This is a genomic window from Pseudoalteromonas sp. Z1A2 (assembly GCF_011378755.1).
Classification (GTDB): Bacteria; Pseudomonadota; Gammaproteobacteria; order Enterobacterales; family Alteromonadaceae; genus Pseudoalteromonas; species Pseudoalteromonas distincta.
Genome location: NZ_WTKX01000006.1, coordinates 57,672 through 115,342 on the forward strand (window position 1 = coordinate 57,672; position 57,671 = coordinate 115,342).

Below are 57,671 nucleotides of genomic sequence, written 5' to 3' on the forward strand. Positions count from 1 at the left end.
AAACAGCGTGTCTTTTATTTCATCTTCAGTGCGTAGTGTTTTTTCGTTCTTCATCATTAAGCTTGAAACACTAAGCCCTGACTCTTTACACATCTCTAGTAGCTCTTTTGCGCTACTGAAAGGGAAAGGAGCTGGGTTTTCTTCTCTAATATCAAGGGCTGCTTGTTTTTCGTTTTCAAACTCTTCATCAGTAACAATAAAGCCACCGCCAATAGAGTAATATACTTTGCTGTAAACTTTTTCGCCGTTGTTTGAGGCGATAATTTCCATTGCATTAGAGTGCTTAGGCAGCGTTTTGCGACGATGAAAAACAATAGCGCCTTGTTTTGGAAACTTAGCTTTGTGTGTTTTGTTTAGATAAATAACCTGATCTTTTTCGATGGTCGCTAAAATGTCGTCGACTAAATCGGCATCTATAGTTTCAGGGTCATAACCGGCTAAACCAAGAATTACGGCTTTACCCGATCCATGGCCAACACCTGTTTGTCCCAAAGAGCCATAAAGCTCTACTTTAATATCGGTAACATTTGCTAATAATTGTTGTTCTTGTAGGTCATTAACAAATAAGCGTGATGCGCGCATTGGGCCAACGGTGTGTGATGACGAAGGGCCAATACCAATGCTAAACATATCAAATGCACTGATCATAATGTGTGTCTCTACTTTGTTTTATCAGCACGAAGCTGCTCTTTGAACGGTCGAGCATGATAACGTGGAATTGTGATTGTGTAACTACTAATAACGAAGATTTAAACTGGTAAGGCGAGTTGTTTTGTAAAGTTTTTTATAATGCTTGCAGTCGCACCCCAAAGTAAACCATGTGGCGTTTTAAAACCTTGCAAAATAACCGTTTTCCCAAATCGTTGAAAAGGTAAGGGTTGCCAATTAGCTTCGTTATTTAACTCAGTGACCGAGAGTAAAAAGCTCGCTTGTACTTCATTATAGTCATTTTCCCAGGTGGTGCCTTTATTAAGTAAACCCACATAGGGGCTAATACTAAAACCCGTTAATGTTGAATACTCAGGTAAATGACCTAATACATTAACGTTGCTTTGGGCAATATTTAGCTCTTCTTTTAGTTCGCGAAGGGCTGTGGTGCGAAGGGTAATGTCGCTTACTTCAAACTTACCTCCGGGCAAACAAATCTCCCCAGGGTGATGGTGTAAATAAGTAGGGCGTTTACACAGTAAAATATGTGCATGATTATCTATATCAATAATTGGCAGCATAACAGCGCTAGCACGTTTTTTACGCGTGTCTTTTAACTGGTTTGGCGCAGCTGTAGGGCTTAACAGAAACCGCGCCATAATGTGTTCACTATTCAAAGCGACCTACTGTTTTAATAAAGGGAGGATTTTATTTACTTTATCGTAAGTTTCTTGATATTCCAATTCGACTTTAGAATCAGCTACTATTCCGCCACCTGCCCAGCAGTAAATTTGCGCTTTGTGGCACACCAAGGTACGAATAGTGATACTCGTATCCATATTTCCACATGCACTTAAATAACCAATTGAACCACAATAAATGCTGCGGCGATGTGGTTCTAGTTCTTCAATTATTTCCATCGCTCTAATTTTGGGCGCACCGGTGATTGAGCCACCCGGAAAAGCCGCTTTTAACTGATCGACCGCTGTTTTGCCTTCATCAAGTTCTGAGGTTACCGTGCTTACTAAATGATGCACTGCCGGAAAGCTTTCAATAGCAAAAAGGGAAGGGACGTGGACGCTGCCAGGTTTTGCCACTTTGCCTAAGTCGTTACGCAGTAAATCAACAATCATGACATTTTCAGCGCGATCTTTAGCTGATGCTGCGAGTATTTGGGCTTGGCGTTGATCCTCCAGCGCATCCGCTTTTCGCGGCAGAGTGCCTTTAATAGGTTTGGTTTCTACAACGTTATTATTTACAGATATAAAGCGCTCAGGGGAAATTGATAAAATTGCCCCTTGAGGGTGATTTATAAAGCTCGAAAATGGCGCTTTATTTGCCTCACGCAGTTTAATATAAGCCGCCCAAGGGGAGCCTTCAAACTGAGCGTTAAAGCGCTGCGCTAAATTAATTTGGTAACAATCGCCACTTTTTAGATACTCCTCAATTTGGGCAAACTTTGCAGCGTATTCCGTTTCGCTCATATTTGATTGCCAGTCGCTGTTTAGGGCAAAGGACTGCGTATTAACTTGGGAGTTAGCGTGTGTATTTAAGTATTGCTCATAAAGCGCTAATCGATCGGTGTTTGGCTGCGATACATAAAACCAGCTTTGTTGCTGCTTGTCGTAAATAAGGGCATCTAAGTAAAGGCCAATAGCCATTTGGGGAAGATTAATATCTTCAATAGCACGAGTGGGGATGTTTTCAATTGTACGCCCTAAGTCGTAGCCAAAGTAGCCAAGCCAGCCGCCGTTAAAGGGTAAATCGTAATCGGCTTTTGTTTTAGCAAGATGCGAAAGCTCATTATTCATAATTTCAAAGCAGTTATCACTACTTTCTATATTATTTAAAAAGCTTTTATTATTTTTTACTTCAAGGGTACTTTGCGGCTCAATAGCAACAATATCAAAACGGCTGTTTATATGATTACTATTTGCAGAATCTAATAGAATTGCATAAGGCAAATGTGAAAAATGCGCAAAAACGTCAATGCAGTTTTGTGTTATGCCTAATTTAATACAATTTTTTTTATTGTTTAGCATTTACTGCCCCTTTAAGAACTGGCTCGAAACGGGCTGGGAGGGTATCATAAGTCAAATTTTTTGGCAGCACTAAGCTGCAAAAAACAGTGCAAACCACCGTCACCGGTTTGATTTAGATTACGCGACAACGCGTAACGGTAACTTAAGGAACCACTATGAGTACAATTTGTCAGCAAGACTTTATTGATAGCATTGAAGATGCATTGCAATATATTTCGTTCTATCACCCACTTGATTTTGTTCAAGCACTCGAAAAAGCGTACAACAAAGAACAAAGTAAAGCGGCTAAAGACGCCATTGCACAAATTTTAATTAACTCACGCATGTCGGCTGAAGGCAAGCGTCCACTTTGCCAAGACACCGGTATTATTACCTGTTTTGTTAAAGTAGGTATGGATGTTAAGTGGGATAAAACAGATTTAACCGTTCAACAAATGGTTGATGAAGGTACTCGTCGTGCATATTTGAATCCAGATAACCCTTTACGTGCATCTATTGTTGCAGACCCTGCTGGTACGCGTAAAAATACTAAAGATAATACGCCTTCGGTTGTGCATATTGATTTAGTAGCGGGTGGAAAAGTAGAAGTAATGGTTGCGGCTAAAGGCGGTGGCTCTGAAAACAAAAGTAAAATGGTTATGTTAAACCCGTCAGATGATGTTGCTGCATGGGTAGAAAAAACACTACCAACAATGGGTGCTGGTTGGTGTCCGCCAGGCATGCTAGGTATAGGTATTGGTGGTACGGCTGAAAAAGCAGCAGTAATGGCTAAAGAGTCGTTAATGGATCCGGTTGATATCCATGAATTAATGGAACGCGGCGCAGAGACAACTGAAGAAAAACTGCGTTTAGAAATTTTTGACCGTGCTAATAAATTAGGTATTGGCGCACAAGGTTTAGGCGGTTTAACAACGGTTGTTGATGTTAAAATTAAAACAGCACCAACGCATGCAGCTTCAAAACCTGTAGTAATGATCCCAAATTGTGCGGCAACTCGCCATGTACATTTTACGCTTGACGGTTCTGGCCCTGCTAATTTAAAAGCACCTAAACTAGAAGATTGGCCACAAGTAACATTTGAAGTGGGCGAAGGCACACGTCGTGTTGATTTAAATACACTGACTAAAAAAGATGTTCAAGAATGGAAAATGGGTGAAACCGTTTTACTTTCGGGTACTATTTTAACAGGTCGTGATGCAGCGCATAAACGTTTGCAAGATATGATCAACTCAGGTGAAGGTTTACCTGAGGGCGTAGACTTTGATAATAAATTTATTTATTACGTAGGCCCTGTGGATGCGGTACGCGATGAAGCAGTAGGTCCTGCTGGCCCCACAACAGCCACTCGCATGGATAAATTTACCGATATGATGCTAGAAAAAACAGGCATTGTAGGCATGATTGGTAAAGCTGAACGTGGCCCTGCGACTGTTGAGTCTATTAAAGAGCATAAATCTGTTTATTTGATGGCTGTAGGCGGCGCAGCTTACTTAGTATCTAAAGCGATTAAAAAAGCGCGTGTTGTAGCTTTTGAAGATTTAGGTATGGAAGCTATTTACGAATTTGAAGTAGAAGATATGCCAGTGACTGTTGCAGTAGACAGTGAAGGCGCCAATGCGCATACACAAGGCCCTGCTATCTGGAAAGCTAAAATTGAAGAGCTTGATAGCAAGCTAAAATAACGTACGTTTTGTGTTTTTAAAAAGCGAGCCTAGTGCTCGCTTTTTTGTTTTTTTAAATAGGGTTATTAGTAAGTTTACAGCTCTGACCAGTTTGCGAAAAAGCTCACTTTTTACTGAAAACCTATAGGCAGCAGTACGTGTCGGGCAAGTAGCACTTGTATATTAAACTTTACATGCAATCGCTGTGTTACGTGTACGTAAACGTAAGTTAGTGAGATTCTTATATTCATAGTAATTAAAACTTACAAATGATGGTTTTGTGAATTTTTTATCTGTATAAAAGTTTTAATTAGGTTATTTAATTTAAGTTTAATGTTTTCATTGGTTTTATCATCTGTGAGTATGGCGAACACGTATATGAAGTGATAAAGTCTCGGCAATTTCCAGCGCGCATACCCTCTCACGGGTTAACTATTTCGGAGTATTTTAAGTGGCTGTGTTTAATCGAGTTGAATTTGATAACCATGAACAAGTGGTTTTTTGTTCTGATGAAGAGTCGGGTTTAAAAGCAATTATTGCTGTACATAATACCAACCTAGGTCCTGCAGTTGGCGGATGTAGAATGTGGGATTATGCGAACGACGAAGATGCTGTTTATGACGTGCTACGTTTATCAAAGGGCATGACTTATAAAAATGCAGTTGCGCGCTTACCCTTTGGTGGTGGTAAATCTGTAATTATAGGTAACGCGAAAGAAATTAAATCTGAGCAATTATTCCGTGCATTTGGCCGCCAGTTAGAGCGATTAAATGGCAGCTATTACTCAGCAGAAGATGTAAACATCACATGTGCTGATGTAGCTATCATGAATAAAGAAACTAATTACGTACTGGGTCTTGAAGGTAAAAGCGGTAACCCATCGCCATTTACAGCATACGGTACGTTTTTAGGAATTAAAGCAGCGCTACAGCATCAACGCGGTCATCAAAATTTTGCAGGTGTGAAAGTGGCTGTTCAAGGTTTAGGTGCTGTTGCTTATGGTTTATGTAAACATTTACATGATGCGGGCGCTGAGTTGTTTGTAACTGATATTAACCAAGCTGCCATTGACCGTGTAGTAAGTGATTTTGGTGCAACTGCGGTTGGCATTGATAACATTTACGACTTAGATGTTGATGTTTATGCACCTTGTGCATTAGGTGCAACCGTTAACGATTTAACGATACCGCGTTTAAAAGCGACTATTATTGCAGGCTGTGCTAATAATCAGCTGGCAGAATCTCGCCACGGTGAAGTTATTCGTGAAAAAGGCATTTTATATGCACCAGATTACGTAATTAACGCCGGTGGTATTATTAATGTTTATTACGAAACAGCGCCAGATGGTTACAGTGCAGCAGCGTCTAATAAACATGTTGAAGGTATTTTTAATACGTTAACTGAAATCTTTGCCCGTAGCGAAAAAGAGCAAAAATCAACGCATTTAATTGCTGACGAATTAGCGCAAGAGATCATTAAAAACGGTCTGTGATCTAAGTTCTAATTTATATAAGGGTGTGCAATTGCACACCTTTTGTTTATCTGTAAGTTAATGCAATTGTTACTGAACAGCGGTACACTTTATTTTTAATTTTGTGCGGCAAATTATGACTCCCTCAACTTCTCTCATGCAGCCTATCGATTTAGATAATTGGCCTAGAAAGCAACACTTTGAATTATTTAAACACTTTTCTCAGCCTTATTTTAATGTGTGTGTGCGTTTAGATGCTCAAGCACTTTACGACTATTGCAAAACCAATCAATTTTCTTTTTTTCAAGCATATGTATATTGCACCTTAAAAGCGTGCCATGAGTACGATTCAATAATGCTACGTATAATAGATAGTAAGCCATGGCTACTTAATAGTGTTCGCGCAAGTGTGGTTGAGTTGTCTGAAAACGATACGTTTGTTTTTAGTTATTTTAATAGCGCAAGCGATTTTAAAGAGTTTGCAAATCATGCAAGTGACGTAAGCAAAAAAGCGAAATTACAGCCGTTATTTTCTGATGCATTTGCTCAAACAGAAGGGCAGGCCGACCTAATTCATATATCTGTTTTGCCGTGGCTGAATTTTAGTGCGTTTTCGCATGCATTTAGTGAAGGGGAGAGTTTAGGCATTCCTAAATTTGTATTTGGTCAGTTTGATAAACACACAGGTACAATACCTTTAGCTATCGATGTACACCACTCATTAATGGATGGTTTGCACGTAGCGAAATTTATAAACACATTGCAGGGTACATTTGACTCTTTTTGCAAAAATTAACTTTAAACACGTCATTTAACGGCAGTGCAAAGCAGTAAACAATTTATAAGTAATCTATAAGTAATCTATAAGCAATGCGATGTGAATTACTTTTTATTCAAATACATAACCTTATATGCTTGAAAAGCACGTGTGCTGGACATATTTATATACCATACCTTAGCTCAGGAAATCCCCATGATAAATGGACTGTTAATTGTTGTTTTAATTCTTTTTGTGGTGATTTTCTGGCGTTGGCCATCAATTCAAAACCGATTATGGCGCAGTAAATATAAAGACTTTGCTTTAAATTCGCAGCAAAAAGATATTTTACTGCGTTGCATGCCCATCTATAAAAAAATGACCGATGCCGACAGAGAGAAGTTAGAGCGACATATTACGTGGTTTTTAAACGAAAAACGCTTTGTCGGTTGTGATGGCTTAAAGCTAACGTCTGCAATGAAGTTAATTGTTGCCGCCGATGCGTGTGTATTAGTGCTTAATAAGCCGTGGCCGTTATATAGAAATGTAAAAGAAATTTTATTATACCCCAGTGCTTATTACGCCCCACAATCAACTCGCGATAGTGCAGGACTTGTGAGTTACCACAATACGGTAAGACTAGGCGAGTCATGGCCTGGCGGCACGCTTGTACTCAGTTGGCATGATGTGCTTGAGGGTAACCGCTTGCCAAGTGATGGACATAATTTAGTTTTTCATGAGTTTGCGCATCAACTCGATCAAGAAACAGGTAAAACAACGGGCACACCCATTTTAAAAAGCTCAGCAGATTACAAAGAGTGGGGCCGAGTATTTAGCCGTGCTTTCACCCAGTTAAAAAGTCACGTTGCTTATAGCATGCCGCATGTTATTCACAGCTATGGTGCGACTAACGAAGCTGAGTTTTTTGCTGTACTCACCGAAACCTTCCTCGAAAAACCCGCAGAGCTTCGCCGATACGATCCTGAAATTTATAGCATGCTAGTTAATTACTACCAATTTGACCCTATTGTTTGGCATTAAACCTACATAAACCGCGCTTTATCATATAACGCTGGCAAGTTAGGTTTGTTTTTGTTGCAATCATGTGAAATAGTTTTTACTGCAACAATAACAAGCGAGAAACGCATGAAAAAAATGCTTCATACAGTATTAGCATTGTCGGTGTCATTAGCGATAGGGCAGGTAAATGCCGCCGAAAAAGACGAACAAAAATGGCAAGTAGATTCACCTAAGGGGCAATTTGTTGACGCTGCAATTAGCGTTGAGCAAGGCACATGGATGAATATAGATATTAGCCCTGATGGTAAAACCGTGGTGTTTGACTTACTTGGCGATATTTACACTATGCCAATGAGTGGTGGTACAGCTACAAAGCTCACCTCTGATATTGCATGGCAAATGCAACCTCGTTTTAGTCCTAACGGTAAAAGTATTGCGTTTACCTCCGATCAAGGTGGTGGCGATAATATTTGGGTTATGGACTTAAATGGCGAAAATCAACACGCTGTTACCGATGAAACCTTTAGATTACTAAATAGCCCTGCATGGAGTCCTGATGGTGACTATTTAGTTGCACGTAAACACTTTACAGCTAGCCGTTCATTAGGTGCCGGTGAAGTGTGGTTGTATCACAAAGCGGGTGGCAAGGGCGTACAGCTTACAAAACGCGAGAACGATCAAAAAGATTTAGGTGAGCCAATGTTTTCACCGGATGGTCGTTATGTATACTTTTCGCATGATGCTACACCCGGTAAAACCTTTCATTATTCAAAAGATTCTGTAGCGGGCATTTATAAAATTAAGCGCTACGACCGTGAAACGGGTGAAATTGAAACCATAATCGATACGATGGGCGGTGCTATTAGGCCTACACCGTCACCTGATGGAAAAAAACTGGCGTATATAAAGCGTGATGATTTTCAAACTAGTCTTTATTTATATGACTTAACCAGCGGTGAGCACACTAAGCTTTACGATAAGCTTGAGCGAGATATGCAAGAAACCTGGGCTATTCATGGTGTATACCCAACCATTGCATGGACACCCGATAATGAAGAACTGGTATTTTGGGCTGGTGGTACAATTCACAAGCTCGATGTTGCAGACAAATCTGTAAAAACCATTCCTTTTAAAGTGCAAACAAGTAAAAAAATTCAAAAAGCGGTGCGCTTTACACAAAACTTAGATACTGATGAGTTTGATGTAAAAATGCTGCGTAATGTGCAAGTAAGCCCAGATGGCGAAACGGCAATATTTGAAGCGCTTGGGCATATTTATAAACGTGATTTAGAGTCGGGTAAAATTAAGCGTTTAACAAAGCAAACAGATCATTACGAATTATTTCCACAGTACTCTCGCGATGGTAAAAAAATAGTTTTCACCACATGGGATGATAACAAACAAGGGTCTGTGAGGGTTGTGTCTGCGCGCAGTGGCCGTGGCGATACCATTACAACGCAGCCAGGCAAGTATGTAGAGCCAACTTTTAGCCCAGATGGTAAAACGGTTGTTTATCGAAAAGCTACTGGCGGCAGTATTTTAAACCCTAAATGGTCACTTAATCCGGGGGTTTATAGCGTAAGCGCAAAAGGCGGTAAAAGTGAGCTTATTTCAAAAAGTGGTTATCAACCACAATTTGGAGATGCAAACGATCGCGTTTTTATAATGAGTTCTTGGCCAAAACCAACGCTTAGCGTAGTAGAGCTTGAAAGTAAAAAAGTTCGTAAACTGTACGAGTCAGAACATGCGACAGAATTTAGAGTATCACCAGATGGGCAATACCTCGCTTTTGCTGAGCGATTTAAAGTATTTGTAACGCCGTTTGTTCAAAGTGGTAAAACAATTAATATTGGGCCTAAAGACAGTCAATTCCCAATAGAGCAGTTATCGGTACGTGCTGGTGAAAACATTAGCTGGAGTGCTAAGAGCAACAAACTTTATTGGACATTAGGGCCTGAGCTTTATCATGCAAGCCTTGAGGGGATGTTTGCTATTAACAAAGCCGAAGATGCCGACTTTAAAGTGAAAAGTGGCGATAATATCGGTTTCAGTAAAAAAATGGCAGAGCCTAAAGGCATGATTGCGCTCACTGGTGCAAAAATTATAACGATGGACGGCGAAAAGGTTATTGAAAATGGTGTAATTATCACTGATGGCAAGCATATTAAAGCAATTGGTACAGCCAGCGAGATAAGCATCCCTAAAGGTGCTGAGGTTATTGATGTAACAGGCAAAACAATTATGCCTGGTATTGTTGATGCTCATGCACATGGCTCGCAAGCAAGCGGTGAAATTATACCTGAGCAAAACTGGAAAAACTTTGCAGGTTTAGCGCTGGGTGTAACTACAATTCACGATCCATCAAACGATACCTCTGAAATATTTACCGCAAGCGAAATGCAAAAGGCAGGCATGATTGTTGGCCCGCGTATTTTCTCAACCGGTACTATTTTATATGGCGCAAATATGCCAGGTTATACGTCGCATATTGACTCGTTAGACGATGCTAAATTTCATTTAGAGCGCCTTAAAAAAGTAGGGGCGTTTAGTGTTAAGTCGTATAACCAACCACGTCGTGAGCAGCGCCAACAAGTTATTGAAGCAGGCCGTGAACTTGAAATGATGGTTGTCCCTGAAGGTGGCTCATTATTACAGCATAACTTAAGTATGATTGTAGATGGACACACAGGTATTGAGCATTCAATCCCTGTAGAGAACATATACGACGATATAAAGCAGTTATGGTCGCAAAGTAATGTTGGTTACACACCAACACTTGTAGTGGCTTATGGTGGCATTTGGGGTGAGAACTACTGGTACGATAAAACTGATGTGTGGAATCACCCGCGTTTAAGTAAATTTGTGCCAAAAAATCAATTATTACCACGCTCTATGCGCCGCATTAAAGCGCCCGATCATCACTATAATCACTTTAATAACGCACGCGTTGCTGCTGAGCTGCAAGACCTAGGTGTATTAGTTAACTTAGGTGCTCACGGTCAGCGTGAAGGCTTAGGTGCACACTGGGAGATGTGGATGTTTGCACAAGGCGGAATGACACCGCTTGAGGCAATACGTGCATCGACACTCGATCCGGCTAAGTATTTAGGGCTTGATAAAAACGTAGGCTCGCTTGAAGTGGGCAAACTGGCTGATTTAATGGTTATAGATGGCGATCCGCTTAAAAATATTCGAGATTCGGATAAAGTAGATTACACCATGATCAATGGTCGACTATTCAATGCAGAGACAATGAATGAAGTGGGTAAAAAAGAACGCGAACCACTTTATTTTGAAGAACTGTAATTTATTTTAAACTTTGTTAAAGCGGCTACATAGCCGCTTTTTTTAGCCTTACACAACTTATAAAGCTTTATATTTTTGGCAAATAATGGATATAAAAAAACCGCTTAACGCGGTTTCTTTTAAAAATCATAAATGTTGATTAAACAACACCGCGCGGTAAGCGACAGTCATGATCTTTACGAGCTAAAATTACAATCCAAAGTTCTTCCGCTGTGTAACCTTCTTCATTTTCGGTAACAACAGTGAATGGCGCTTTTTTCTGTGCTTTAACAGGAGCAGCTGCTTTTGGTTTTTTCGTTTTAGTTGTTTTACCAGAGTTTAATTTTTTAGTAAGCTCTGCTACGTCAGCTAGGCGTAAATTTTTACCGCCATCAATGCTGTACCAACCAGGTTTGGTTGTGATTTCAGGTTTTTTACCATTGGCAGTTTCGTACGCTGCTTCAAAGGCAGATAACACTTCTGTTTTGTCTAGTTTGCTCATCAGAGACCCTATACGTTGTGAACACAGATAAAGAAGAGGTATTTATACCTATTTTAAAACAGTTTTTCAATTTTTTGCGATTTTCCTTCCATTTTAGGCCTATAAACGCCAAAATTTGCACAAAATTCAGTGCTAAGTAAGGTAAGTTGTATGCAACGTAGAGAATTTAACCAACTCCTAAATGACATTTTGAAACCTCATTTAATAAAAGATTTTTGCCCAAATGGCTTACAGGTCGAAGGTAAAAACGAAATTAAAAAAATTGTGACGGGTGTAACCGCAAGTCAAGCTTTAATAGAAGCTGCCATTGAGCAACAAGCAGATGCTATTTTGGTTCATCATGGTTTTTTTTGGAAAGGGGAATCTCAACCAATAACGGGTATGAAAAAGCGTCGTATAGGCGCACTACTAGCAAACGATATTAATTTATTCGGCTATCACTTACCACTCGATATTCATCCAACAGTTGGCAATAACGCACAACTTGCAAAGTTATTAGATATTGAAATTGAAACAGGGCTAGAGCCAACTTCAAATAGCGTAGCAATGAAAGGACGTTTAAAAACACCATTAAGTGGTGAAGATTTTGCAGATAAAATTGCAAAAGTGCTTAATCGAACCCCGCTCACAAGCTTAGTACGTTCAGCTAAAATAGAAACCATTGCACTGTGTACTGGTGGTGGGCAAGGATATATTGACTTAGCAGCAGAGCAAGGCATTGATGCTTATTTAACGGGTGAAGCATCGGAGCAGACAATTCATAGTTCTCGTGAACAAAACATTGATTTTTTTGCAGCCGGGCATCATGCAACAGAGCGCTATGGTGTAAAAGCACTAGGTGAGTTACTTGCTCAAGAGCATGGTTTTGATGTGACATTTATAGACATAGATAACCCAGTTTAATTAGGCTATATAAGTTACAGCGCCTCTGGATCTATCCAGCGGCGCAAACTTATCCATATATTTCCTACTACTTCGTGACTGTATTGCGTAACCACAAGTAAGGCATGAGCATTGGGAATAAACTGCTTGCTCCATGGAAGTGCAGCAAAATTATGATAATCAGTGGCTGCGGTTATGACTTCAATACCTTGAGCATTAAATAAGTCTTTGGCACGGGGCATGTGCAGTACAGATGTTACTAGTGCAACTTTAAAGTCGACTAATTTTGATGCCAGTAATTTAGCTTCTTCACCTGTGTCCATTGCTTTTGGATTTTGGAAAATACGGCTCTTATTAACGCCTAAACTAATTGCCGTTTGATACATAAGCCCGCTATTAGTGGTATTTTTATAACCCCCGCCTGAAACTATAAGCTCTGCGTTAGGGTAGTGCTTTGCCAGTTTTACACCTTCTACCAAGCGCGTTAGCGCACAATTACCTAATTGATTATTAGCACTGATTGCAGGATTTGGGTTTATATCGCAACCTAGTACAACTATTTTGTCTATTTTTGGATGCTTTAGAGTATTAAATGCAAGCGACGCAGGTTCATTATTTTGGATAATTAAATTGGCGATAAAGGGTGTGCTCAATGCAAGTAATACAATTAAACTTAAAGTAGACAAAAAGAGAGCTGATTTGCGGCCTTTAAATGCCAGTAGGAGCATCAGACACGCAAATAAACCAAATAGAGGCAGTGGCATAAGTAAACCACCAATCATTTTTTTAATAACAAACATAAGAGTTAAACGCTGTAGAGTTAATTACAGCGATATTACTTATTATATTGATGATTATCGACCGTTATTTAGCTTACAGGTATTTAAAAAGTGACGATAAACAGGGTTATCTTTCATGTCTTTTTTCATCGCTAAATACATAGGGCGAGTAAGACCAAGAGCGCCTAAAGGAATTGATTTAATTAAGCCTTGGCTTTCATAAGGTGTAACTAGCCAATCGGGCAAAGCAGCAACGCCCATGCCAGCACTTACTAGTTGAAAAATAAGTAGTCCTTGGTCAACCGTTTTTAGTGTACCGTCAAAACGAGCATTTTGAATGAAATGCTTAAATATATCTTGGCGTTCACGCGGGATAGGGTATGAAATAATAGTTTCGTTTTTTAAATCAAGCGCTGTTACATACGCTTTTTTAGCAAGTTCATGATCCGGCGCCACAATAAGCTTCAATTTAAAATCAAATAAGTGCGCGTATTCTAATGTGTCGGGTTCGCGTATATCAGACGTTAAAACTAAATCGAGCTCATCGCTTAGTAAGTCAGGAATAGCGTCGTAACTAAAGCCACGTTCATAATCAATTTTTATATCAGGCCAAAAGTTATTAAATTCTTTAATAGTAGGTAATAACCAATGAAAACATGCATGGCATTCCACGCTCAAACGTAGTTGAGAAATAGGCTGGTTTAAGCTTTCTTTTAAACGACATTTAGTCGCTTCCATTTTTGGCAATATTTCGTGAGCTAATTCAAGTAATAGCATTCCCTGAGGGGTAAAGCGGACTGGTTGAGTTTTACGCTCAAATAATTGGCAATCCAATTTATTCTCTAAATCTTTGATTTGATGAGATAAAGCAGACTGTGTCAAAAATAACTCTCGTGCTGTATTAACCAAAGATCCTGTTTCTTTTAGGGTTGCTATGGTTTTTAAATGTTTAATACCAATCATCTTTAAAAATTCTCATGGGAAAAGTGAGTTCAGCTCAGATTAATTACATACTACGCCTATATAAAAAACGTTTCAACGTCTAGATGGCTAAAATTATGCGTTTTATTGCAGTTTATCGCTATGAATCGTGAAAATATTAGAGTTAGTAATGATAAAAGTCATTTGAAAACTGGTTTGATGAGTTTTAGATGAGTTTGCTTCATGTTGTATTTTAAATATAACGATTGCTGTGCGTTTTAGCTCAGCGTGAGTTTTAACCATGCTGATAACGGTATGAGGTGAGGTTTGTTGAATGCTTACTTTAGATTGTGCTTTAAAAAATAGAGTCGTTTTGCCTTATAGCTCAAGTTTAGCTCAATGGGAGAGTATATGCGTAATACCTAAGCCAGCGACCTACTCGCTGGCTCTTTTTATAAGGGTTTATTAATTAGTAATATGGCTTCTTTGGCAGTAACAGGTTTTGATTTTAAAAAGCCTTGACCATAGTCGCACGCGGTGGATTGCAAAATAGTTAATTGCTCAACTGTTTCTATTCCTTCAGCTACAACTTCAAGTTTTAATGATTGCGCAAGTGATAAAATGGCTTCAACAAGTGGGTTAGTAGAATCCTGTAGATGGTCAATAAAGCTTTTATCTATTTTTAAAATATGAATAGGCAGTTGGTGCAAGTAGCCTAGTGCTGAATAACCTGTTCCAAAATCATCAAGACATAATTTTACTTTTAAAGGTGAAAGACCTTCAATTATTTGAGTGGCGAGTTCTAGATTTTCTATTAAGCCAGATTCGGTAATTTCTAAGCATAAAGAACCAAGAGGTAATTGGTACCTATTATAAATGGAATGTATTTGCGCTACAAAATCGAGGCTTGCAAAGTGTCGTGACGATACATTAACGGTGACTTTTAAAAAGCGATGGCCTTGTTGGTGCCAATTTGAAATATGCTGGGCCGCCAAATCAAGTAAATGTAAATCAAGATTTATAATTTGCCCTGTAGTTTCAGCTATCGGTATAAAGTCATTAGGGGGTACAAACCCTTTTGTAGGGTGATGCCAACGAACAAGTGCTTCAAAGCCGATAACTTCACTGGTAGTAATTGTGAAAATTGGTTGAAAATAAAGTTCAAACTCGTTGTGTTCAATACCGTGTTGTAAGTCGTTTTCTATATCGGCATGGGTTTTAAGTTTTTTACGCATCGTGTTATTAAAAAACTTTACCTGACCACGTCCGGTTGACTTAGCTTCATACATAGCGGCATCGGCTTGTTGCAGTAATATATAAGCTTTGTCGTTTACGTTATCTGTATAGGCAACCCCAATACTCGTTGATGCTTGGAGTAAGTGGTTATCTATATTTAAAGGTTTTGATAATGCGTTTTTAATGCGGTTTAAAGCTTCATTAACTTGGTTTTTATGCGTGATGTTTTCCATAAAAATTGCAAATTCATCGCCGCCTAAACGTGCAAATGTATCCGTGCTTCGTACTGTACCTTTAATCAAGTCGCATATTTTTATAAGGAAGTGGTCCCCAACTTCATGCCCGAGCGAATCATTAATACTTTTAAAACGGTCAAAGTCTAGATACAACAGGGCATGGCTAGTACTCTTTTTAGCACGCGTTAAACGTAAAATAGCATGTTTTATACGTTCAATAAGTAGTGAGCGGTTAGCAAGGCCTGTAAGCTCGTCATGTAATGCTTTGTGCTCAAGTTCTTGGCGGGCTAATTGCCTATCAATTGCCATACTTATTTGGCGACTTACATACGTTAGAAGAGCACTATCGTGTTCGTTGTAATGCAGTGTTTTATCGTAACTTTGTACAACAATAACCCCGCTTATACGATCACTTGTTTGAAATGGAACACCTAACCAAGACTCAGATTGCCGACCTACCATTTTAAAATCACCGTTATTAATGTGACTTTGAAAGGCATCTTTGTTAAGTAATAGGGTTTGCTCTGTTTTTAGAAGGTAATATGAAGCGGTATCTTTAAGTTGTTCTTTAGATATTTTTTGATGAGTTTTAGTGTTTATGCCTTCTTCGACTATGTAAACGAGGTCAAGTATATCTATTTTTTTGTCGTATAGAGCGATAAAAAAGTTATCGGCTCGAAGTAAGTTATTTATGATTGAATGCAAGGCTTTAAAAAATGTATCTAGGTCACTCGCTTTGTAAGTTAGGTTAGCTATTTGTAATAAGCTGTTTTCTAATTTTTGTGCATTGTTGAGTTGCTCAACTGTTTTTTGTAAGTTGTTTACTGTATTAACCTGGTTAATCTTGGCACTGAGTAAGTGAGCAACTGTTGTAAGAATTTCAAGGTGTGCATTGGTAAAATAACCTTTGATTGGGTGCTCACAATCAATAACACCTAAAACTTGTTCTTTATATATAAGGGGAACACATAGTTCTGATTGAGCAGGGCGTTCATCAGCGATATAACGGCTGTCTTTCGTTACATCGTTAATAATTACCGCTTTTCCGGTCGTTGCAACAGCGCCCGTTATACCTTCACTAAAACGTATTATTTTACGTTCCGCTTGATATTTGTCCCGCGCGTGTGCAATACCCATTGATGCAACTTGGTTTAATGTATTTGCATTATTGTCAGCTAGATATATGACACAATCAACAAACCCTAAGCGATTTACAACGTGTGTTGTAACATACTCAAACAATTCTTCTAATGTATCGAGTTGCAATAGACTAGATGAAAATTGATTAATGATACTTAGTTGATCAGTTTTTATCTCAAGCGCTCTAGTCGCATCAGTTTTATAAGACATAGGCAATTTATATTATTCTTGTTATTTTTAAATTCACAGTTAAGTTAACCTAATCTTGGGTTTTTGTACAAATTAAAGCGATGAGTGGTTTCAATACTCTGTAAAGTTTTAATATAGCGAGTTTTAATTAATCATAAATCATTACAATAAGCTAATAGCATTGAATTTGCTCATTGTGCTTTTAAATAGTACCTCAGTAATTTTATCCATATAAAAACTTTATTTTTAATAAAATCTTTACTCGAAAACATCATATGCCTATGATCGGATAAATTCAGCCGTGGAACAAAGTAATGACAAGTAATAATACAAACTCTGTAACAACCCTTACTATCACTCGCCCTGATGACTGGCATGTACATTTACGTGATGGTGACCAGTTAAAAGACACTGTACGGGATATTAGCAGATACATGGGCCGCGCTATTGTTATGCCAAACCTTGTTCCGCCAGCAACGTGCACAGATACGGCATTGTCGTACAGAGAACGCATTATGTCTGCAAATCCACAAGGCAACTTTGAGCCATTAATGGTTTTGTATCTCACGGATAAAACTACACCAGATGAAATAATAAAAGCTAAAGCGACAGGTAAAATAGTAGCAGCTAAGCTTTACCCTGCTGGCGCTACCACTAATTCTGACTCGGGTGTTACATCAGTAAAAAATATTTATCCAGTTTTAAAAGCAATGCAAGAAGTAGGCATGTTGCTGTTAGTGCATGGGGAAGTGACAGATTCGTCGATTGATATTTTTGACCGTGAAAAAGTATTTCTGGATACAATTTTAGGAGATGTAGTAAATGACTTTCCTGAGCTTAAAATTGTACTCGAGCATATTACGACTAAAGATGCAGTAGAGTTTGTAGTTAATGCACCTAGCAATGTAGCGGCAACAATTACAGCGCATCACTTGCTTTATAACCGCAATCATATGTTAGCGGGTGGAATTCGCCCACATTATTACTGTTTGCCAATTCTCAAGCGTAACATTCACCAGCAAGCATTAATGGCTGCAGCAATAAGTGGAAATAAAAAATTCTTCTTAGGAACTGACTCTGCACCACATTATAAAGATAAAAAAGAAGCAGCCTGTGGGTGTGCTGGTGCATACACGGCTCATGCCGCTATTGAATTATATGCTGAAGCATTTGAGGATGCAGGAGCTTTGGACATGCTTGAAGGGTTTGCAAGCCACTTTGGCCCTGATTTTTACGAATTGCCGCGTAATACAGATACAATTACATTACAAAGAAAGCCGTGGAAAGTACCTGCAAGTTATACATTGGGCGACTCTGAAGTTGTGCCTATAAAGGCTGAAAATACAATGGATTGGTCTGTCGAATAACCAATAATATATTTAAATCTAAAGCCGCTTAATTTTTAATGCGGCTTTTTTGTTTGTGCTTTTGATATTATTGAAGCGTAATTCGACGACAGGGTGGTTGTAGGTGGCTTTTGATCTCGCTTACAGCAATAAATATTACAATAATACTTATAGTTTTTTGCTTGTAAATTAGTCAGTTAAAGGCGATTTAAAACAAATTTATATTTTTAAGAAATAATTCCTAATTAATAGAGCGAAAAAAAATATAATGTGTTAATCTTACCTTGCTTTGAGTTTTTATGTATTGAATTTACGGATATTGTGCTGCGTTTAAGGTTACCGGTTAGGTTATTACTTGTTCCTGTACTGTACCTCCATATTTTTGAGCATTGACTCAGGGAGGATATTGCCATAATAATATGGCTGAATTTTAATTATTGACTTACAGGAAAATTTAGTATGTCGGTTACTGGTAAAGTAAAGTTTTTCAACGAAGCTAAAGGCTTTGGTTTCATTGAACAAGAAAATGGTCCTGACGTGTTTGTACATTTCAGCGCAATCACTGGTTCTGGTTTTCGCACTCTTAGCGAAGGTCAAGCAGTGACATTCAGCATCAAACAAGGTCAAAAAGGCCCTGAAGCTGAGAACGTAGAAGCAGCATAATTTATTATGTGAACTCTAGTTCATCTTGGTGAAGCAGGTTTCTGTTTCACCATAATTCCCCTTTCTTAAATCTATTTATTTTAATACCTCAAATTCTCCTTTTTTTTAAATCTAAAAAACTACTCAAACATTCTATCTTTGCAAAGCTAAACAACTAATAATCTAACGGACAAAACAATCCTCTAATACTTTTAAAAACCATTCATAAGAATTTATTCAATGGGCCTGATACCAGCTTAAATAAAATCGATGCTCAATATCAATCCATGCAAATTCTGTTTCAAGCTTACTCTGTGTGACGAAGGCTACTCATTGATAAAGGCTTCTAGGTGCTTCTATTACTTTATTATGTGAACGTAAAGCTTCATTTATAGTGTATTACTAATAAAGTAGGGTAACTCTTCATGATTAACTTAATTACTGAATTAACCTTAACGTTAAAATAGTATTAAAGAATACTTTAAAGCGGTAAATACAACCTGTTTAATTATCAAAAGCTTTTATGCTGCTAAAAGAAATGCATTGTTGAGTTTATTATTACTATTTATGGAAAAACACGTTTTAAAATAGTTTTAAAAGTAACGTATATAAAGCGTGAGTATCCGATATTAAATATTATCCAGTGTTGTTTTTTTGTGCGACAAATGGTTTGTTTTTTCAGATGAAGTGTAACTGAGGCGATATAACACGATAAAATCGTGTAAAAAATAACTTTTGTTATATCAATTTATATTTTTTTTAGTTTTTTTTCAGTGCGAATTCAGCTTTAGCTAAATGTTGCAATAATGTTGTTTTATGTCAGTGCAATGCGAATAAATACACCCCTTAAAAGGCTTTAATAGAAATATTAAGAAAAAGCTTCGTTGCAATAATGTTAACCGTTGTGGGCTGGTACTTTCGTTTAAGCATTAACTTAGCTATTTATTTACTGAGATTAGTAAACATCAAGTTGACAGCGCTAATTGCATTTAGCATTATTGGAAGGTTGATATCTATTAAAAGATATCAGGGTTGTTCTCCTCGGAGGATAATTAAATTATAAAAGTAACATTACTTAATTGGTTGGGAACTATGTCTGTTAAAATCAGAAAGAGTCTTGTAGCAACTGCGTTGGTTGGCGCATTTGCATTTGCAAGCAGCAATGTGATTGCAGATCCTTTGAATGACGTGCAAAAAGCAGGTCAACAAATTCAAAAGGCTGCGGTTAAGTCTCAAACTAAAATTGACAATGTATATGGTCAAACTCAGGAGCTAATCGCTGAGTACCGTAGCGTTGTTGATGAGACTGAACTTATGAAAGTGTATAACGATCACGTGTCGCGCTTGGTTGATAGCCAAAACGCTTCAATTGAATCGTTTGATCGTCAAATCGCGACTATTGATAACACTAAACAAAACGTTGTGCCTTTGATGTATCGCATGATCGATACGCTTGAGCAATTCATCAAAGCGGACGTTCCATTTAATCTTGAAACGCGTTTAGGACGTGTTGAAAGACTACGTGAGATCATGGTTTCTGCGTCTGTAACGACGTCTGAAAAATTCCGTCAAGTACTTGAAGCTTACACTATTGAAACAGCATACAGCTCTCTTGTATCTGCTTCACAAGGTACTCTAGAAGTTGATGGTAAAAGCATTAACGTTGATATCGGTCAGTTAGGTCGTATCACTTACGTTGCTCAGTCTTTTGACTTGAAACATGCTTGGGTGTGGGATAACAACACTAAACAGTGGAAAGAATTAGGCGAAGAATACCTAAAACCTGTTAAAGAAGTTATTCGTATGGCGCGTAAGCAAGCGACATTAGAACTTGTTAAACTACCTATCTTTGGCGCGGAGTAATCAATAATGAAGAAACTATTTAAAGGTTTTGCTGTTGCAGCAGTACTAACTGTTTCTGCAGGTACCGCGCTTAATGCACATGCAAATACTGGAGCTCTAGATAAAATTCTTGAGCAAGTAAAGCAAGAGCGTATCTCTGAAGGTAAAATCAATAAGCAACGTGAGCAAGAGTTCTTATCAGAACGTGCTGACAAGCAAGCATTACTTAACAAAGCTAAAAGCCAACTTGCTTCTGAGAAGTCTCGTGGTGAAAGCTTAGCTAAGCAATATGCACAAAACGAAAATACGCTAGCTGAAAAAGAAGCAGCTCTTCAAAGTGCCCAAGGTACTTTAGGTGAGATGTTTGGTGTTGTACGTCGTGCAGCTCAAGATGCTATCGGTTCTATCGAAGCGTCACTAGTTAGTGCTGAAAAACCAGGTCGTGCTGAAATCTTACGTTCGTTAGCAGCTGCTAAAGAACTTCCTACAGTTCGCGAACTTGAAGAACTTTGGATTTCACTTCAAACTGAAATGACAGAATCAGCTAAAGTTTCAACTTTTGAAACTGAAGTTGCTGGTCTTGACGGTAACCCGTCAATGAAAAAAGTAACACGTATCGGTAACTTTAACTTAGTTACAGACGATGGTTACTTAATTTATTCACCAGAGACTAAGTCTATCCAGCCTCTAGGTAAGCAACCAGACGGTTATATCTTAGACGGTATCACGGCTCTAGAAAATACATCACCAGATAACTACGCTGGTGTTTACATAGATCCGACTCGTGGTGCTATCTTACGTATCAACACTCAAAAAGCGACCCTTATGGAATACTTCCATCAAGGTGGCGTAGTTGGTTATATCATCACGGCTTTACTTGGCCTAGGTATGCTAATTACTCTAATCCGCTTTGTTGACCTTACACTTACTACTAGTAAGATTAAGAGCCAGCTTAAAAATGTTGCTACACCGAATACAAATAACCCACTGGGTCGTATTCTTAAAGTGTACCATGACAACAAGAACCAAGATGTTGAAAACCTTGAGCTTAAACTTGATGAAGCGATTCTACGTGAAACGCCACGCATTGAAGCTGGTATCAATATAATTAAGATTCTTGCTGCAATCGCACCGTTACTAGGTCTACTAGGTACAGTAATCGGTATGATCTTAACGTTCCAAACAATCACATTGTTCGGTACGGGTGATCCGAAGATCATGGCAGGTAACATCTCTCTAGCACTTGTAACTACAGCGCTAGGTCTAATTGCTGCATTACCACTAATTCTACTTCATGCTCTTGTAGCTGGTCGTAGTAAGTCGGTATTACACATCCTTGATGAGCAAAGCGCGGGTATCGTTGCTACTCACGCGGAGAAGGAGAAAGCCTAATGCTAGTCCTGATGGAGATATGGGAATCTATCAGGGATTTTGTTGGCACAGGCGGCCAGGTTTTATACGTGGTCGCGATAGCACTCTTTCTTATGTGGGTTTTAATGATTGAGCGCTATTGGTTCCTACTTGCAGAATTTCCTCGCACAGCGAAAGAAATTGTAGCAAAGTGGGATGCCCGCCAAGACACTACGTCTTGGTACGCACACAGAATCCGTGAAGCATGGATTTCTGAAGCGTCTGAAAAATTAGATCAGCGTATGTTGTTGATTAAGACATTAGTAGCTGTTTGTCCTTTAATAGGCTTACTTGGTACTGTTACTGGTATGATCTCGGTTTTTGAAACCATGGCCAACCAGGGTACGGGTAACGCACGTTTAATGGCATCAGGTATTTCAATGGCAACAATCCCAACAATGGCTGGAATGGTTGCGGCATTATCTGGAGTATTTTTTAGCTCACGTCTTGAGACAAAAGCTAAAATGGTGAAAGCCAAACTTATTGATAGTATGCCTCATCACTAGAGAGAGAATTAAATATGGCACGTAAACAACGTTTTCGTGAAGAAGAAGAAGCAGCGGTTGATATGACGCCAATGCTTGACATCGTATTTATCATGCTTATTTTCTTTATCGTAACTACATCGTTCGTTAAAGAGGCTGGTATCGAGGTCAATAAACCTAAAGCGGCTCAAGCTACTAAGCAAAAAAATGCTAACATTTTTATTGCTATTCGTAGTAACGGCGAGATCTGGATTGATAAACAGCAGGTTGATGTTGAACGTATTTCAGCAAAAATCGAAAGTTTATTAGCAGAACAACCTACTGAAGTTGTAATTTTGCAAGCTGATAAAGAAGCAAAACACGGCGTAGTGGTTAAAGTTATGGACCAGATTAAAGCGACGGGTGATAACCTGAGAATTTCAATAGCTGGAGATCAGTAATGATTCGTTTTCTGTTTTCACTGATTGCAGGTGGGGCAGTTACTTTCGGCTTGTTCTACTTCATGGCATTCCTCATCTCTGGTGGGGCTGACCGTAATACGGAACAAAAAGAGCAGATCATAGTCGAAATAATGACGAATCCGCCTGAATCTAAGGTGCAGGAGAGGAAGCGTGTACCGCCTCCTCCTCCGCCACCGCCAAAGCAGCCGCCTAAACCGCAGCCGCCACAGCCGGAAAATAATAATCCAAATCCTGGTGCTATGTCATTTAATATGGGAAGCATTGATGTTGGTAGTTCGGCAGGTGGACTAAGTGGTCCTGGTGCATTTGGACGAGATGGTGATGCGACACCTATCGTTCGTATAGAACCAAAATATCCAACGCAAGCAGCACGTGATGGTAAAGAAGGTTGGGTTCAACTTTCATTCACAATTGATGAGCTAGGTGGAGTAACTGACGTTGAAGTAATTGACGCAGAACCGAAACGTATCTTTGACCGTGAAGCTAAACGTGCACTGCGTAAGTGGAAGTACCGTCCTAAGATCATTGACGGAAAACCACAGAAACAACCAGGTTTACAAGTTCAATTAGACTTTAAACTTAACCAAGGCAACTAAGGAGGCGAGTAATGAGAAATTTTTCTAAAGTAACTGCTCTTGCAATTCTTATGTCTGTGTCGGGTGCTACTTTAAGTGCATCTGTTTTAGCAGCGCCGGATTACGCAAAGATTGAAGAGCGTAAAAAAGCAAAAACTAAAATCATGGGCGAGCGTACTGGTAAAAAAGTAATTAAAGCATTTGATTTGTACAACGAAGAAAAAGTTGATGAAGCAATTGTTTTGCTTAGAGAAATCGAGCCTTCGAATGACTTTGATAAAGCGACCGTAAATCGTTACTTAGGTAGCATGTACGCTCAAAAAGAAAAGTATGACGAAGCGATCAAGTACTCTAAGCAAGCCGTTGCACCTGATGTTTTAAACTTTGCTGATCAAGAACAAACTCTTAAGTTGTTAGGTGACTTATACGCTGGTACAGAAAAGTTCCAAGAAGCTAAAAAAGCATATGTAGCTTGGATGGACTTTACCGGTGAAGAGGACCCTACGGTTTATACACGTATTGCTCAAGCTAACTATCAGTTAGAGCAATACCGTGATGTTTTTGAACCAGCAGATAAGGCAATAAAACTTCAAAAAGAGCCTAACAAAGGCCCTTACCAATTAAAACTTGGCGCATACTTTGAGCTTAAAGATTATGCAAACATGGTTAAAATTGGCGAAGAAATTGTTCGTGTATGGCCTGATGATAAAAAAGCTTGGGTTAGCTTAGGTAAGTATTACCTACAAACTGAAGATTATTCTAAAGGTTTAGCAACTATGGAAGTTGCATACAAGAATGGTTACTTTGAAAATGAAGTTGAGTATAAAGTCTTATCTAACTTTTACTCTCTAAATGAGATCCCTTATAAAGCAGCTGTAACGCTAGAAAAGGCCATTAAGAGTGAAAAAGTAGAACGTACAAAGCAGAATGTTAGCGCGATTGCGAGTAATTACCATCGTTCTAAAGATTTAGAAAAAGCTGCTAAGTACTACGAAGATGCTGCTAAATTTGATGACGACGCTGAGCTTTACCGCAAAGCAGGTTCATTACTTTTACAATCTGAAAAATTCAGTGCTGCTATTGTTCGCTTGAACAAAGCATTAGAGCTTGGCTCTGACAAAAAAGGCACAATTTATTCAGATTTAGCTGAAGCGTATTACTACCAAGGTAAGTATAAGCAAGCATATGCTGCAATTACTAAAGCTATGGATGACCCTCGCACACGTAAGTTTGCAAAAGGTTGGTCTACATATATTAAAGATAAAGCCGCTCGCAACGGTGTTAAAATTTAATTTTAATTAGCTTAAGCAACTTATAAAAAGCCCCTCTGGGGCTTTTTTTATTGGAACTACTATGTATAAAAAGCTCTTTTTATCATCACTACTGTGCCTATTTTTAGCTGCATGTTCAAAGCAGCCTCAACCTTATGAGTCGTTTGAGGACGCACAAGTCGCTTTAAAAGCTTTAAACATGGCGCTTGTACAAACAGGTGCTACTAAAGGCAATAACATTGAAAAAGATCAATTGGTTTTCTCTGATGCTTACTTAACAAAACGCCATACTATTTATCAGAGCCTAATGGGTATGGAGCTTAATCTAAATCAAATTGCGCAAGTAAACTATTTGGTAATTGCAGAGCGTTTCCCTGAACGCTACTTTAATTGGCCAGCCCAAGTAAATGTTTTAGAAAACATGCTCGCTTTTGAAGGCTCAAAAAACACACCGGATAATGTTATTACTTGGCTCAAGTTAACCCAAGATACCCTAGACAGTGCTCAACAAAGCAATTTAAAGCTGAACAAGGTTGAACTTACATTGTTACAAAGCTATGTATTAAGTGCGATAGCAAGTAACCATGTTCAACCAGCGCTTAAAAGCCATATAAGAGCTTTTAGCGATTATTTAGCTAGTTATAAGCCAAGAGGAAGTGTGGGTCTAAGAGGTCTGCCAAATGGCACTCAGTGGTATCAGAGCAAACTTAATTACTTTAGTGGCGAAGTACATTCACCGTTAGAATGGGTTACTCTTTTAAACGAAAAAATAAAAGTATTAGATCGTGTTGCATTCGACAGTAAGCTGCCAACTTCTCACCAAAAATCGTTTTTAGTTCAGTATTTATCTGATGAAAAATTAATAGAAGGCTTAGATTGGCAGGCTAACTATCAAGACTTACCTGCAATGGCGATCGCTATGGATATGTCTCATAAAGATAAAACATTGATGCTTGCGATGATGGAATCAGATATAGGTATTCACTACCATGCGTGGACTTTGCCTCAAGCAAAGGTAAACCTTATAAAGCGCCTACAAATGAGTCCAGAAGAGGCCCAGTACTTGGTTGAAGATATAATTCTCTACCCAGGGCAATCATTTAGCTTTATACAACACATTATATAATGATTTGAAAGTGCGCTTATTGTGCGCACTTTGTACACCGTTGAGTTGCGGGGTCTAGTTCAAGTGACTTAGCTGATATTTTTTCTTCACAATCACAGCAGTAGCCATACTGGCCAATTTCTATTTGACTTAGTGCGGCTTCTAGTTTGGTCATGCGACTGATTAAAAGTGCATACTCAGGGCCTAACTTCTCTGCTGCGCAGTCTAACCATTCATTATTTGCTGTATCAGCTAAAATTTGTATTAAATGGTGATGTGCAGGGTAAGCTGATTTAGAAAGCATGGTTAATATATTTAATTTAACTTGTGCTATTTCATCGTTAAGTCTTTTTTGATGATGCATTATCAGTACAACCTTATTAAATGGGCTTTACGTTATTCTGATATTATCTAGAGTCTTTAAGTTGGTCGTTATGATTTGAATCAAGTTGAGGTGCTTTGGCATATTTATTTAATACGCTCGCCACATCTTCTTTACTTTTTAAACGTCTGATTTCATCAAACAAATCGATAGCTTGCGGGTACTGGCGTTTTAGATAACCAAGCCATTGTTTAGTACGTGAAGCAAAGTATTTTTCATCCTTCGCGGGGTCTTGATGAATAGCTGAGTGAATTAAGTGATAAATAATATGCTCCCACTCAAGGCTATCATATTGCTCATTATTTACATGAGCTTTAATTTTTTTTGCTAAATCAGGGTGCGAAAGGGCGCCACGACCAAGCATTAAATCAGTGCACCCACTTCGTTTTTGACAAAGCATTGCGTCCTCTACTTGCCAAATTTCACCATTGGCAACAACTGCAATATTCTTACCTTTTATTATTGGTGGAATTTTTTCCCAATAAGCTGGCGGGTTATAACCATCTCGTTTGGTTCTGGCGTGAATAGCTACACTATTTGCACCTGCACTTACCACAGCATCAACAATTTCTTGGCTGTTACTGTCATCATCAAAGCCTAAGCGAATTTTTGCACTTACTTCATGTTTATCATCTACAGCATCTCGGACTGCTTTAATAATCGTATACATATGGTCAGGGTCTTTAAGCAGTACAGCCCCCCCTCGGCTACGATTAACTGTTTTTGCTGGGCAACCAAAATTTAGGTCGACCCCATGGGACCCTAATGCGATTGCTCTTATTGCATTTTCGGCTAACGGATTTGCTTCTTGACCGAGTAATTGAACACGCACAGGAGTACCTGCTCGTGTAAATCCATTATTATGTAGTTCAGGGCAAAATCGATGAAAAACTTTGTCAGGTAAGCATGTTTCAACCACTCTTACAAACTCTGTAACGCACAAATCGAACCCACCAATGTCTGTGAGTAATTGGCGCATTTTAAAATCAACGACACCTTCCATAGGTGCTAAAACAAGTTTCATAAAGAGATTAATTTTGATAAAAAACTGGGGGCATAGTTTACCTGTAAATCACACATTGATAAATCTGTAATTACCGCCCATATTTGATGTATAAATTGCAAAAGTAAATATTATGAAAATAAATGAAAGTTTTTATTTTTGTACGGGTCTACTTAAGCATACAAGCAATTTAAAAATACATTTTTATTGCTGAGATTTACAATCCTTGATTAAAGAGAGTCATAAAATGAATACAGTTAAAAAAAATACAATCGCGTTAACTTTAGGTGCAGTAGTAGTTGGCTCTGCAAGTTTTGTATCTGCAGATGTACAAGCTAACCCATTTGAGTTTCAACAACTAGTAACAGGTTACCAATTAGATGCTGCAGAAGGTAAGTGCGGTGAAGGCAAATGTGGCGGTGACGCAAAAGATAAAAAAGAAGGTAAATGCGGCGAAGGCAAATGTGGTGGCGACGCAAAAGATAAAAAAGAAGGCAAATGTGGCGGTGACGCAAAAGATAAAAAAGAAGGTAAATGCGGCGAAGGCAAATGTGGTGGCGACGCAAAAGATAAAAAAGAAGGCAAATGCGGCGAAGGCAAATGTGGCGGCGATGCAAAAGGTAAAAAAGAAGGTAAATGCGGCGAAGGCAAATGTGGTGGCGACGCAAAAGATAAAAAAGAAGGTAAATGCGGCGAAGGTAAGTGTGGCGGCGATGCAAAAGACGCAAAAGCTAAAACAGAAGGCAAATGTGGTGAAGGTAAATGTGGCGGCGACGCTAAAAAAACTAAAAAAGAAGGTAAGTGCGGCGAAGGTAAATGTGGTGGCCGTTAATATCTTATTCTAAATAAGTTATGCTAAAAGGGCCCTAAGGCCCTTTTTTGTTAAGTTAGAGGTAGTTATGATACAAACTCAAAGTAAAGATTTTGGGATGGTGGGCCTTGGCCTACGACGAGAAATGCTTGATGAGCTGCTTGAGCATGTACCTAATCAAGTAGACTTTTTAGAAGTTGCGCCAGAGAACTGGTTAAAACTGGGTGGACGCTTTAAAAAGCAATTTAAAACATTAACCGATGCTAATAATTTTGTGTGTCATGGATTATCACTGTCTATCGGTTCTCCCGAACCTCTTGATGTTGAATTTGTTAAGTCTTTAAAAGTGTTTTTTGAAGAGCACAATATAAAAATTTTTAGTGAGCACTTAAGTTACTGCTCCGGTACAGGGCATATGTATGACTTAATGCCCATTCCATTTACACAAGATGCCATAGCACATGTTGTACCTCGCATTAAACAAGTTCAAGACATACTAGAGCAGCAAATTGCGATAGAAAATGTTTCCTATTATGGTGCTCCTGGACAGCAATTATCAGAGCTTGAATTTACGAATATTATTTTAGAGCAAGCTGACTGCAAGCTTTTACTTGATGTGAATAACATTTATGTTAATTCGATAAATCATGGCTACAACGCGCAAGCATTTTTAACTGGGTTACCCTCTAATCGTATAGCCTATGGGCATGTTGCTGGCCATTATAATGAGGCTGATGACTTAATTGTTGATACACATGGCGCTGATGTGATTGATCCTGTTTGGGAGCTACTCGATAAAGCATACGAAGTGCATGGCGTATTTCCAACCTTGCTTGAGCGCGATTTTAATATTCCTACCATGAATGTTTTAACCAAAGAGTTAGATATAATTCATGATCTACAGGCTAAACACTTTGATTCAACTGTTTCAAAACAACGAGCTTAATATAAGCCTTTATCAACATTAAAAGAGTGCCTAGTTATGAGCTTTATTGAAATACAAAACGAATTTATGGCGCATATTCGCGAGCCTCAAAAAAATAAAAAGCCCAGCGGTATCGAAGACAGGCGTATGGCTATTTATCGCGACCTATTTTTTAATAACATTGAAGGTTTTATATCATCAGGTTTTCCGGTATTAAAAACGTTATATACCCAGAAGCAATGGCAAGCCCTCGTACGCCAGTTTTTTAGCGAATATGATTGTCATTCGCCGTACTTTTTAGACATAGCAGGGGAGTTTATTAATTACTTATCAAGTGATTATAAAATGAAAAAATACGATCCCGTGTTTATGCTTGAGCTTGCCCATTATGAATGGGTAGAGCTAGATGTATCCATTGCACACGAAGATGAGCAAGAGAAAAAATTACAAACAACAGCGCTCACTAGTTCAGCTTTATATTTATCGAAAACGGCAAGAAATTTAAGTTATCAATTTCCGGTTCAAAATATTAGCAATCGCTTTAAACCAAAAGAGCCATCACCTCAGCCTAATTATTTTGTTGTATATAGAGACGAAAATGACGACGTTCAATTTCTGGCTACGAATGCGATGACAGCTTTGCTATTGTCAATCATAGAGACAAGCGAAGGCGCGACATTTGACAACGTCTGCCAACAGGTATTAGCTCATGCACCACAATTTAATGCAGAGCAAATTACTCAAGGTGCACTGGTTACTCTTAATGCTATGGTTGAACGAGGAGTAATTGTGACAAAAAATCAAGACTAAGGTCTTTATTGATGATTTTACATCGTCTATTATGGCAGCCTTATTTGCCGTGCTTAATAAAAGGTTGTACCAATGTCAGATGATAAAGACTTTAAAGATCCGTTCAACGTTACTTACTTTCTTGCTTTTTTAGCTGTATTTGCAGGGATTGGTTGTTTAAATGCAATATTAGGCTGGATCACTAGCTTAACGTAAAATGTATAGCGTTTATGAAGGCTGTTGCTAACTTCAGCCTTGAACCACTTTATTTTAATTACCCCGTCCATATTTAATACTTCTTTTATAATAACGCCAAACTCGCAATTAAAGGTTAGTTAAGGTTATAATCACCTGCTTTGTAATATAAACAATTGAGCAGTTAAAATTATGACTCAAGTAACACCAGCAATTATCAAAAACAGCATAACTACAATTGCTGATTATCCAAAAGCGGGCATTATGTTTCGCGATGTAACCACTTTAATGGCAAATCCAGAAGCCTTTAAAGCAACTATTGACGCGTTTATCGCAGAATATAAAGATCAGGGCTTTACTAAAATCATAGGCACAGAATCACGTGGTTTTATTTTTGGTGCGCCATTGTCTTATGCGTTAGGCATTCCGTTTATTCCAGTACGTAAACCAGGTAAGTTACCACGCGAAGTTATTCGCCAAGATTACTTACTTGAGTACGGTGAAGACACGCTAGAACTGCATGTAGATGCAATTGTACCTGGCGACAAAGTATTACTAGTTGATGACTTATTAGCAACTGGTGGCACAATTGAAGCCACTGCTAAGTTAGTTAATAAACTAGGTGGCGAAGCCACAGATGCAGCATTTGTTGTATCACTACCAGAACTTGGTGGCGAGCAGCGCATCAAAAAAATGGGTATTAAAATCCTAAAATTGGTTGAATTCGAAGGCGAGTAATCGATGAGTTATCAGGTTCTAGCGAGAAAATGGCGTCCTCAAACCTTTCATGAATTGGTTGGGCAGTCTCATGTTAAGCAAGCGCTTGTAAATGCGCTTACGCAAAATAGACTGCATCACGCTTATTTATTCACTGGAACCCGCGGTGTAGGTAAAACCACCATTGCACGTATTTTTGCTAAAAGCTTAAATTGCGATGAAGGTATATCTGCAAATCCGTGTGGACAATGTAGCAGCTGTTTGGATATAGAAGCAGGGCGCTACATTGACCTACTCGAAATAGATGCGGCTTCTCGTACAAAAGTAGAAGACACTCGCGAAATACTTGATAACGTTCAATATGCACCAACTCGTGGACGTTATAAAGTATACCTAATCGATGAAGTTCACATGCTTTCTAAGCACAGCTTTAACGCGCTTTTAAAAACGCTTGAAGAGCCACCAGAGCATGTGAAATTTTTATTGGCGACCACCGATCCTCAAAAATTACCAGTTACTATTTTATCTCGCTGTCTACAATTTAACTTAAATGCCTTGTCGCAAAGTGAAATTAAAACACAGCTTGAACACGTACTTACTCAAGAGCAGCTTAGCTTTGATACCGATGCACTTAGCATTATTTCAAAAGCCGCTGATGGCAGTATGCGTGATGCACTTAGCTTAACCGACCAAGCTATTGCGCAAACAAATGGTGATATTAATAATCAAGCAGTACAAACAATGCTTGGTTTAATGGATACTCATTATAGCCAAAGCTTGCTTGCAGCATTACTTGCACAAGATGGCGCTGCGTTAATGGATGAGATTGCGCAGGTGGCAAGTCGTAATCCTAATTATGTGGCATTGCTTGATGATTTAATTGCACTTACACATTTAACACAACTAACCCAGTTAGTGCCTGAAGCGGCAGGGCTAGATGAAAAAAATGTAGATTATATTGCTCATGTTGCACAACATACGAGCCCACAACAAATTCAAATTTATTATCAGTTACTGTTAAATGGTAAAAAAGATTTACAATGGGCACCAGAGCCTCGCTTAGGTTTTGAAATGATTATGCTAAGATTATTAGCATTTAAGCCTACAGACGCGCAACAAACTGTACACACAGCAAACGAAGAGCCGGCCCCAAATAAACAAGGCCGTGCAAATGCACTGCGAGATATATTAAATAAAAATAAAACATCGCAAAACACCGTAGCTGGCCAAAGCAGTGCTCCAGTAAATAATATTAAGCCAGTTAGCAATGCAGAGCAGCCTAAAGCCGTTGAGATAGAGCCTTCAGCTAACGCAGCCGCTCAGTCATCAAATAATGAAGTCGTGCAAAGTAATAATGAGCCTGCCCAAGTTGCAGTAGAGCAACCGGTTCAACAAAGTGAAAACGCTTCAAAGCAACAGGCTTTAGCTAAAGAGCAACCACAAACCAATGTTGTTTCAGATGCTCAAGCCCAGCGACAAAGTGAAGATGAAGCTTATATGCTCCATAGTGATGCTGAACAAACGCTGGCCTCGCAATTTGACGATATAATGAGTAGCGCTGTAGATCAGGGTTTTAACCCTGCACCTACTGCAAACTCAGAACCTCAATCAAAGCCCTTAACAAATCACAATGCAAGTACGCCAATAGCTGAACAAGAAGCGCAGGCGCAATCTGCCATTGCTCGTATTTTACGTGATAGAAACATATCCGGTGCGGGTAGGTTATCAAGCAAGAGTACAAGCACCTCTGCAAATAATGTAGCAGCGCAGCCAAACCAAGCACCCGCTAAAAAGCCAGAACACCAGCCAAGAATGCCTAAAGCTCAAATTGTTCACCAAGATAGTACCGCTGAAAATACAAACGAGCTCAACAGCGTTACAAACGTAGCACCTAGCGATCCCCCACCTTGGGTGAATGATAGTGCAGATGCAAGTGAAAAAAAGCATGAGCTCCCACTAACAGGGAGCGAAAGCCAGGCACATGGTCACGCTAATACAAAACCAGCACGAAAAGTTGATTTTAAAGAAAAGCATCAAACAATTACCGAAAATCTAGCGCCAGAGCTACTTGAGCAAATAAACCCTCAAAAAGTACCTGAAGCAGCGCCCGAGGAAATTAGCATTCCCGTGCCTGATGATTTTCAAAGTCCAATTAGTGAAATTAGATTTGCACATCAACAAGATGAATGGGCTTATTTAATTAAACGTATGGGACTGGGTGGTCGTATGCGCCAATTTGCGTTGCATTCAATATTTACTAAGCAAGGCAACAGCTTACATATAGACGTTGATGAATCACAAAAGCATTTAGATACACCGATGCTTCGCCAAAGATTAGATGCCGCATTGTCGAGTATTTATGAGCATAACGTGTCGTTAAGTATTAATTTTGCTAAGGGAGTTATTGATTCTCCTTATCTTATTCAGCAAAAAATAGATGCAGGACGTCAACAACAAGCAATCGATGTGATCACATCGGATGAAAACATAGTACAATTTCAGCAAGTATTTAGCGCCGAAATTGACGAAAACAGTATTCAGGCATTGTAATTACTTACAATCGCCCTTATGTTAATTAATGTATTAAAAGAAAGAGAGAAAGTTATGTTTAAAGGTGGAATGGGCAACATGATGAAGCAAGCGCAGCAAATGCAAGATCGCATGCAAAAAGCCCAAGACGAAATCGCAACATTAGAAGTTGTCGGCGAAGCCGGTGCCGGTTTAGTTAAAGTAACCATGCTTGGTAACCACAATGTACGTCGTGTTCAGCTTGATGAAAGCCTTATGGAAGACGACAAAGACATGATTGAAGACTTACTTGCAGCAGCATGTAACGATGCTGTACGCCGTGTTGCTGAAGAAACACAAGAGCGTATGGGTAAAGTAACTGGCGGTATGCAATTACCACCAGGTATGAAAATGCCGTTTTAAGTCAATAATGCAACTTTCAGATAGTTTAAATCAGCTTATAGAAGCACTGCGCTGTCAACCTGGCATTGGTCCAAAGTCAGCGCAACGTATTGCTTTTCACCTGCTTGAGCGCGACCGAAAGGGAGGCACTCAGCTGGGCAATGCACTCACTAAAGCAATGACCGCCATAGGGCACTGTCAGTCTTGTCGTACTTTTTGCGAACAAGCTCAGTGCGATATTTGTTTAAGTACAAAACGCCAAGACAGCGGTATATTATGTGTTGTTGAATCGCCTACTGACGTACTTGCCATCGAGCAAACAGGTCAGTATTTAGGTCTATACTTTGTATTAATGGGTCACTTATCGCCAATAGACGGTATTGGTCCTAAAGAGATTGGCTTAGATGTTTTAGAGCAAAAGCTTGCTCAAGGCGATATTAATGAGGTTATTTTAGCGACTAACCCTACGGTTGAAGGCGATACTACCGCACATTATATTGCTCAGCTTTGTCATAAATACAAAGTAGGCGCTTCACGTATTGCCCATGGTATTCCTGTGGGAGGTGAGCTTGATTTAGTAGATGGTAGAACACTTATGCATGCCTTTAGCGGCAGGCGCCTAGTTACTCAAGACTAGCTCTAAGTCACTATTTGAAAACAAATTACAAAAGCCTACATGATTAAATCATGTAGGCTTTTTCGTTTTTAAGGTAAGCTTAAAAACAATCTAATTTATTTTTGGGCTATGTCTCTAATTAGTAAGGAATACAATGAAAGATAACCAACCCTATCAAGGTGCATTACTGGGTAGTAAGCGTTTTTTACCGCTTTTTATTACGCAGTTTTTCTCAGCGATAAACGATAACGTGTATAAGCAATCAGTGCTTATTCTATTAATATTTCAGGCTGCAACGCTTGCAGATGGCGCACTTTATTCAAATATTGCTGCTGGGTTATTTATTCTTCCGTTCTTTTTATTTTCAGGGATGGCAGGGCAGCTTGCAGAAAAAACAGAAAAATCAAAATTGATTAGAATCGTAAAACTATGTGAAATCCCTATTATGGTTGTAGGGGCAGTTTCTATTTTAACGCAGTATGTGTGGCTAATGTTAGCCACCGTATTTTTAATGGGCGTGCAAAGTACGTTTTTTGGTCCATTAAAATATTCTATTTTACCGCAGCACGTAGCACCTAATGAATTAACAAAAGCAAATGGCTTGGTTGAATCAGGCACGTTTGTGGCGATACTAATGGGTACAATTTTTGGCACTTATTATATTACTCAATCAGTAGGGCCTACGCTTATAAGTATTGCCGTATTAGTCTTGGCCGTGATGGGTTATGTGAGCAGTCGCTTTATACCCACTAGTGAAGCAAACGAGCCTAACTTAAAATTTACCTATAATATATTTTCATCGACAAAAAACGTATTTTCAGCACTTAATTCGCAAACAGAATCGGTTGGTAAATCAGTCCTTGGGATCAGTTGGTTTTGGTTAATTGGCGCCATCGTTTTAACGTCCCTACCAAATTATGTAAAACACACAATGGGCGGCGATGAACTGGTTGTAACTAGCGCACTTGTTGTGTTTTCACTAAGTATTGCTATTGGTTCGTTACTGTGTGAAAAGCTTTCTCGCTCTCGAATAGAATTAGGAATTGTGCCTTTTGGCGCTATCTTAATTACCTTGTTTTTATACTTACTGAGCCAAGAGCCAGCCATTAGCTCTTATTTACCTCAACACCCTGAGTTAATGACGCTTCAGGAGCTATTAAAAACAGGCGATATGGTGTGGCACTTTGTATGGATGGCAGGCATTGGTATTGGCTCTGGTTTTTACACTGTACCGCTGTATGCGCTTATTCAACAGCGTACTGAAGAGTCGAGTCGCTCACGAGTTATAGCGGCTAACAATGTATTAAATGCACTGTTTATGGTGGGCAGTGCTGTTTTAAGTATTGTAACGCTGTCTGTTTTTCAGTGGAGTATTTCAGAGTTGCTACTGTTACTTGCCGGGCTAAACTTACTTATCTCTGTTTATATTTATACCAAAGTACCAGAGTTCTTTTTACGATTTATTATATATATTTTAGCTATTTGTATGTACAGAGTGCGTACAAAAGGTGAAAGTAATATACCTGATGCAGGCGCTGCGGTTGTCGTGTGTAATCATGTCAGCTTTGTTGATTGGATGTTTATTTTAGCCGCATCACCAAGGCCTATCCGGTTTATGGTATTTGCCCCTATTTATTATTCGCCGGCCCTACATTGGTTATTTAAAATGGCTAAGGCTATTCCCATTAACAGTGAAAAAACCAATCCAGAAGCGTTTAAAAAAGCCTTTGACGAAGTAGCTGCTGCGCTTAATAAAGGCGAACTTGTTGGTATTTTCCCTGAAGGAAAACTAACCAGTGACGGCTCAGTGGATATTTTTCGCCGTGGAATCGAGCGCATTATTGAGCGCTCACCTGTGCCCGTTATTCCTGTGCACTTAGGTGGTTTATGGGGCAGCATGTTTAGTCGTAAAGCTAAGTGGCAATTGCCTCGATTAAAATGGTCTTTGGTGTCGGTTGCAGTCGGTGCCCCGATTGCTGCTGATAAAGTAGTAGCAGATGATTTACGTGAAAAAGTATTGGCATTAAAAGCGCTTCATTCAAAAGATAGTGACTAATTTAATGATTAACTTAATGGCTAACTCAACATCGCAAACACCTTCAGAACAACCCATTATAGTTGATGATTTTGTAGCCCCTAAGTGCGACGGGTTTATTGAAATATTATATCAAGATGACGATATTTTACTGATCAATAAACCCAGTGGACTATTAAGCTTATCAGGTAAAAATCCGCTTAATTGGGACTCAGTGCATTACCGCTTAGTAAATGGTCAAAAGGGCTTAACAGCTGCATTTGCAGAGGCTAAGTTACCGCATCGGCTAGATTTGGGCACATCGGGCATTATGATTGTTGGGTTAAACGCGATTGCGTCAAAGCACCTTAATAAGCAATTTCAAGCGCGTACTATTCAAAAGCGTTATGTAGCCATGTTAGAGGGATGCTTGGCTGTTGATGAAGGGCAAATTACTGCGCCAATTGCAAAAGATAAACTGCTTTTTCCGCGTGTTAAAATTTGCCAATCGACAGGTAAAACAGCGCTGAGTGAATATAAAGTACTTGAGCGGCTCAGGCAGCCGTGCAGAACCTTAGTGCAATTTACACCTATTACTGGGCGTACCCATCAATTACGAATACACAGCCAGTTTATAGGGCACCCAATTTTAGGCTGTGATTTATATAAAAGTGCGCAAAGTGAATATATGGCAGGGCGGTTACAATTACATGCCAGCGATTTATATTTTGAACATCCAACAACAGGTGAAAAGATTCATATTAATTGTCCGCATTCGTTTTAAACAAATTAATGGTTCTTTGTTTTCGTTTCACCTTTTTTAAATTTTTCCCTTGAAGTTCTAACACCTCACCCCATATTAAGTGCATAACGCAGACACTTTGCAAATTGGAGATATATAAATGACTGCAGCACAAAAAGAAACATTAGGCTTTCAAACAGAAGTAAAACAATTATTAAACTTAATGATTCATTCTCTTTATTCTAATAAAGAAATATTTTTACGTGAGCTTGTGTCAAATGCATCAGACGCAGCAGACAAGTTACGCTTTTTAGCATTATCTCAAGGTGACCTTTACCAAGGTGATGCCGATTTACGTGTTCGTATTAGTGCAGATAAAGAAGCAAATACAATTACCATTTCAGATAATGGTATTGGTATGACGCGCGATGAAATCATTAGCTCATTAGGTACTATTGCAAAGTCGGGTACTGCTGAGTTTTTCAAAAACTTAACGGGTGATCAAAGTAAAGATTCACAGTTAATTGGTCAATTTGGTGTAGGTTTTTACTCTGCATTTATTGTTGCTGATTTAGTAACTGTTCGTACACGCAAAGCTGGTGAAACAACCGCTTATGAGTGGGAATCTCAAGGTGAAGGCGAATACACACTTCAAGAAATTGAAAAAGAAGGCCGTGGTACCGACATTATTTTACATCTTCGCGATGAAGAAAAAGAATTTGCTGATGACTGGCGCCTACGTAGTATCGTTACTAAATACTCTGATCACATCTCAACGCCAGTACAAATGTTTAAAGCAGAAGTGCCAGAATCTGAAGGTGAAGACGGCGAAAAAATTCCAGCAGTACCAGGTGAGTGGGAAAGCATTAACCGCGCGACTGCATTGTGGACACGCGATAAATCAGAGCTTTCTGATGATGAATACAAAGAGTTTTACAAGCATGTAAGCCATGATTGGGAAGAGCCACTTAGCTGGGCACATAATAAGGTTGAAGGTAAAACTGAATACACTAGCCTTTTATATATTCCTAAAAAAGCACCTTTCGACTTATGGAACCGTGAACGTCAAAGTGGTTTAAAACTTTACGTACAACGTGTGTTTGTAATGGATGATGCTGAGCAATTCATGCCAAGCTACCTTCGCTTTGTAAAAGGCTTACTAGATTCAAACGATTTACCACTGAACGTATCTCGTGAAATTCTACAAGACAACAAAGTAACGCAAGCTATTCGTAAAGGGTGTACATCGCGTATTATTAAAATGCTTGAGCGTATGGCTAAAAACAAAGCTGACGATTACCAAGTATTTTGGAATGAGTTTGGTCAAGTAATGAAAGAAGGCCCAGCTGAAGATGCTGCCAATAAAGAAGCTATTTGTAAGCTACTTCGTTTTTCTTCGACACACACTGATTCACAAACACAAGATGTGTCGCTTGAGCAATATGTTGAACGCATGAACGAAGGCCAAGACAAAATTTACTACGTAGTAGCTGATACATTCACCGCTGCGAAAAACTCACCGCATTTAGAGATTTTCCGCAAAAAAGGCATTGAAGTATTACTACTAAGTGACCGTGTTGACGAGTGGATGATGAGTCACCTAACTGAATTTGCTGATAAGCAACTACAGTCGATCACACGTGGTGACTTAGATTTAGGTAAGCTTGACGACGAAGAAACTAAAAAAGCGCAAGAAGAGTCTGAAAAAGAAATGGCTGGGCTTGTTGAACGTATTAAAACAGCACTAGGTGATGACGTTAAAGAAGTGCGCTTTACGCACCGCTTAACAGATTCTCCAGCATGTGTTGTAAGCGACGACAACGACATGAGCTCACAAATGCAAAAGCTAATGGAATCTGTTGGTCAAGCAGCCCCTGAAGCAAAACCTGTGTTTGAGCTAAACCCAGAGCATCAACTTGTTAAGCACTTAAATGACGAACAAGATGAAGATAAGTTTGCGCAGTGGTCACACGTTTTACTAGATCAAGCACTACTTGCAGAACGCGGTACACTTAAAGATCCAACAGGATTTGTTACTCGCTTAAATAAATTGATGCTTGAACTAAGTAAATAAGCAAATAGCTATTTACTCAGTTAATAAAGTATAAATTATGTACTTTAAAAAAAAGGGAACGTGTGTTCCCTTTTTTAATGCCCTGTAAACACCCCAACGGCTCATCAATTAGTATAAGTTGCTTGAGTATCGGCGGCGCTTGTGGAAGAATTCAGGCTTTAAAATAAATATCCATACTAGGGGACAATAATATGCGCATTATTCTTTTGGGCGCGCCGGGTGCAGGTAAAGGTACTCAAGCTCAGTTTTTAATGGACAAATACGGTATTCCACAAATTTCTACTGGCGATATGTTACGTGCGGCAATTAAAGAAGGCACGCCACTGGGTCTAGAAGCAAAAAAAGTAATGGATGCTGGTCAACTAATTTCTGACGATATTATTATTGGTTTAGTTAAAGAGCGTATTACTAAAGCGGATTGTGAGAAAGGTTTTTTACTTGATGGCTTCCCGCGTACAATCCCGCAAGCGGATGCAATGAAAGAAAATGGCGTAGTGGTTGATCACGTTATTGAATTTGACGTGGCTGATGAAGTCATTGTTGAGCGTATGGGCGGACGTCGCGTTCATCCTGGTTCTGGTCGTGTTTACCACGTTGTTTATAATCCACCAAAAGTGGAAGGTAAAGACAACGAAACTGGCGAAGACTTAATTGTTCGCGCTGATGATACTGAAGAAACAGTACGTAAACGTTTAGGTATTTACCACGAGCAAACTATGCCATTGGTTGATTACTATCAAGCAGAAGCGGCTGCTGGTAATACTCAATACCATAAACTAGATGGTACACAAGCTGTTGAAACTGTTAGCCAACAACTTGGTGAACTTTTAGGTTAATTATAAAAGCACATTAAAAAACCGCCAATTGGCGGTTTTTTGTTTTAAGGCTATTTAGCATTGCTTAATTAGTGCTACTTAATGGACTTTACAATGTTTTAAGTTTCTCAATTACGCTGTTGTATTCTGGTTCAGTTGAAAGGCTACTAACTAACTGTTTATAAATGACGTTATGGCTTTCATCTAAAATAAAGACTGTTCGCGTTAGTAAGCCCATATCTTTAATAATCAATCCGTATTTTTGACCAAAATCACGCCAAACAGAATCTGATAACGTAGTGATTTTATCGATATTTTCAGCTTTGCAAAAACGCTTTTGAGCAAATGGTAAATCAGCACTAATTGTTAGCATAACTACACTTGGGAATTGTGAGGCTACTTTTTCATTAAAGTGCTTAGTTTGCAGGCTACAAATGCCGGTATCTAGGCTGGGTACTACACTTATTAATACAGCTTGGCCTTTATAATCCTCAAGTGTCACTGGAATAAAGTTGTCATCAACAACTTTAAAGTTTGGCGCACTATCTCCAATTGAGATACCTTGACCTAATAAAGTGACTGGTTTGCCTTGCGCGGATACTTTTCCTGCATCAAGCGTGTTTTCTGGATAGTCGGCTGCAATAGCCACAGAACAAAATGAACACAAAGCAAAGACAAGTGAACGTAACATAAGGTATTTCCTTTTAAATTAACGCAATGGGCGTCAGTGTATTATACTGGGCTATAGTTACCAAGTGATTAAACCTGCTTAATAGAGTGGGTATTAGCTCTGAAATATAAAAATTGTAACTATGCTAAACTTTGATTAACATGAAGTTACAAAAGATATCTTCAATAATAAAAATAAAAACCATCATAAAATGATTTTAATGCTCATTACTGGTTTAGAAACAGAGAGATAATATGTCAACATCGGTATTAATATGTGATGACTCGAAATTAGCTAGGCGTCAGCTAGCTCGCTCATTACCTGAAGATTGGGACATTAAAGTTGAATTTGCACTTGACGGCGTTGATTGTATAAAGCAAATAAAGTTAATTGAACCAGAGATACTTTTTCTCGATTTAAACATGCCAGAAATGGACGGTTATGAAGTTTTAATCGCTATGAAAGAACAGGGGCTTAATATTCTCACTGTTGTTGTCTCTGGTGATATACAACCAAGTGCACACCAAAGAGTGCTTGAGCTTGGTGCTATCGATTTTATTCAAAAACCATGTTCTCCCGAAAAACTAGCCAGCATAATTGAACACCATGGGATTAAAGATAAAGCCATGCGTGAGCGTCTCTCTCATTCGCTAGGAGAGCAAGTCGACCCTGATGTTCGGGATATATACCAAGAGCTAACTAACGTTGCTATGGGACAGGCTGGGGATTTACTTGCACGTCTTCTTAATGTATTTGTAGAGTTACCAATTCCTAATGTGAATATTTTGGAAGTTAATGAACTCGATATGGCGCTGCAGTCTATAGATAATAACGCAGCTACATCGGGTGTGTGCCAGGGCTTTATTGGCGGTGGTATTTCGGGCGAGGCGCTATTACTTTTAAATGATTCAAGCTTTAAAGAAATAGCTTCTTTGATGAACTATGACGGCGAGTTAAACGATAAAGTTGAACTTGAGCTGCTTATGGATATTAGTAATATTTTGATAGGCGCTATTTTAACGGGTCTTTCAAAACAGCTCGATATGTCATTTAGCCAAGGGCACCCGATTGTACTTGGCCAACACAGAGATGTATCTGAGTTGGTTAAATCAAACAAGTCACGTTGGCAACGCACCCTTGCAATAGAGATTAGTTACGGTATTGAAAACCATGATATAAATTGCGACCTCATGCTGTTATTTACTGAAGATTCACTTAAAACTTTGAAATACAAAGTTGCTTACCTATTAGAAGATTAAGTTATGGCCGCTGATTTAGAAATGAATGAGATCCATTGGTTAATGGATATGTTTAATACCGTTGATGTAGGCCTTGTGGTACTCGATAGGGATTATAAGGTGTGTGTATGGAATGGTTTTATGGAAAACCATTCAGGGCTTCTACCAAGCGCAGTAAAAGATAAAGATCTATTTGATTTATTTCCTGCAATAGACGAAAAATGGTTTAGAAGTAAATCTGAGTCGGTTTTTGTTTTAAAAAACCGCTCTTTTACGATTTGGGAGCAGCAGCCATACATTTTTAGGTTTAAAAATTATCGACCTATTACTGGTAAAGCTGATTACATGTATCAAAATGCGACATTCATCCCTCTTACCAATACGATGGGCGAAGTTAGCCACATTTGTATTATTTTGTATGATGTAACAGATGTCGCGGTAAATAAAAAAGAGCTTGAAGAGTTAAATAAAAAATTAGAACAAGTAAGTCAAACAGATAGCTTAACGCAGCTTGCAAACCGTGGACACTGGGAAGGTACGCTACGCCAAGAGTTTTTAAGAGTTAAGCGAAGTGGTGGCTGTAGTACATTATTAATGTTTGATATTGATCACTTTAAAAAAATAAATGATGAATATGGTCATAGCTGTGGTGATGAATCGCTTCGTCACTTATCTAACTTACTACGTACGACGCTGCGCGAGACTGATGTTGCAGGGCGCTATGGCGGTGAAGAGTTTGCAGTGACATTGCTTGATACAGATAAAGAAGGCGCTTTTGTATTTGCTGAGCGTTTAAGGGTATTGATTGAAACTAACCCTGTTAAGTATAAACACTTTGAAATAACAATGACGGTAAGTATAGGGCTGGCTGGTAGCAGTAATGATTTTAAAAATCATGAGCGCTGGATAGAGGCTGCAGATAAAGCACTGTACCAGTCTAAAAATACAGGGCGAAATAAAGTAATAGCCTACGAAGATATAAAAAATGACGCTTAAGCGTCATTTTTTATATCCAGAATTTAGGGTTAAATAATACCGTGTTTTTTTACAATCTGCTGAGCAAATCCAATCAGTATGGAAATTGTATTGCCCTTCATTATTGTGTTGTGTGTCGAGAGTCATCTATTGGGCATTGACCAATCATTGAAACCTCACCAGAATTTGACTCTTGCTCTAGTTTTACTTTAAAGCCCCATAATCTGTAAAGATGCTTAAGCACTTCCTCGTGCGAGTTTGCTAAAGGAATATTGTTATGAGGTACATAGCGTAGGGTTAATGAACGGTCACCTCTAATATCAACATCATACACTTGAATGTTAGGCTCATGATTACTTAAATTGTACTGCGCTGAGAGTGCTTCTCTCACTGCCTTATAGCCGTTGTCGTTATGTATTGCGCCAATTTCTAGATGGGGATTATTAGTATGGTCAATAATAGTAAATAATTTAAAATCACGAATTAACTTAGGCGATAAAAACTGGCTAATAAAACTTTCATCTTTAAAGTTTTCCATTGCAAAATGCAGTGTATCTAGCCAGTTACTACCTGCATATTCAGGAAACCAGCGTTTATCTTCTTCAGTTGGGTGTTCACATATTCTGCGAATATCAACCATCATATTAAAGCCTAAAGCATATGGGTTAATGCCTGAATAATACTTACTGTTATAAGGTGGCTGATAAATTACGTTGGTGTGGCTTTGTAAAAACTCTAACATGAAAGAGTCGCTGAGCTTTCCCTCATCATATAAGTGATTAAGGATGGTGTAATGCCAAAAAGTTGCCCAGCCTTCGTTCATTACTTGAGTTTGCTTTTGTGGGTAAAAGTATTGCGAAATTTTACGAACAATACGTATCACTTCACGTTGCCAAGAATCGAGTAATGGGGCATTTTTTTCAATAAAATACAAAATATTTTCTTGAGGTTCAGAAGGGAAATGGCGAACTTTCTTTTTGGTTTCTTGCTGTTGCTCAGGAATAGTTCGCCATAATTCGTTTACTTGCGATTGAAGGTAGTCTTCGCGCTCTTGTTGGCGTTTTTGCTCTTCAAATAGCGATATTTGTTGTGGACGTTTGTAGCGATCGACCCCGTAATTCATTAATGCATGACATGAGTCGAGTAGGGCTTCTACTTGTGTAATACCATGCTTTTCTTCACAGCGGCTTATGTAGTTTTTAGCAAATACCAAGTAATCAATAATTGAACCTGCATCGGTCCAGGTTTTAAATAAGTAATTACCTTTAAAAAATGAGTTATGTCCGTAACATGCATGTGCCATTACAAGCGCTTGCATAGGCAGGGTGTTTTCTTCCATTAAGTACGCAATACAAGGGTCTGAATTTATCACTATTTCGTACGCGAGGCCCATTTGTCCGCGCTTATAATTTTGCTCTGTTTGAATGAACTTTTTACCGTAAGACCAATGACTGTAGCCAATAGGCATACCAACGCTTGAATAAGCATCCATCATTTGCTCTGCGGTTATCACTTCAATTTGATTAGGGTAGGTGTCTAACCTGTAGTGAGCTGCAACACGGGCAATTTCACCTTGATACTCATCTAATAAATCAAAGGTCCAATCTGGGCCATCACTCAATCGTTTATCATTCATAATGCTACCTCGCTTTTGGCTATGCAGAGTTTTGCTGTTGACGACCTTTTTTAAATAGCTCCCTAAAAATTGGGTAAATATCTTCAACGCTTTGAATATGCTGTATGGCGAAATTATTATGGCTGTGTGTTATTGATTCATATTCGCGCCATAGGCTTTGATGAGCACGAGTGGTTATTTCAATATAAGCAAAATAGCGTACTGCGCTTAAGAGCTTATTACGTAATATTTCACCACACTGCGGCGTGTCATCCGCCCAGTTATCGCCATCAGAGGCTTGTGCGGCGTATACATTCCACTCATTTGCGTGATAACGCTCTTTTATTATTTCGTTCATTAATTTAAGAGCGCTTGAAACAATAGTGCCGCCAGTTTCTTGGGAGTAAAAAAACTCTTGTTCGTCTACTTCTTTAGCTTGTGTGTGGTGGCGAATATAAACAACTTCTATGTCTTTATAACTGCGCGTTAAAAATTGATAGAGCAAAATATAAAAACGCTTTGCCATGTCTTTTGTTGGCTGATCCATTGAGCCTGACACATCCATAATACAAAACATCACGGCTTTGCTGGTGGGGTGAGGGCGCTTTTCGTAATTACGAAAACGTAAATCGTAGTTATCAATAAACGGAACCGACTTAATTTGCACTTTTAATGCTGCAATTTCTTTTTGTAATAAAGCAATTGCCGCTTTATCGTTATGTGGACCAGCAAGCAGCAGAGCAAGTTGTTCTTCGAGCTCTTTTAAACGGCGTTTTTTACCTGCACTCATGGCAACACGCCGTGCAAGCGAGCCTTGAAGAGAGCGTACAATGTCAATATTACTTGGCATGCCGTCGCTACAAAAACCTGCGCGATGGGTTTTCATTTGCACTAACTTATCAAGCTGGTTCTCTTGTAAGTTAGGAAGTTCTAGATCTTCAAACAGTAAATCAAGGTATTCATCTTTTGATATTGAAAATACAAACTCATCTTGTCCCTCGCCCGAATCGCTGGCGTCACCTTCACCGGCACCACCGCCTTGTCCGCCTTTAGGGCGCTCAATTTTATCACCTGTAGAAAACTGATCGTTACCAGGGTGAATTTGTTCTCTATTCCCGCCTTGCCCTTGATGAAATGTAGGTTCGCTGATATCGCGTTGTGGAATAGAAATACTCTCACCAGAGCTTGAATCGGTAACGCTGCGTTTGTTAATCGCATCTGAAACCGCTTCTTTAATTTGTTTTTTATAGCGCCTAATAAAGCGCTGGCGATTAAGCGTACTTTTATTTTTTCCGTTTAAACGCCTATCTATAAAATGCGCCATATTGACCTCCTAAATACTACGACTATGAAGGTTATTGCGATTTTCTAACCCGTAAATACCACTCAGAAAGCAAGCGAACTTGTTTTTGTGTATAGCCTTTTTCGACCATACGGTTCACAAAGTCTTCGTGCTTTTGCTGATCCTCTGCAGACGTTTTAGTATTAAACGAAATAACAGGGAGTAAATCTTCGGTATTAGAGAACATTTTTTTCTCAATCACCGTGCGTAGTTTTTCGTAGCTTGTCCATAGTGGGTTTTTACCGTTGTTGTGTGCGCGGGCACGCAGTACAAAGTTCACTATTTCATTACGAAAATCTTTAGGGTTAGAAATACCCGCTGGCTTTTCTATTTTTTCAAGTTCAGCGTTTAGCGCTGCGCGGTCAAATAGCTGTCCTGTATCGGGGTCTCGATATTCTTGGTCTTGTATCCAAAAATCTGCATAAATAACATAACGGTCAAAAATATTTTGTCCGTATTCTGAGTACGATTCTAGATAAGCGGTTTGCAGTTCTTTACCTATAAACTCGACATATTGTGGAATTAAATAGCCTTTTAAAAAGCTTAAATAACGCTCTTCTATTTCACTTGAAAATTGCTCGCGCTCTATCTGTTGCTCAAGCACATAGAACAAATGCACCGGATTTGCAGCAACCTCAGTGGTATCAAAGTTAAACACACGGGACAAAATTTTAAACGCAAAGCGGGTAGAGAGCCCCGTCATACCTTCATCAACACCTGCGTAATCACGATACTCTTGATACGATTTCGCTTTAGGGTCGGTGTCTTTTAGGGTCTCGCCATCGTATACCCGCATTTTAGAATAGATACTTGAATTTTCTGGCTCTTTTAAACGTGATAGCGTCGTAAATTGCGCCAATGTTTTGAGTGTACCCGGTGCACATGGCGCGTTGTATAGCTCGCTGTGCTCAAGTAATTTGTCGTAAATTTTAATTTCTTCAGTCACACGTAAGCAATAAGGGACTTTTACAATATAAACACGGTCTAAAAATGCTTCGTTGTTTTTATTGTTTTTAAAGGTTTGCCACTCAGACTCATTAGAGTGAGCGAGGATCATGCCATTAAAGGGCAGGGCGCTAATACCTTCTGTGCCGTTATAGTTACCTTCTTGGGTGGCGGTAAGTAAAGGATGCAGCACTTTAATAGGCGCTTTAAACATTTCTACAAATTCCATCAGCCCTTGGTTAGCTAAACATAAAGAGCCAGAGTAGGCGTATGCATCAGGATCGTTTTGGGCAAAGTGCTCAAGCTGGCGAATATCGACCTTACCAACCAGTGCTGAAATATCTTGGTTGTTTTCATCTCCTGGTTCGGTTTTGGCAATGCCTATTTGGTTTAAAATAGAAGGGTAGCGTTTAACCACTCTAAACTGGCTAATATCACCATTGAATTCTTTTAAGCGTTTGCCAGCCCAAGGCGACATAATGGTTTTTAAGTAGCGCGGTTTAATACCGTATTCTTTGCTGAGTACGTCTGCATCTTCGATAGGATCAAACAAGGAGAGGGGGTGGTCGTTTACGGGAGACCCTTTAATTGAATAAATAGGCACTTGTTGCATTAAATACTTTAGTTTTTCAGCAATGGATGATTTACCCCCACCAACAGGTCCAAGTAAATAAAGCACTTGTTTGCATTCTTCAAGCCCCTGAGCCGCATGTTTTAAATAAGAGACTATTTGCTCAATGGCGTCTTCCATACCATAAAAATCAGCAAAGGCAGGGTAGCGCGCAACTACTCTATTTGAAAATAATCGACTTAGTCGTGCATCCGTTGCGGTATCTACCATGTGTGGTTCGCCAATTGCCATGAGTAGGCGTTCTGGTGCGCTGGCGTAGGCAGACTTATCGGTTTTACAAATCTCAAGAAATTCAGCGATACTGTATTCTTCTTCCTGTGCCGCTTCGTATCGTGCTTGGTAATGCTCAAAAATCGTCATAATAACCTCCGAAACCCGCTGTAAAAAGGTGCTTACCTTTTAAAGTCTAGTCACGAATGTGTATTTTTGTGCAATAAAATTAAAAATTTAAGTGAAAAAAGATCATGTTACTAAAAGTGTTTTATTAGATGATGAGGCGCTTAGGTGTGATAAACAACAAACAAAAAAAGACGCCTAAGCGTCTTTTTTACATTAGCGTTTAAAGGCTAATTAAGCGAAGTTAGCGTTCGCGAATTCCCAGTTAACAAGCGACCAAAAACCTTTAAGGTAATCTGGACGAACGTTACGGTAATCGATGTAGTAAGCGTGTTCCCATAAATCCACTGTAAGGATTGGAGTAACGCCATCATCAGTTAATGGTGTAGCAGCGTTAGATGTATTAACGATGTCTAGTGAACCATCAGCAAGCTTAACTAACCACGTCCAGCTTGAACCAAAGTTATTTACGGCTTTGTCATTTAATGCATCTTTAAACGCATCAAAAGAACCCCATTTAGCGTTGATTGCATCAGCAACTGCGCCAGTAGGCTCGCCGCCGCCGTTTGGAGATAAGCTGTTCCAGTAAAAAGTATGGTTCCAGATTTGTGCTGCGTTGTTAAATACGCCGCCTTCTGATGAACATACGATCTCTTCTAGAGATTTGTTTTCAAACTCAGTACCAGGGATTAAACCATTAAGCTTAACCACGTAAGTGTTGTGGTGTTTGCCATGGTGAAACTCTAGCGTTTCTTTTGAAATATGTGGCTCAAGTGCGTCGATTGCATATGGTAGTGACGGTAGTTCAAATGCCATTTTTTTATCTCCATCTTCTTTGGTTGATAGTCCATTTGGTAATACGTAATGCCTGTTGAAACAGAGCAGTTACCTATACCAAGCGGTAATATAGTGTTACTATAATTGTTGAGTATTTTACTCAAGTTTAAGCAAACAGCAATGCTATTGCGAAAGACTATTTCAATTGCGGCTTTATTTGCCCATTTTAAGTTATATATTTGTGGTCACGATGAGTTATTTTCAAGACCTAAATATATTTAGCTATCGTTACTTTGAGGTTGTAGATGGAAACCATTGATAAAATTAAACAGCAAATTTCAGAAAATCCAATAATCCTTTTCATGAAAGGGTCACCAAAATTACCAAATTGTGGTTTTTCTTCACAAGCATCGCAAGCGTTAATGTCATGTGGTGAACCATTTGCATACGTTGATATTTTACTTAATCCAGACATTCGTGCTGAGCTTCCAGCATACGCAAATTGGCCAACATTCCCACAACTTTGGGTAGATGGCGAATTAGTTGGTGGTTGTGACATTATTATCGAAATGTTTCAACGCGGTGAATTACAGCCGTTAATTACAGAAACTGCTGCTAAATACAAAGAAGCTGACGCAGAGTAATTTATTACTCAACCTGAACTCAGGTTATTAAGCTCTTTAAACACAAAGCCACTTTTTAAGTGGCTTTGTTGTTTTTAATTTGTGTAAATTTATGAATAAGGAAGGCTCACTTGTACGTTTAAGCCGCCCTCTATTTTGTTATGTAAACTTATATGGCCTTGGTGCGCTTCTGCTATTTCTCTGCATAAAGCTAGCCCTAAACCACTCCCCGTACTTTTTGTAGAATAAAAGGGCACTAAAGCATTTGCCATTACTTGCTCGCTCATTCCTTTGCCGCAGTCGCTTACATTTATAACACATGCTTGGGGTACAAACTCGACCTGAATATGTATTTCATTGGCGTTGGAGCCTGACTCGTGTGAATTTTTTAATAAGTTTATCAGCAGCTGCTCGAGTTGTGTTTGATCAGCTTGTAATTCATTGTGTGAATTTTTTATTTCGTAGCTAAATAGCCAGTGGTTTTTTAAATTATCGAGTGTGTTTTGCCAGTTAATCCGCGTTTTTTGTGGCTGAGGTAATTTAGCAAACTTGCCATAGCCTTGTACAAATTCAGTTAAATGACTAATTCGCTCATCAATAGTTGCAAATACACGGGCAAGGCGAGGCTCATCAACTTTATTTGCGAGCAATTGTGCGCTGTGTAGCATGGATGACATAGGGCCGAGTGAATTATTTAATTCGTGGCTAATAATGCGTATTACTTTTTTCCACACCGCAACTTCTTGGCGACTAAGTTCACGGGTTAACTGTTTAAATATATATAAATGATGCTTTTGATTATTGAGTAAAAACTCCCCAGTGGCTAAATGCCAAGTTTGCGAGTCTTGATTCTCTATTTCTATATTAAAGAGGCCATCAATACCGTGCTCTATAGCTGCTACTAATTGCAGAGGCGAATTTTCGAGTAATTTACTTAGTTGCATACCTTCAAGGCGAGTTGCGCTATTAAATAAACTACGGCTAATTAAATTACTAAATACCACCGTATTATTATCATTGACCAGCAATAACGCTTGCGGCGAGCTTTGCAATACTTTATCAAGCATTAACTCGCGCTGGTAAATCCATTGTTTTTCTTGGCGAAGCTGTTTTGCGGTTTGATTATAAAGTTGGCATAGTTTTCCAAGTTCATCATTACTTTTATACGCTAGTAAGCTGGAGAGCTCACCATCTTTAAAATTAAGTAATCCTGTTTCAAGCGATTGCATGCCAAGCTTTATTGGCTTGGTGAGAGTTCTTGAAAGTAGAGTGCTAAATGTAAGCGTTAGTAATATTAAAAACAGAGTGTAGTAAATATCAAAGCCACTTAGCGCGGCAATAATAACAATAGGCAGCGCGCTACAAAGCCCGCAAATTAATACAACCTTTTGGCTTAGGGTAAAGTTGCTAATAATGTTTGGTATTAATAATCAATACCCATTTTTTGTAATCGACGATAAAGCGCTTGTCGGCTTAAACCAAATTCACGGGCGACTTTGGCTATAACACCTTGATGAGCGCGCATTGCGTGTTCTATTTCCTGTTTGGTCGGCTCTGCTTTTGCTTCTTGTTGAGCAGTGACCAGTGACGATAGTGCAAAGTCATCGACTGCAAGCGCACCTGTAGGTTTTAGTACCGCTACGCGTTTACAAGCGTTTTCTAGCTCTCTAACGTTACCAGGCCATTTGTAGTGTTGAAGAGCTTGCTCTGTGTTTATAGTCAGCTCTCGGTGAGGTAAAAAATGGCTAATAAGTGCTAAAACATCATCTTGTCTTTCGCTTAGGGCAGGCACATTGAGCTCAATTACATTAAGGCGATAATATAAGTCTTCCCTAAATCGACCTTGTTGAATTGCTTGTAGTAAGTTTTCGTTAGTGGCCGATATAACCCGCACATTTACCTTTCGTGTTTGTGTTGAGCCTAAACGTTCAAACTCGCCGGTTTGTAGTACGCGTAGTAATTTTATTTGTCCTGAAAGTGGTAAATTACCAATTTCATCTAAAAATAACGTACCGCCATCAGCTGCTTCAAATCGACCAATACGTTGTTTGGTTATCCCCGTATATGCACCGGCTTCAGCGCCAAAAAGCTCGGCTTCTATAAGTTCTTGCGGTAGTGCACCGGCGTTTACCTTAATAAAAGGCTGCGATACAAGCGGGGAGTTTTTTTGAATAATATGCGCAATACACTCTTTGCCACTACCATTAGGGCCTGTAATTAATGCAGATATATCAGATTTAGCCACTTGAAGCGCCATAGTAACCAGTCGTTCCATCGCAGTACTTTTAAATATTAGCCCAGCAAGGTCTGCATTTTTAAATGTACCTTCACGTTCTTGTTGATGGCGATTATGCGTCGCCACTATTTTTTTAGCACTGCCTAGCTCTATTAAATTACTGATACAAACTAGTAGTTTTGCATCATCCCAGGGTTTTGGTAAGTAATCAGCAGCACCGGCTTTTACAAGCTCAATGGCGGTGGCAAGTTCGGTCCAAGCTGTAATAAGTATAATAGGGAGGTGTGGGTTTATTTCTCGTAGTTCATAAAACAACGCTTTACCTTCTTCGCCAGAGGTGGTGTCACTGGTAAAGTTCATGTCTTGAATTACAAGCTCAATTCGCTGATAGCGAACTATTTGCAGAGCATCAAACGGATTTGTTGCAGTGACTACCGAAAATTCGTGGATCTCGAGCAACAATGAAAGTGCGTCGAGTACTGCTTGGTTATCATCAACAATGAGTATTTTATGAGTCATAGGTTATTTTTATAATTTTTTAATGGCTACACTGCCTTACTAAGCAGTGTAGCATAGTGATTTACATATAATTAAATAGTGCGAGTTGCGATACTGGGCGAAATATTGGCTGCGCGTTTAGCCGGCGCTAATACTGCAAGTAAACTCATTAAAAATACGGCAATGGCGGTAACGGCTATATAGCTTGGTGGTAGTGCGGCAACAGAAAAAGACTGCATTAACATTTTCCCAAGCAGTATTGCTGTTATTGCACCTAAGGCTAAACCTAGGCTACAAATTAGTGCGTTTTCTACTAAAAAATAGCTGATAATAGCTGACTTTCTTGCGCCAAGTGCTCTGCGTGTACCAATTTGCTTAGTACGTTTGCTAATATTAAATAAGGTTAAGCCAAAAATACCGAGAGCGGTTATAAGCACTAAAATAGTGATTAATACTATGAGCATGCGCATCATAAGGCGATCTTGAGCGGTATACTCATTTTTTAATTCATCAAGCCCTTTAATGTTGTTAATAACGCGTTTGCTGTAATTTTCGAGCATAGCATTTTCTATTTTTTTCATTACAGCTGCTCGCTGACCAGGCTCTGTACGAACGGCAACTTGTGCATAACTTGCTGCTTTAATATAAGGAATAAACGCAAGATTATCGGGTTTACTGTCTTTGAGCCACGGGCCTTTCATTTTTCCGATCACGCCAATAACTTTAAGTGGTAGGTCGCCAAAATAAACTATTTTCCCTAAACCATCTCCATCAGGGTAGAGCTCATCAAGTAAGGCTTTAGTGACTATAGTGACGTTGGTACGCTTTTGTGTAATTTCGTTTGTAACGAGCACTTCATCTTCGGTAAAGTTTCGCCCTGCAATTAAGTTAACGCCGTAGGTATTAATTGCGTGGTCATCTATAAAAATATAAGCGGTCCTGACACTTAGGCCTTCTTGTGGAGCAGGTTTTAAATTAAAGCTCGAAGCGCTGCCCCCCCCTGATAGCGGAATACTACTGCTTAATGCGGCATCAACTACGCCTGGCATTTTTCTAAGCATGCTTTCATCAAGCTCAAACTGCTGGCTTAAGTTAATATCAGTACCAAAGGTCATTACATTAAACTTAAATATATCTTGTTCAGGGTAGCCAGTTTCTTGGTTTAAATAACTAATTCTATCTTGAATGATAAATGCAGCATTACTGACGATAGCTGTGGTAATTGCAATTTGAATTAGCAGTAATACAGCGCCCACCTTTGAACGGCATAAGGCGTTAAATATAGGTTTTATTTCTAACATTGTGACATTCCTTATTGGCTCTTAAGATAAATAGCAGGGTTGGTTTTACACACTAGCCAAGCAGGGTACAAACCAGTCAAAATGCAGGTTGTAATTGCAATCAATGGGGCGCTCAATAGCATGGTTAAATCCATTGTCGCTAAATTTTCATAGTAGTCATAGCTTTGCCCTACGCCCATTAAGCCAAGTTGTGCTAGTACAATTCCTAGCATGCCACCTATAAAGCCAAGCATGGCGACCTCAACTAAGTGCTGTAAAAATATTTGCCTTTTACTCGCACCTAATGCGCGTCTTACACCTACTTCTGGCGCTCTGCGTAAAAACTTAGCTAAAAGTAAACCTAAAATATTGGCTAAGCAGACACCTAAAAACATAAAGCTCAGGCCCACTAAAATTTTATTGTCTTCGGTGACGACGTTGTTGTATTGCATCCATTGGTTTACATCGCGAAGTTTATACTCAAGTTCTTTACGATTAAATCGACCACGTTTTTGTTGTTCTTGCATATAGGCTAATAAGTAATTTTGATAGGCTTGTTTTTGTTCAAGCGTATTTAGCTCTGCCCAAAACTGGATCCATACTTGCTCAGATTGCAGTTTATCTGCAAAGGTTGGTGTGTTTTCGTGTTTCCATCCATTGCTATTGCCCCAACTTACTAGCTCTTTTGTCTTTATTAAGCTAAAGGGCATAAATAACTCTTCTACTTGATTAAATGCACCGTTATTTAAATCATAATATTTAATATTGAGAGGCCAATGATTAATAACACCAACTACTTGATAGCTTGCATCATCTAAGTAAATCAGTTCTCCGACAGAGTTTTTTCCAGCAAATAGTTTATCGTTTATTTCTTGGGTAATAACAACCACAGGTGCGGCAGAGTCTTCTTGCTCTTTGCTCCAAGCCCCCCCGTATAAAAATGACAAATTAAACATGCTAAAAAACTCAGGCGTTGTCATGCGAGCATTACCTATAAAAGGTTTTATTTTGTCGGAGTCTAAATAAACTGAAAAGCCGGTACGCATCATAGCCACTTTTTTCTCTGACGTGGGTGCGTTTAATAAGTTCTCTGCATCTTGATGGGTCAGTTGCAGTGGCATGTTATCTTCTGTCCACCACGTACTACCATCGTCCATTGTTTGTAATTGCACACTGTAAAGTTGGCTGCTTTTTTCAGGGATAGGATCGGCTGACATCATGTGATAAACACTAAGGCTGGTCATTGTTATGCCTATACCTATCGCAATGGCAAGTACCATTAAAAAGCTAACCAGTGGGGTGCGCTTGAAGCTGCGCCAACTTAAATCTAAATAATGAATAAACATTAGTTAAACCCCCGTTGCTATTTTTATAGTTTGCGAGCCCTGATAAAGCGTAAAGTCGGCAAGTTGCCCATCAACTACTTGAATATTACGCGGAGCACGGCGGGCTAATTCGCTATCATGCGTTACCATTACAATAGTGGCACCGTCGCGATTGATTTGTTCAAGTAACTCCATAACTTGGCGAGCCATTAAGCTGTCAAGGTTACCTGTTGGCTCATCGGCAAGTAAAAAACGAGGTTCACCAGCAAGCGCACGAGCTATTGCTACACGTTGTTGCTGGCCACCAGAGAGTTGTTGAGGTAAGTGTTTAGCGCGAGATGCTAAACCAACTTGTTCAAGGCATTGCTCAATTCGACGTTTTCGCTCATTTGCTTTAATCCCTCTGTAGCGAAGAGGAACTTCTATGTTTTCATATAAATTTAAATCGGGGATTAAATTAAAGCCTTGGAATATAAAGCCAATTTTTTGATTTCGTAAATCAGCACGTTGGTTATCGTTTAGGCTGCCAACATTAACGCCATCCAACAGGTACTCACCTTCGTTAAAAGGCTCGAGCATACCTGCAATATTTAAAAAGGTTGTTTTTCCTGAGCCGCTAGGACCGGTAACAGCAATAAATTCGCCTTCGTTTACTTGCAGGTTAAAGTCTCGAAGCGCATGGGTTTGTACCATTTCTGTTTGGTATACTTTACTTACATTGTTCATCTGTAACATGGTTGTTCCTAATTATTTTTAGCGTTGGTTGAGAACGTCTGTTTAATTTAATAAAATCGTATCGGCTTGCTTAAAGTCGCTGTAGCTTGAAATAATAATTTCATCGTTTTCTTTTAGCCCGCTCAAAAGCTCAACTGCATTAATGCTGGTGGCGCCGATTGTAATAGGTATACGCTTTGCAATATTGCCTTCTACCTTATAAGCAATGCTGCATAAAAGCGCCGCGTTTCACCTGCATTACACCTTCTCGGTTGTCGAGTAAAATACGTGCAGTTAAGCGTTGGTTTTGACGGATGTTGTTAGTAACAGCTTTAAATCGGACGCGTGCTGTTACTTCACGATTATTAACTTCTGGTGATATGGCGGATAAATTCCCCATCACTGTTTCATTGCCTAACTTAAGCTCTACTTCCATACCGAGTCCTAATTCGTTGGCGTAACTTTCAGGTACTTGAAGTTCCGCTTCGAAATTACTTAAGTCGACGAGAGTCATAAGAGGTTGGCTTTGCGTCACTGCGGCTTTTTGTTGCACTAATAGGTTACCCACGATCCCTGTAACGGAAGCCTTAATAGATAGGTTGCTTACTTTTCTGATTAAATCATCAACAATAAGTTGCTGGCGGGTTACATCACTTTTAGCTGCTTGTAGTTCAAAGGCGAGCGTGTCTTTGGCAAGCAATACCTCTTGTTGTGCATGCTTATATGTGAGCTTTGAACGTGATAAATCATCAACTGCTTTTTCAAGATCAATTTGGCTGATTAAGTGCTTTTGAATTGATAACTGCGCACGACGATTTTCGCGCTCAGCGGCGTTAAGCTCAACTTGTGCCATATCGAGTGTTTTATTTAAGGTGAGTGTTTGGCGTCTTGCTTGCAAATGTTGCCTTTGCTGCTCGCCTTCAAGCCTTTTAAGTACAGACTCCTGTTGCTTTAATTCATTAGTTAACTCAGGGCTTTGCAGCAGGGCAAGTGTGTTCCCTTGCTTTACTGTATCGCCGGCCTTTACTTTTAAATCTATAAAACCACGTTCTGGGCTGTAGATTTTAGGAGCATTAGCAGCAACAATTTTACCACTGGCGGCAATGTCTCGAATGAGCGCTTTAACATGTACTTTGGCAACCTGTACTTTTGAGCGGCTAATAGAGCTTTTAGCGCTATGACTCGTTAAAAAAATATAAGCAATTGTAGAGGCTGCAATGAAAATAACCGCAGTGATGATCGCGTACTTTTTATAGCTTATAGGTGCCTTTACTTGTACGTCTTGTGCGCTGGTATCTTTAATCATTTAATCCCCCCCTACATTGCTTTTATGTATTTTTCGCACAGCAGTAATAAAGCTGCGGTGCAAATGGCGGCAATAGGAGAGAGCAAAAATAAGCTTAGAGTAAACATGGTAATTCCAATTAGCGATTATATGTAAAGCTATACGATTAATATGCCAACTACTATCACATTGATATTAAAGTGCTTTTTATTTTTTGTTCTTTAAAATGATGTCCGCGGACAGTTTTTATGTCCGCATCGGACACCGCTTTAAATAAAAATTCACTATTAATGTACAAAAAAGGACATGAACTTTCATAACTATACTAATGAGCAGCAATAATCGGGGATGTTAAGCCATTAAAGTAATGAAATAGCATAAAACTATCTAAATGTTAACTGAATAGCGCTTCACGTGTTGAATACTTATTCACTTTTGTCTGACTTTACGTTTACGTAAGCTGCAACTTTGAGTGCTTGTGTTTTTTACAATATGTTAAACTTGACACCAGTGTCATGAAAAAATAGTGGTTAAAATAACGCTAAATGTTAAAAATAATGATAAAAAGAAATCTTGCTATGAAGTGAGAAATATTCAAGAATGTGAATATGTATTCAAAGTGCTATTGACTCTATTTAAGATAGAGGCTAGTTTTGTCCGTCTGTTAGCAAATCGTCGAGCAGTTCATCCACGCTAACAGTGCAGCAAGGGGAGGGGTCTATGTTATACGACTCAAAGTTAGAAAAAGAAAATTGTGGCTTTGGCTTAATAGCCCAAGTTAATGGTCAAGCTAGTCATAGGCTTATTCGTACTGCTATTACGGGGCTTGATCGCATGCAGCACCGTGGCGGTATATCTGCCGATGGTAAAACAGGTGATGGCTGTGGTTTATTATTACAAAAACCAGATAGCTTTTTCCGTGCAATTGCCAGTGAACATAATTGGCACTTAGGCAAAAACTACGCAGTGGGTATGATATTTTTAAATTCAGACCCTGTTTTAGCACAAGCTGCAAAACAAATACTTAGCGAAGAATTAGAAAAAGAAACGCTAAATATTTTAGGTTGGCGTGTTGTACCAACCGACCCATCTATGTTGGGTCCTATTGCTGTACAGCAATTACCAGGTTTTGAACAAATTTTTGTTAGCGCGCCAGAAGGTTGGCGTTCTAAAGACTTAGAGCGTCGCTTATATGTAGCACGCCGCCGCGCTGAAAAGCGCATTGTTGATGATGAAGCTTTCTATATCGCAAGTCTATCTGGTTTGGTAACTATCTATAAAG

At 39.1% G+C, this 57,671-nt stretch carries 50 protein-coding genes and 1 pseudogene (2 of these 51 cut by a window edge); 31 read left to right on the top strand and 20 right to left on the bottom strand.

Annotated elements, in window-relative coordinates:
• From GQR47_RS06525 to pabB, 3 genes are all read right to left on the bottom strand, one after another.
• Nucleotides 1–648: the start of an L-serine ammonia-lyase gene (locus GQR47_RS06525; RefSeq protein ID WP_024603668.1), read on the bottom strand. Its footprint begins 729 nt before the window's first position; the window shows 648 of its 1,377 coding nt (coding positions 1–648); it begins with the start codon at nucleotides 646–648; the stop codon falls past the left edge of the window.
• Nucleotides 649–749: 101 nt separating this feature from the next.
• Complete coding sequence (locus tag GQR47_RS06530) at nucleotides 750–1,325, bottom strand: CoA pyrophosphatase (protein WP_024594770.1); 576 nt, start codon at nucleotides 1,323–1,325, stop codon at nucleotides 750–752.
• A gap of 6 nt (nucleotides 1,326–1,331) precedes the next feature.
• On the bottom strand, nucleotides 1,332–2,690 hold the full coding sequence (gene pabB, locus GQR47_RS06535) for an aminodeoxychorismate synthase component I (RefSeq protein ID WP_024594771.1): 1,359 nt from the start codon (nucleotides 2,688–2,690) through the stop codon (nucleotides 1,332–1,334).
• A gap of 155 nt (nucleotides 2,691–2,845) precedes the next feature.
• Between pabB and GQR47_RS06540 the strand changes: the two genes are divergently transcribed.
• From GQR47_RS06540 to GQR47_RS06560, 5 genes are all read left to right on the top strand, one after another.
• Nucleotides 2,846–4,372: a fumarate hydratase gene (locus GQR47_RS06540; protein WP_007375888.1), complete on the top strand. Its 1,527-nt coding sequence runs from the start codon at nucleotides 2,846–2,848 to the stop codon at nucleotides 4,370–4,372.
• 430 nt (nucleotides 4,373–4,802) lie between these two features.
• Complete coding sequence (locus tag GQR47_RS06545) at nucleotides 4,803–5,843, top strand: Glu/Leu/Phe/Val dehydrogenase (RefSeq protein ID WP_024595520.1); 1,041 nt, start codon at nucleotides 4,803–4,805, stop codon at nucleotides 5,841–5,843.
• Between the two features lie 136 nt (nucleotides 5,844–5,979).
• Nucleotides 5,980–6,618 (top strand): CatA-like O-acetyltransferase, encoded by a 639-nt coding sequence (locus GQR47_RS06550; RefSeq protein ID WP_024595521.1) that lies wholly within the window; start codon nucleotides 5,980–5,982, stop codon nucleotides 6,616–6,618.
• Nucleotides 6,619–6,795: 177 nt separating this feature from the next.
• Nucleotides 6,796–7,620, top strand: a complete 825-nt coding sequence (locus GQR47_RS06555; protein WP_024595522.1) for a M90 family metallopeptidase — start codon at nucleotides 6,796–6,798, stop codon at nucleotides 7,618–7,620.
• A gap of 105 nt (nucleotides 7,621–7,725) precedes the next feature.
• Nucleotides 7,726–10,905: an amidohydrolase family protein gene (locus GQR47_RS06560; RefSeq protein WP_024595523.1), complete on the top strand. Its 3,180-nt coding sequence runs from the start codon at nucleotides 7,726–7,728 to the stop codon at nucleotides 10,903–10,905.
• Between the two features lie 139 nt (nucleotides 10,906–11,044).
• On the opposite strand, the gene GQR47_RS06565 is transcribed toward GQR47_RS06560, so the two are convergent.
• The gene (locus GQR47_RS06565; protein WP_002961684.1) at nucleotides 11,045–11,386 is read right to left on the bottom strand and encodes a hypothetical protein; all 342 of its coding nucleotides are present in this window, start codon (nucleotides 11,384–11,386) and stop codon (nucleotides 11,045–11,047) included.
• A gap of 150 nt (nucleotides 11,387–11,536) precedes the next feature.
• Here GQR47_RS06565 and GQR47_RS06570 point away from each other — a divergent pair, with 150 nt between their 5' ends.
• Nucleotides 11,537–12,289, top strand: a complete 753-nt coding sequence (locus GQR47_RS06570) for a Nif3-like dinuclear metal center hexameric protein (RefSeq protein WP_024595524.1) — start codon at nucleotides 11,537–11,539, stop codon at nucleotides 12,287–12,289.
• A gap of 14 nt (nucleotides 12,290–12,303) precedes the next feature.
• Here GQR47_RS06570 and GQR47_RS06575 read toward each other — a convergent pair whose 3' ends face one another.
• The 3 genes from GQR47_RS06575 to GQR47_RS06585 all read right to left on the bottom strand — a co-directional run bounded on the left by GQR47_RS06575 (nucleotide 12,304) and on the right by GQR47_RS06585 (nucleotide 16,790).
• A complete protein-coding gene (locus GQR47_RS06575; protein WP_024595525.1) occupies nucleotides 12,304–13,068 on the bottom strand; it encodes an ElyC/SanA/YdcF family protein in 765 nt (254 codons plus the stop codon).
• A 54-nt stretch (nucleotides 13,069–13,122) separates the two neighbouring features.
• Nucleotides 13,123–14,010, bottom strand: coding sequence for a LysR family transcriptional regulator (locus tag GQR47_RS06580; RefSeq protein WP_002961689.1), 888 nt, complete (start codon nucleotides 14,008–14,010; stop codon nucleotides 13,123–13,125).
• A gap of 410 nt (nucleotides 14,011–14,420) precedes the next feature.
• Complete coding sequence (locus tag GQR47_RS06585) at nucleotides 14,421–16,790, bottom strand: EAL domain-containing protein (RefSeq protein WP_024595526.1); 2,370 nt, start codon at nucleotides 16,788–16,790, stop codon at nucleotides 14,421–14,423.
• Between the two features lie 293 nt (nucleotides 16,791–17,083).
• Between GQR47_RS06585 and pyrC the strand changes: the two genes are divergently transcribed.
• The 9 genes from pyrC to GQR47_RS06630 all read left to right on the top strand — a co-directional run bounded on the left by pyrC (nucleotide 17,084) and on the right by GQR47_RS06630 (nucleotide 25,927).
• Complete coding sequence (pyrC, locus tag GQR47_RS06590) at nucleotides 17,084–18,136, top strand: dihydroorotase (RefSeq protein ID WP_024595527.1); 1,053 nt, start codon at nucleotides 17,084–17,086, stop codon at nucleotides 18,134–18,136.
• Nucleotides 18,137–18,574: 438 nt separating this feature from the next.
• Nucleotides 18,575–18,778 carry a cold-shock protein gene (locus tag GQR47_RS06595; protein ID WP_002961702.1) on the top strand — a complete coding sequence of 68 codons (204 nt, stop codon included), beginning with the start codon at nucleotides 18,575–18,577 and terminating at the stop codon, nucleotides 18,776–18,778.
• A 1,071-nt stretch (nucleotides 18,779–19,849) separates the two neighbouring features.
• Entirely contained in the window at nucleotides 19,850–20,620 is a 771-nt protein-coding gene (locus tag GQR47_RS06600; RefSeq protein WP_024590812.1) for a DUF3450 domain-containing protein, read from the top strand.
• A gap of 6 nt (nucleotides 20,621–20,626) precedes the next feature.
• Nucleotides 20,627–21,991, top strand: a complete 1,365-nt coding sequence (locus GQR47_RS06605; protein ID WP_002961707.1) for a MotA/TolQ/ExbB proton channel family protein — start codon at nucleotides 20,627–20,629, stop codon at nucleotides 21,989–21,991.
• Nucleotides 21,991–22,515, top strand: a complete 525-nt coding sequence (locus GQR47_RS06610; RefSeq protein ID WP_002961709.1) for a MotA/TolQ/ExbB proton channel family protein — start codon at nucleotides 21,991–21,993, stop codon at nucleotides 22,513–22,515. The genes GQR47_RS06605 and GQR47_RS06610 overlap by 1 nt, the downstream gene beginning before the upstream one ends.
• A 14-nt stretch (nucleotides 22,516–22,529) precedes the next feature.
• Nucleotides 22,530–22,934 carry a biopolymer transporter ExbD gene (locus GQR47_RS06615; protein ID WP_002961710.1) on the top strand — a complete coding sequence of 135 codons (405 nt, stop codon included), beginning with the start codon at nucleotides 22,530–22,532 and terminating at the stop codon, nucleotides 22,932–22,934.
• On the top strand, nucleotides 22,934–23,551 hold the full coding sequence (locus GQR47_RS06620; RefSeq protein ID WP_024603667.1) for an energy transducer TonB: 618 nt from the start codon (nucleotides 22,934–22,936) through the stop codon (nucleotides 23,549–23,551). Before GQR47_RS06615 ends, GQR47_RS06620 begins: the two co-directional genes overlap by 1 nt.
• Before the next feature lie 11 nt (nucleotides 23,552–23,562).
• On the top strand, nucleotides 23,563–24,822 hold the full coding sequence (locus GQR47_RS06625; protein WP_002961712.1) for a tetratricopeptide repeat protein: 1,260 nt from the start codon (nucleotides 23,563–23,565) through the stop codon (nucleotides 24,820–24,822).
• A gap of 61 nt (nucleotides 24,823–24,883) precedes the next feature.
• Nucleotides 24,884–25,927: a hypothetical protein gene (locus GQR47_RS06630; RefSeq protein WP_024596349.1), complete on the top strand. Its 1,044-nt coding sequence runs from the start codon at nucleotides 24,884–24,886 to the stop codon at nucleotides 25,925–25,927.
• A gap of 16 nt (nucleotides 25,928–25,943) precedes the next feature.
• On the opposite strand, the gene GQR47_RS06635 is transcribed toward GQR47_RS06630, so the two are convergent.
• Together GQR47_RS06635 and GQR47_RS06640 are read right to left on the bottom strand one after the other, a co-directional pair.
• Nucleotides 25,944–26,270: a hypothetical protein gene (locus GQR47_RS06635; RefSeq protein ID WP_024603666.1), complete on the bottom strand. Its 327-nt coding sequence runs from the start codon at nucleotides 26,268–26,270 to the stop codon at nucleotides 25,944–25,946.
• Nucleotides 26,271–26,313: 43 nt separating this feature from the next.
• On the bottom strand, nucleotides 26,314–27,312 hold the full coding sequence (locus GQR47_RS06640) for a tRNA-dihydrouridine synthase (RefSeq protein ID WP_024596350.1): 999 nt from the start codon (nucleotides 27,310–27,312) through the stop codon (nucleotides 26,314–26,316).
• 226 nt (nucleotides 27,313–27,538) lie between these two features.
• Between GQR47_RS06640 and GQR47_RS06645 the strand changes: the two genes are divergently transcribed.
• From GQR47_RS06645 to adk, 12 genes are all read left to right on the top strand, one after another.
• Nucleotides 27,539–28,123 (top strand): hypothetical protein, encoded by a 585-nt coding sequence (locus GQR47_RS06645; protein ID WP_024603665.1) that lies wholly within the window; start codon nucleotides 27,539–27,541, stop codon nucleotides 28,121–28,123.
• A 67-nt stretch (nucleotides 28,124–28,190) separates the two neighbouring features.
• A complete protein-coding gene (locus GQR47_RS06650) occupies nucleotides 28,191–29,048 on the top strand; it encodes a DUF692 domain-containing protein (protein ID WP_024596352.1) in 858 nt (285 codons plus the stop codon).
• Between the two features lie 36 nt (nucleotides 29,049–29,084).
• A complete protein-coding gene (locus GQR47_RS06655) occupies nucleotides 29,085–29,837 on the top strand; it encodes a putative DNA-binding domain-containing protein (protein ID WP_024596353.1) in 753 nt (250 codons plus the stop codon).
• Nucleotides 29,838–29,909: 72 nt separating this feature from the next.
• Nucleotides 29,910–30,032 carry a hypothetical protein gene (locus tag GQR47_RS20585; RefSeq protein WP_259398718.1) on the top strand — a complete coding sequence of 41 codons (123 nt, stop codon included), beginning with the start codon at nucleotides 29,910–29,912 and terminating at the stop codon, nucleotides 30,030–30,032.
• A 171-nt stretch (nucleotides 30,033–30,203) separates the two neighbouring features.
• Entirely contained in the window at nucleotides 30,204–30,749 is a 546-nt protein-coding gene (gene apt / locus GQR47_RS06660) for an adenine phosphoribosyltransferase (protein ID WP_002962303.1), read from the top strand.
• Between the two features lie 3 nt (nucleotides 30,750–30,752).
• Entirely contained in the window at nucleotides 30,753–33,278 is a 2,526-nt protein-coding gene (dnaX, locus tag GQR47_RS06665; protein ID WP_024596354.1) for a DNA polymerase III subunit gamma/tau, read from the top strand.
• 54 nt (nucleotides 33,279–33,332) lie between these two features.
• A complete protein-coding gene (locus GQR47_RS06670; protein WP_002962306.1) occupies nucleotides 33,333–33,659 on the top strand; it encodes a YbaB/EbfC family nucleoid-associated protein in 327 nt (108 codons plus the stop codon).
• 7 nt (nucleotides 33,660–33,666) lie between these two features.
• Nucleotides 33,667–34,275, top strand: coding sequence for a recombination mediator RecR (gene recR, locus GQR47_RS06675; protein ID WP_002962308.1), 609 nt, complete (start codon nucleotides 33,667–33,669; stop codon nucleotides 34,273–34,275).
• A gap of 133 nt (nucleotides 34,276–34,408) precedes the next feature.
• On the top strand, nucleotides 34,409–36,310 hold the full coding sequence (locus GQR47_RS06680) for an MFS transporter (protein ID WP_024596355.1): 1,902 nt from the start codon (nucleotides 34,409–34,411) through the stop codon (nucleotides 36,308–36,310).
• A gap of 4 nt (nucleotides 36,311–36,314) precedes the next feature.
• Nucleotides 36,315–37,052 (top strand): RluA family pseudouridine synthase, encoded by a 738-nt coding sequence (locus GQR47_RS06685; protein ID WP_024596356.1) that lies wholly within the window; start codon nucleotides 36,315–36,317, stop codon nucleotides 37,050–37,052.
• Between the two features lie 118 nt (nucleotides 37,053–37,170).
• Entirely contained in the window at nucleotides 37,171–39,084 is a 1,914-nt protein-coding gene (gene htpG, locus GQR47_RS06690) for a molecular chaperone HtpG (protein WP_024596357.1), read from the top strand.
• A 191-nt stretch (nucleotides 39,085–39,275) separates the two neighbouring features.
• Nucleotides 39,276–39,920: an adenylate kinase gene (adk, locus tag GQR47_RS06695; protein ID WP_002962321.1), complete on the top strand. Its 645-nt coding sequence runs from the start codon at nucleotides 39,276–39,278 to the stop codon at nucleotides 39,918–39,920.
• Between the two features lie 88 nt (nucleotides 39,921–40,008).
• On the opposite strand, the gene tpx is transcribed toward adk, so the two are convergent.
• Nucleotides 40,009–40,590 carry a thiol peroxidase gene (gene tpx / locus GQR47_RS06700; RefSeq protein WP_024596358.1) on the bottom strand — a complete coding sequence of 194 codons (582 nt, stop codon included), beginning with the start codon at nucleotides 40,588–40,590 and terminating at the stop codon, nucleotides 40,009–40,011.
• Nucleotides 40,591–40,823: 233 nt separating this feature from the next.
• Between tpx and GQR47_RS06705 the strand changes: the two genes are divergently transcribed.
• Together GQR47_RS06705 and GQR47_RS06710 are read left to right on the top strand one after the other, a co-directional pair.
• Entirely contained in the window at nucleotides 40,824–41,828 is a 1,005-nt protein-coding gene (locus GQR47_RS06705; RefSeq protein WP_024590825.1) for a response regulator, read from the top strand.
• A gap of 3 nt (nucleotides 41,829–41,831) precedes the next feature.
• Nucleotides 41,832–42,803: a diguanylate cyclase gene (locus GQR47_RS06710; RefSeq protein ID WP_024592692.1), complete on the top strand. Its 972-nt coding sequence runs from the start codon at nucleotides 41,832–41,834 to the stop codon at nucleotides 42,801–42,803.
• 100 nt (nucleotides 42,804–42,903) lie between these two features.
• On the opposite strand, the gene GQR47_RS06715 is transcribed toward GQR47_RS06710, so the two are convergent.
• The 4 genes from GQR47_RS06715 to GQR47_RS06730 form a co-directional block, all read right to left on the bottom strand.
• Nucleotides 42,904–44,418, bottom strand: a complete 1,515-nt coding sequence (locus tag GQR47_RS06715; protein ID WP_024596359.1) for a SpoVR family protein — start codon at nucleotides 44,416–44,418, stop codon at nucleotides 42,904–42,906.
• 19 nt (nucleotides 44,419–44,437) lie between these two features.
• Nucleotides 44,438–45,721, bottom strand: a complete 1,284-nt coding sequence (locus tag GQR47_RS06720) for a YeaH/YhbH family protein (RefSeq protein WP_007375849.1) — start codon at nucleotides 45,719–45,721, stop codon at nucleotides 44,438–44,440.
• Nucleotides 45,722–45,752: 31 nt separating this feature from the next.
• The gene (locus GQR47_RS06725) at nucleotides 45,753–47,675 is read right to left on the bottom strand and encodes a PrkA family serine protein kinase (protein WP_007375848.1); all 1,923 of its coding nucleotides are present in this window, start codon (nucleotides 47,673–47,675) and stop codon (nucleotides 45,753–45,755) included.
• Between the two features lie 210 nt (nucleotides 47,676–47,885).
• The gene (locus GQR47_RS06730) at nucleotides 47,886–48,467 is read right to left on the bottom strand and encodes a Fe-Mn family superoxide dismutase (RefSeq protein WP_002960323.1); all 582 of its coding nucleotides are present in this window, start codon (nucleotides 48,465–48,467) and stop codon (nucleotides 47,886–47,888) included.
• A 266-nt stretch (nucleotides 48,468–48,733) separates the two neighbouring features.
• Between GQR47_RS06730 and GQR47_RS06735 the strand changes: the two genes are divergently transcribed.
• The gene (locus GQR47_RS06735; protein ID WP_004335359.1) at nucleotides 48,734–49,072 is read left to right on the top strand and encodes a Grx4 family monothiol glutaredoxin; all 339 of its coding nucleotides are present in this window, start codon (nucleotides 48,734–48,736) and stop codon (nucleotides 49,070–49,072) included.
• A gap of 89 nt (nucleotides 49,073–49,161) precedes the next feature.
• On the opposite strand, the gene GQR47_RS06740 is transcribed toward GQR47_RS06735, so the two are convergent.
• The 6 genes and pseudogenes from GQR47_RS06740 to GQR47_RS06765 form a co-directional block, all read right to left on the bottom strand.
• Entirely contained in the window at nucleotides 49,162–50,475 is a 1,314-nt protein-coding gene (locus tag GQR47_RS06740) for an ATP-binding protein (protein WP_024597404.1), read from the bottom strand.
• Nucleotides 50,475–51,806: a sigma-54 dependent transcriptional regulator gene (locus GQR47_RS06745; RefSeq protein ID WP_024597403.1), complete on the bottom strand. Its 1,332-nt coding sequence runs from the start codon at nucleotides 51,804–51,806 to the stop codon at nucleotides 50,475–50,477. The genes GQR47_RS06740 and GQR47_RS06745 overlap by 1 nt, the downstream gene beginning before the upstream one ends.
• 71 nt (nucleotides 51,807–51,877) lie before the next feature.
• Nucleotides 51,878–53,086, bottom strand: coding sequence for an FtsX-like permease family protein (locus tag GQR47_RS06750; protein WP_024597402.1), 1,209 nt, complete (start codon nucleotides 53,084–53,086; stop codon nucleotides 51,878–51,880).
• A gap of 11 nt (nucleotides 53,087–53,097) precedes the next feature.
• Nucleotides 53,098–54,411 carry an ABC transporter permease gene (locus GQR47_RS06755; protein ID WP_024597401.1) on the bottom strand — a complete coding sequence of 438 codons (1,314 nt, stop codon included), beginning with the start codon at nucleotides 54,409–54,411 and terminating at the stop codon, nucleotides 53,098–53,100.
• Between the two features lie 3 nt (nucleotides 54,412–54,414).
• Complete coding sequence (locus GQR47_RS06760; protein ID WP_024597400.1) at nucleotides 54,415–55,125, bottom strand: ABC transporter ATP-binding protein; 711 nt, start codon at nucleotides 55,123–55,125, stop codon at nucleotides 54,415–54,417.
• Between the two features lie 42 nt (nucleotides 55,126–55,167).
• Nucleotides 55,168–56,410, bottom strand: a pseudogene (locus GQR47_RS06765) (HlyD family efflux transporter periplasmic adaptor subunit).
• A 699-nt stretch (nucleotides 56,411–57,109) separates the two neighbouring features.
• Here GQR47_RS06765 and gltB point away from each other — a divergent pair.
• Nucleotides 57,110–57,671, top strand: the beginning of a protein-coding gene (gene gltB, locus GQR47_RS06770; protein WP_004335377.1) for a glutamate synthase large subunit. 3,896 nt of this gene lie beyond the right edge of the window; 562 of the gene's 4,458 nt are visible here — the first part of the coding sequence; its start codon is at nucleotides 57,110–57,112; the stop codon falls past the right edge of the window.

Coding starts and splice junctions, on each gene's coding strand:
- pabB (WP_024594771.1), bottom strand. CDS start 2,690: ATGCTAAACAATAAAAAAAATTGTATTAAATTAGGCATAACACAAAAC.
- GQR47_RS06540 (WP_007375888.1), top strand. CDS start 2,846: ATGAGTACAATTTGTCAGCAAGACTTTATTGATAGCATTGAAGATGCA.
- GQR47_RS06550 (WP_024595521.1), top strand. CDS start 5,980: ATGCAGCCTATCGATTTAGATAATTGGCCTAGAAAGCAACACTTTGAA.
- GQR47_RS06555 (WP_024595522.1), top strand. CDS start 6,796: ATGATAAATGGACTGTTAATTGTTGTTTTAATTCTTTTTGTGGTGATT.
- GQR47_RS06560 (WP_024595523.1), top strand. CDS start 7,726: ATGAAAAAAATGCTTCATACAGTATTAGCATTGTCGGTGTCATTAGCG.
- GQR47_RS06565 (WP_002961684.1), bottom strand. CDS start 11,386: ATGAGCAAACTAGACAAAACAGAAGTGTTATCTGCCTTTGAAGCAGCG.
- GQR47_RS06570 (WP_024595524.1), top strand. CDS start 11,537: ATGCAACGTAGAGAATTTAACCAACTCCTAAATGACATTTTGAAACCT.
- GQR47_RS06575 (WP_024595525.1), bottom strand. CDS start 13,068: ATGTTTGTTATTAAAAAAATGATTGGTGGTTTACTTATGCCACTGCCT.
- GQR47_RS06580 (WP_002961689.1), bottom strand. CDS start 14,010: ATGATTGGTATTAAACATTTAAAAACCATAGCAACCCTAAAAGAAACA.
- GQR47_RS06585 (WP_024595526.1), bottom strand. CDS start 16,790: ATGTCTTATAAAACTGATGCGACTAGAGCGCTTGAGATAAAAACTGAT.
- pyrC (WP_024595527.1), top strand. CDS start 17,084: ATGACAAGTAATAATACAAACTCTGTAACAACCCTTACTATCACTCGC.
- GQR47_RS06595 (WP_002961702.1), top strand. CDS start 18,575: ATGTCGGTTACTGGTAAAGTAAAGTTTTTCAACGAAGCTAAAGGCTTT.
- GQR47_RS06600 (WP_024590812.1), top strand. CDS start 19,850: ATGTCTGTTAAAATCAGAAAGAGTCTTGTAGCAACTGCGTTGGTTGGC.
- GQR47_RS06605 (WP_002961707.1), top strand. CDS start 20,627: ATGAAGAAACTATTTAAAGGTTTTGCTGTTGCAGCAGTACTAACTGTT.
- GQR47_RS06610 (WP_002961709.1), top strand. CDS start 21,991: ATGCTAGTCCTGATGGAGATATGGGAATCTATCAGGGATTTTGTTGGC.
- GQR47_RS06615 (WP_002961710.1), top strand. CDS start 22,530: ATGGCACGTAAACAACGTTTTCGTGAAGAAGAAGAAGCAGCGGTTGAT.
- GQR47_RS06620 (WP_024603667.1), top strand. CDS start 22,934: ATGATTCGTTTTCTGTTTTCACTGATTGCAGGTGGGGCAGTTACTTTC.
- GQR47_RS06625 (WP_002961712.1), top strand. CDS start 23,563: ATGAGAAATTTTTCTAAAGTAACTGCTCTTGCAATTCTTATGTCTGTG.
- GQR47_RS06630 (WP_024596349.1), top strand. CDS start 24,884: ATGTATAAAAAGCTCTTTTTATCATCACTACTGTGCCTATTTTTAGCT.
- GQR47_RS06635 (WP_024603666.1), bottom strand. CDS start 26,270: ATGCATCATCAAAAAAGACTTAACGATGAAATAGCACAAGTTAAATTA.
- GQR47_RS06640 (WP_024596350.1), bottom strand. CDS start 27,312: ATGAAACTTGTTTTAGCACCTATGGAAGGTGTCGTTGATTTTAAAATG.
- GQR47_RS06645 (WP_024603665.1), top strand. CDS start 27,539: ATGAATACAGTTAAAAAAAATACAATCGCGTTAACTTTAGGTGCAGTA.
- GQR47_RS06650 (WP_024596352.1), top strand. CDS start 28,191: ATGATACAAACTCAAAGTAAAGATTTTGGGATGGTGGGCCTTGGCCTA.
- GQR47_RS06655 (WP_024596353.1), top strand. CDS start 29,085: ATGAGCTTTATTGAAATACAAAACGAATTTATGGCGCATATTCGCGAG.
- GQR47_RS20585 (WP_259398718.1), top strand. CDS start 29,910: ATGTCAGATGATAAAGACTTTAAAGATCCGTTCAACGTTACTTACTTT.
- apt (WP_002962303.1), top strand. CDS start 30,204: ATGACTCAAGTAACACCAGCAATTATCAAAAACAGCATAACTACAATT.
- dnaX (WP_024596354.1), top strand. CDS start 30,753: ATGAGTTATCAGGTTCTAGCGAGAAAATGGCGTCCTCAAACCTTTCAT.
- GQR47_RS06670 (WP_002962306.1), top strand. CDS start 33,333: ATGTTTAAAGGTGGAATGGGCAACATGATGAAGCAAGCGCAGCAAATG.
- recR (WP_002962308.1), top strand. CDS start 33,667: ATGCAACTTTCAGATAGTTTAAATCAGCTTATAGAAGCACTGCGCTGT.
- GQR47_RS06680 (WP_024596355.1), top strand. CDS start 34,409: ATGAAAGATAACCAACCCTATCAAGGTGCATTACTGGGTAGTAAGCGT.
- GQR47_RS06685 (WP_024596356.1), top strand. CDS start 36,315: ATGATTAACTTAATGGCTAACTCAACATCGCAAACACCTTCAGAACAA.
- htpG (WP_024596357.1), top strand. CDS start 37,171: ATGACTGCAGCACAAAAAGAAACATTAGGCTTTCAAACAGAAGTAAAA.
- adk (WP_002962321.1), top strand. CDS start 39,276: ATGCGCATTATTCTTTTGGGCGCGCCGGGTGCAGGTAAAGGTACTCAA.
- tpx (WP_024596358.1), bottom strand. CDS start 40,590: ATGTTACGTTCACTTGTCTTTGCTTTGTGTTCATTTTGTTCTGTGGCT.
- GQR47_RS06705 (WP_024590825.1), top strand. CDS start 40,824: ATGTCAACATCGGTATTAATATGTGATGACTCGAAATTAGCTAGGCGT.
- GQR47_RS06710 (WP_024592692.1), top strand. CDS start 41,832: ATGGCCGCTGATTTAGAAATGAATGAGATCCATTGGTTAATGGATATG.
- GQR47_RS06715 (WP_024596359.1), bottom strand. CDS start 44,418: ATGAATGATAAACGATTGAGTGATGGCCCAGATTGGACCTTTGATTTA.
- GQR47_RS06720 (WP_007375849.1), bottom strand. CDS start 45,721: ATGGCGCATTTTATAGATAGGCGTTTAAACGGAAAAAATAAAAGTACG.
- GQR47_RS06725 (WP_007375848.1), bottom strand. CDS start 47,675: ATGACGATTTTTGAGCATTACCAAGCACGATACGAAGCGGCACAGGAA.
- GQR47_RS06730 (WP_002960323.1), bottom strand. CDS start 48,467: ATGGCATTTGAACTACCGTCACTACCATATGCAATCGACGCACTTGAG.
- GQR47_RS06735 (WP_004335359.1), top strand. CDS start 48,734: ATGGAAACCATTGATAAAATTAAACAGCAAATTTCAGAAAATCCAATA.
- GQR47_RS06745 (WP_024597403.1), bottom strand. CDS start 51,806: ATGACTCATAAAATACTCATTGTTGATGATAACCAAGCAGTACTCGAC.
- GQR47_RS06750 (WP_024597402.1), bottom strand. CDS start 53,086: ATGTTAGAAATAAAACCTATATTTAACGCCTTATGCCGTTCAAAGGTG.
- GQR47_RS06755 (WP_024597401.1), bottom strand. CDS start 54,411: ATGTTTATTCATTATTTAGATTTAAGTTGGCGCAGCTTCAAGCGCACC.
- GQR47_RS06760 (WP_024597400.1), bottom strand. CDS start 55,125: ATGTTACAGATGAACAATGTAAGTAAAGTATACCAAACAGAAATGGTA.